A 57,671-nucleotide genomic window follows, 5' to 3' on the forward strand; every position below is an offset into this window, starting at 1 on the left:
CCGGGCCTCGTAGCCCAGGTTGTGGATCGCCATGGCGAGCAGCGCCATCGAGATCCGCTCGCCGGAGGTGAGCAGCATGTCCAGCTCACGGCCGGGCGGCAACGGGCTCACCTGGTTGGCCAGGTCCATCAGCTCGTCGGTGGTGTCGCCCATCGCGGAGACGACCACGACCACGTCGTGCCCGGCTTTGCGGGCGGCCACGATGCGCTCGGCCACGCGCTTGATGCGCTCGGCGTTCGCCACCGACGAGCCACCGTATTTCTGCACGACAAGAGCCACGGCCAACCAATCCTCTCAGGGCAATCGCCACCACCCTAGCCGCGCGGGGCGGCGGCCTCGACAGACGATCCCAGAATCCGGCCGTTCCGGCGCGACACGCCGGGCCGCTGCGACCGGCGTGTCGCCTGCGGCGGGCGGTATGGGGCGAGAATGACGCCGTGCACCTTCCCTCCGGATCCGGACGCGGCCGGGCCGCGATCATCGCCGCCCTGCTGGCCCTCGGCCTGGCCGGGTGCGGCGGTGGCGGCACGCCGGACCCCGCGCCGCCGGCCTCCTCGGCGGCCACCCCGGCCGGCCCGGACGCCCGCACCCAGTTCGCCGGCCTGGCCGCCAGCGCGCTGGACCGGCGGTACGCCGCGCTCTACACGTTCACCGGCGACGACGGCGTCCCGCGCAACGTGGTCGCCAAGGTGGCCACCGACGGCAGCTGGCGGGTGGACATCGCGAACGGCGCGCTGGGCGGCACCGCGGACGTCTCGATCGTGCACAACATGAACGGCGTCTATCAGTGCTCGGTCTCGATGACCGGCGCCCCGATCAACGCCGGCTGCGTGCACGTGGCGGCCAAGGGCGAGAAGGTGCCGCGTCGCTACGACCCGCAGGTGCAGCGGTTGTTCCGGCAGTGGCTGACGGTCTTCACCGACCGGGACTCGGCGCTGTCGGTGGCCGCGGTGAAGCCGCTGGACGGCGCGCAGGGCGGCGCCTGCTACTCGGTCGACTCGACCTCCGCCTCGCTGGACGCGCCGGTCGACATCGGCGTCTACTGCTATGCGGGGGACGGGCTGCTGACCGCGGCCCGGGTCGGCTTCGGCACGCTGAAGCTGGTCAAGCAGGTCGGCGCGCCGGCCACCGTGGAGTTCCCGGGCCCGGAGGTGGGCGGCGAGCCGATGACGATGTCCGGGTCCGCGGGCGGGTCCGACCCGTCGGCCGGGCCGTCGGCGGCGGGCTGACCGGCCTTTCCCACGATCCGGTCGTTCGGATGGCCGCCCGGAAGTTGATCACGTAACGTGGTGGGCGACATGTGGCAGGTGATCCTCCTCCTTCGCTGCCGCGACGAGGCCCCATTCCAGGCCGGCACCTCGTCGCGGAGTTGATGCACGCCGCCTGCTCGACTTCATTGCGACAGGAGCAGTCACATGTCCCACCCCTTTGAGACGCAGCGTCCGAGCGCCATGCCGTTCCAGCGCTACGAGTCGTACCAGAAGCAGTTCTCCATCTCGCTGCCCGATCGGCAATGGCCGGCCCAGGTGGTGGCGAAAGCCCCTCGCTGGTGCGCGGTCGACCTGCGCGACGGCAACCAGGCGCTGATCGATCCGATGTCCCCGGAGCGCAAGCGGCGGATGTTCATGCTGCTGGTGAAGATGGGTTACAAGGAGATCGAGGTCGGCTTCCCGGCGGCCAGCCAGACCGACTTCGACTTCGTCCGCCAGCTGATCGAGCAGGACCTGATCCCGGACGACGTCACCATCCAGGTGCTGGTGCAGTGCCGCGAGCACCTGATCGACCGGACCTTCGAGTCGATCCGCGGCGCCAAGCGCGCCATCGTGCACTTCTACAACTCGACCTCGGTGCTCCAGCGCCGGGTGGTCTTCGGCCTGGACAAGGACGGGATCACCGACATCGCGACGCAGGGCGCCCGGCTCTGCCAGAAGTACGCGGAGATCCACACCCCGGACACCGAGATCTTCTACGAGTACTCGCCGGAGTCCTACACCGGCACCGAGCTGGAGTACGCGCTGGAGATCTGCTCCGCGGTGATCGACGTGATCGACCCCACCCCGGCCCGGCCGCTGATCATCAACCTGCCGGCCACCGTCGAGATGGCCACGCCGAACGTCTACGCCGACTCGATCGAGTGGATGCACCGCAACCTGCCCCGCCGGGACAGCGTGATCCTGAGCCTGCACCCGCACAACGACCGCGGCACCGCGGTGGCCGCCGCCGAGCTGGGCCTGCTGGCCGGCGCCGACCGGATCGAGGGCTGCCTGTTCGGCAACGGCGAGCGGACCGGCAACGTCGACCTGGTCACCCTGGGGCTGAACCTGTTCTCCCAGGGCATCGACCCGCAGGTGGACTTCTCGAACATCGACGAGATCAAGCGCACCGTCGAGTACTGCAACCAGCTGCCGGTGCACGAGCGCCACCCGTACGCGGGCGACCTGGTCTACACCGCGTTCTCCGGCTCGCACCAGGACGCGATCAAGAAGGGCTTCACCGCGCTGCAGGCCGACGCGGACGCCACCGGCACCGAGATCGACGCCTTCACCTGGGGCGTCCCCTACCTGCCGATCGACCCGAAGGACGTGGGCCGCACCTACGAGGCGGTCATCCGGGTCAACTCGCAGTCCGGCAAGGGCGGCGTGGCGTACATCATGAAGGAGGAGCACAAGCTCGACCTGCCGCGGCGGCTGCAGATCGAGTTCTCCGGCGTGGTGCAGCACCACACCGACGAGGCGGGTGGCGAGGTCGGCCCGCAGGCGATGTGGGACATCTTCGCCGCGGAATACCTGGTCGAGCACCAGCTGGCCACCAAGTTCAAGGTGGAGAGCTACAGCACCGCCACGGTGGACGGCAAGGTGGAGATCGACGTCGAGGTGCACCACCGCGGCGTGCGGCGCCCGCTGACCGGGGTCGGCAACGGCCCGATCGACGCTTTCACCCAGGCGGTCGAGCCGCTGGGGATCAAGGCGCGGGTGCTGGACTACCAGGAGCACGCGCTGACCTCGGGCGGCGACGCGCAGGCCGCGGCGTACGTCGAGGTCGAGGTCGGCGACCGGGCGTTCTGGGGCGTCGGCATCGACGCCAACATCGTCAGCGCCTCGATCAAGGCCGTGACCAGCGCTATCAACCGCGCTCGATGATTCACTCCGTCGTGTGCCGCTCGACGGGCGGCACACGACGGACCCGCTTACGCTGAGCGAGTGCCCCCACGTAACTTGCTTCCCCTGCTCCTCACCGCCACCCTGCTCACCGGCTGCCAGACCGTCGACGCCGGATCACCCACCGCCACTCCCGCGACGACGAAGACGACCACCAAGGCGACTGGCAACGTGCGGCAGCAACTCGACAAGCTGACCGTCGTCACCAAGACCGGCTCGATGGCCGGCTACAAGCGCGAGCAATTCCCGCACTGGGACAGCACCGGCAAGAACTGCGACACCCGGGACTCGGTCCTGGAGCGGGACGGCAGCAAGGTCAAGGTGTCCGGCTGCAACGTCGTGGCCGGCACCTGGAAGAGCTTCTACGACGGCAAGGTGCTGGACTCGCCGACCAAGGTGGACATCGACCACACCGTGCCGCTGGCCAACGCCTGGCGCTCCGGGGCGAACAAGTGGACCATCGAGAAGCGCGAGGCGTTCGCCAACGACCTGGACCGCCCGCAACTGCTCGCGGTCTCGGCCACCTCGAACCGGTCGAAGGGCGACCAGGACCCGTCGCAGTGGAAGCCGCCGGCCAGGGACGCCTGGTGCGAGTACGCGACGGACTGGGTCACGGTGAAGAGCTACTACAAGCTGACCGTGACGCAGAAGGAGAAGGACGCCCTCGACGACATGTTGGGAACCTGCTGATGACCAAGAAGAAGCCCGCCGAGCCCGCGGCCGCGCCCGAGCCGGCCGCGCCCGAGCCGGCTCCTGAGACTGCCCCGGCCGCGCCGGCTCCGGATGCGGCCGCGGCCGCGCCGGCTCCCGATGCGGCCCCGGCCGCGTCGACCAAGACCACCGACTTCGTGCCCGGCCCGGGCGGGGTGATGACCGACGAGGTCGGTGTCGTGACCGGCGACCTGACGCTGCGCAGCGAGCTGGCCGGCGATCAGCTCACCCTGCGGGTGCAGTACAAGGACGCCGAGGAGTGGTACACCGTCACCGGCGGCAAGGCCAAGCTCGCCGACCCGTCCGATCTGGACGCTGTGCACCAGATCGTCATCGGCCTTTTGGACCGTCCCGAAGCCGAGTGACACCCGGGTGAACGACTGGTGGATATCCTTCCCCTTCAATTGATCCACGGGGGAAGGATTCACCATGGCACCTGCCCGGAGATGGCGCGTCGGCGCTGTCGCACTCTCCGCCACCCTGCTCAGCACCGCCGCGGCCCTGGCCGGCGGCACCCCGGCCGAGGCCGCCACCAGCGGCAAGGCGTCGGTGAGCCGGTCGCTGGTCACGTTCACGGCGGCGTCCGGCAAGGCGAACCGGGTGGTGATCACCCGGTCCGGCAAGACGGTCACCATCGACGACAAGTACCCGATCAAAGCCGGCAAGGGCTGCAAGGCGGTCCGCGGCGACCGCACCAAGGTCCGCTGCACCAGCAAATACACGCCGTTCCTGTCGGTCACCCTGGGCAGCAAGGGCGACCGGCTCTCCAACAAGACCAACCTGCAGCTGTTCGCGTACGGCAACAGCGGCGACGACGTGCTCTACAGCGGCGGCGGCCAGGACGTCCTCCGGGGCGGCTCCGGCAACGACCGGATCCTGGCCGGCGGCGGCAACGACGACGTGCGCGGCGACACCGGCAACGACCAGCTCTTCGGTGAGGCCGGGCGGGACCTGCTGCAGGGCGACCTGGGCGACGACGTGCTGGCCGGTGGCGCCGGCGACGACGTGCTGCGCGGCGAGCTGGAGGGCACCGACGTCTCGCCGAGCCGGTTCGGCGCGGACACCTTCTGGGGCGGGACCGGGCGGGACTCGGTCTCCTACATCACCCACCACGGCGTCACGGTCGACCTGGACGGCGGCCGCGGCGACGACGGCTCGCCGGGCGAGCACGACACGGTGGGCTCGGACGTGGAGATCGTCTGGGGTTCGCCGGAGAACGACACGCTGATCGGCAACGGCGCGGCCAACCTGCTCGACGGCGCGGACGGCGACGACACCATCCGCGGCGGCGCCGGCGACGACACCCTGGACGGCGGGGCCGGCCTGGACAGCCTCTTCGGCGAGGCCGGCGACGACAGCCTGAACGGCTTCGACCCGAGTCTGCCGGTCGACCAGCGGGTCGACCAGCTGGACGGCGGCAGCAACGTCACCGCGGCCGGCGACCTGTGCCGGGGCACCGAGATCGACGTGCGGACCGACTGCGAGCGCTAGGACCTGCACACTTCCTTCACACGCGGGACGGCGGACCGGCGCCGGACCGCCCTATGCTCGGGCCACTGATGATCATGTGGTTCCTGCGGGATGGCGGTTCGGCGAGCGGTGGGACGGACCAGGATCGGGCTGCTGCTCGGGGTGGCGGCGCTGCTGCTGACCGGGATGACCGGGTCGGCGGGGCGCCGTCCGCCGCCGTCCGGGACGACGCTGAGCAGCGTGATCCCGGCGCCGGCGGAGGTCGTACCGGCGCCGTCCGCTCCTTTCGAGCTGACCGCGAGCACCGTGATCACCGCGACCGGAGCGGCCCGGCCGGTCGCGGACCGGCTCGCCGCGGCCCTGCGCCCGGCCACCGGCTTTCCGCTGCCGGTGCGGGCGGCCGGGAGCGGCGGCATCGACCTGCGGCTCAACGCCACGGCCGACCCCTGGATCGGTGACGAGGGCTATCGGCTGGAGGTCGGCGACGCGGGCGTGGCGCTGCGCGCCAATCGCCCGGCCGGGCTCTTCGCCGGTGTGCAGACGGTGCGGCAGCTGCTCCCTCCGGCGATCGAAGCGATGTCGGTACGCCGTGAGCGCTGGACCATCCCGGCCGGCGTGATCCGCGACCGCCCCCGGTACGCCTACCGTGGCGCGATGCTCGACCTGGCCCGGCACTTCCACCCGCCGGCCGACGTGAAGCGCTTCATCGACGAGATCAGCCGCTTCAAAATCAACTACCTGCATCTGCACCTCGCCGACGACCAGGGCTGGCGGATCGAGATCGACGGCTGGCCGCGGCTCACCACGGTCGGCGGCGGCCCGGGCACCGGGGTCCGCGGGATCGGCGGCGGATTCCTGACCCAGGACGACTACCGCGACCTGGTGCGGTACGCCGCCGACCGGTTCGTCACGATCGTCCCGGAGATCGACATGCCCGGGCACGTGAACGCGGCCCAGGTCGCCTACCCCGAGCTGACCTGCGACGGGGTGGCGCCGCGGCCGCGGATCGACATCCGGGTCGGCTACAGCTCGCTGTGCACCGGGAAGGAGGTCACCTACCGGTTCGCCGAGGACGTGATCCGGCAGCTGGCCGCCCTCACCCCGGGCCCCTACCTGCACATCGGCGGGGACGAGGCGATGTCCACCGCGCACCCCGACTACGTCGCGTTCGAGCAGCGGGTGCTGCCGCTGGTAGCCAGGTACGGCAAGACGGCGTACGGATGGCACGAGATCGCCGCCGCGCCCGCCGCGACCGGCGCGGTGATCCAGTACTGGGCGGTCACCCGGGACCGCCCCGAGGTGGCGGCGGCCGCCGCGGCCGGGGCGAAGGTGGTCCTGTCCCCGGCCGACCGGGCCTACCTCGACATGCAGTACGACCTGCTCACCCCGGGCGGCCTGCACTGGGCCGGGACGATCGAGGTGCGGACCGCCTACGACTGGGATCCGGGCAGCTGGGCGCGCGGCGTGCCGGCGAGCGCGGTGCTCGGCGTGGAGGCGCCGCTCTGGTCGGAGACGCTGCGTGACTACGGCGAGGTGGAGTTCCAGGCGTTCCCCCGGCTCGCCGCGATCGCCGAGCTGGCCTGGTCACCGTGGTCCACCCACGACTGGATCTCGTTCCGCGACCGGCTGGGCGCCTACGGCGAACGCTGGACCCGGCGCGGCGTGCACTTCTACCGCTCCCCCCAGATCCGCTGGTCCTGACCTCGGATCCTTGCCGACCGGCCGCCGGGAACGACTCCGTCCGATCACGACGACGTGCCGATGAACGTCGGCGGACGTGACGTCACCTCGCGGGACGGCGGTTCCGGTGTGCCGACGATGCGCGGAAGGCCGCCCCACCGGAATCACGGCGGGGCGGCCTTCACGTCGTACCCGAAACGGGTCTTGATCGGGGAACTGGTCAGGCCGGGGTCTCGGCCGGTTTGCGGCCGGCCACCGCCTCGTCCTCGACCACCGGGAAGTGGCAGGCGGTCAGGTGCGTCTGCGGGTCGTCGAGCCGCTGCACCAGCGGCGGCTCCTCGGTCGCGCAGATGTCCTGCGCCTTCCAGCAGCGGGTGCGGAACCGGCAGCCGGACGGCGGGTTGATCGGGCTCGGCACGTCGCCGGTGAGCAGCACCCGGTTGCGCTGGGCGCGGTCACGGCGGACCGGGTCCGGCACCGGGACCGCGGACATCAGGGCGACCGTGTACGGGTGCCGCGGGTTCTTGTAGAGGTCGTCGCGGTGCGCGATCTCCATGACCTTGCCCAGGTACATCACGGCGACCCGGTCGGAGATGTGCCGGACCACCGACAGGTCGTGCGCGATGAACACGTAGGTCAGGTCGAACTCGGACTGCAGGTCCTCCAGCAGGTTGACCACCTGCGCCTGGATCGACACGTCGAGCGCGGAGACCGGCTCGTCGGCGATGATCAGTTTCGGCCGGAGGGCGAGCGCCCGGGCGATGCCGATGCGCTGCCGCTGGCCGCCGGAGAACTCGTGCGGGTACCGGTTGTAGTGCTCCGGGTTGAGGCCGACCAGCTCCAGCAGGTCCTGCACGGCTTTCTTGACCCCCTGCGGGGTCGGGATGCTCTGGATCTGCAGCGGCGCCGCGATGATCGAGCCGACCGTGTGCCGCGGGTTCAGCGACGAGTACGGGTCCTGGAAGATCATCTGGACGTCGCGGCGCAGCGGCCGCATCTGGGTCACCGACTTGTGGCTGATGTCCTCACCCTCGAAGACGATCTTGCCACCGGTCGGCTCCAGGATCCGGGTGAAGAGCCGCCCGGCCGTCGACTTGCCGCAACCGGACTCGCCGACCAGGCCCAGCGTCTCGCCGGCCTGCACGGTCAGGTCGATGCCGTCCACCGCGCGGACCGCGCCGACCTGCCGCTTGAACAACCCCTTCGTGATCGGGAAGTGCTTCTGCAGCCCGGTCACCTCGAGCAGGTTCTCGCTCATCGTTCTCTCTCTTCCCCGCTCAGAGGTTGGGTGCCACTTCTTCCTTGAACAACCTGGTGCGTTCCTCGGCAGGCAGGTGGCAGGCGACCGCGTGCGCCCCGCCCGTCAGCACCGGCGTCTCGGTGAACGACCGGTTGCCGTTGCGGCCCGCGTACGGGCAGCGCGGGTGGAAGGCGCAGCCGTCGGGCAGGTTGATCAGGCTGGGCGGCGAGCCCTTGACCGGGGTGAGCCGGTCCCGGACGTCCCGGTCCAGGCGCGGCATCGAGCCGAGCAGACCCCAGGTGTACGGGTGCTGCGGCCGCTGGAACAGGTCGATCGTCGGACCGCGCTCGATGATCTTCCCGCCGTACATCACCAGGACGTCGTCGGCCAGCTCGGCCACCACGCCCAGGTCGTGGGTGATCATGATGACCGCCGAGCCGAACTCCTCCTGCAGGTCCCGGATCAGGTCCAGGATCTGCGCCTGGACGGTCACGTCCAGGGCCGTGGTGGGCTCGTCGGCGATCAGCAGCTTCGGGTCGTTGACCAGCGCCATCGCGATCATCGCGCGCTGCCGCATACCCCCGGAGAACTGGTGGGCGTAGTCCTCGAAGCGGCGCGCCGGCTGCGGGATGCCGACCCGGGCCAGCATGTCGATGGCGCGCTCGCGGGCCACCTTCTTGTTCACCCCGGGGTGGTGCACCCGGTACGCCTCGACGATCTGCGCCCCGACCGTGAAGTACGGGTGCATCGCGCTCAGCGGGTCCTGGAAGATCATCGACATCTTGCCGCCGCGCAGCGCCCGCACGTCCTCGTTGGTGGCGGTGACCAGCTCCTGGTCGTCGAGCCAGATCTGGCCGCTGACCTTGGCGTTGCTGCGGGTGCGGTGCAGGCCGAGCAGGGCCAGCGAGGTGACGCTCTTGCCGGAACCGGACTCGCCGACGATGCCGAGCGTCTTGCCGGCCTCCAGCGAGAAGTTCGACTCGGTGACCGCCTGGACGATGCCGTCGTCCGTCTCGAAACGGACGGTGAGGTCTTTGACCTCGAGGAATGGGCGTGACATGCGCTCTCCCTCAGCCCAGCCGCACGCGCGGGTCGATGATGCCGTAGACCAGGTCCACGATCAGGTTGGCGAAGACGATGAAGAACGCGGCGATCAGTGTGACGCCCAGGATGACCGGCAGGTCGTTGCCGCGGATCGCCTGGAGCGCCTGGTAGCCCAGGCCGCGCAGGTTGAAGACGGCCTCGGTGAGCACCGCACCGCCGAGCAGCGCGCCCAGGTCCAGACCGAAGATCGTGACGATCGGGGTCAGGCCGGACCGCAGGCCGTGCTTGCCGATGACGGACCGCTCCGGCAGGCCCTTCGCCCGGGCCGTGCGGATGTAGTCCTCGCCGAGGGTCTCGAGCATGTTCGCCCGGGTGAGCCGGGCGTAGGTGGCCGCGAAGAGGAACGCCAGCGTGATCCAGGGCAGCAGCATCTGCACGAACCAGTCGCTGGGACTCTCGGTGAACGGCACATATTGGCCCTGTGGCAGCCAGCCCAGGGTGTAGACGAACACCGAGGTGGCGAGCAGACCGGTGAAGTAGACCGGTAGCGAGACGCCGGCCAGGGCGACTGTCATCGCCGCCCGGTCGACCACGCTGCCTCTTCGGAGCGCCGAGATGACGCCGGTGCTGATCCCGCCGATGAGCCAGAGGACCGCGGCGCCGAGCGCCAGCGACAGGGTCACCGGCAGGTCGCTCATCAGCAGCGGGGTCACCTCCTGCTCGGTCTTGAACGAGTAACCGAGGCACGGGGCCGGGCAGTGCGTGACCTCGCTGCCGGTGACGTAGTCACGGCCAGCCACGATGCCTTTGAGGAACTTGCCGTACTGCACCAGGATCGGGTCGTCGAGACCCATCTTGGTACGGATGCCCTCGATCGACGCGGCGTCGGCGGTCTTGCCGATGTAGAGCAACGCCGGATCGCTGCCGGTGATCTTCGGCACCATGAAGAAGACGCCGAAGGTCACGAACGTGACCACGAGCAGCGTGATGACGGCGTTGATCAGCCGCCGGATGAGGTATGCCAGCACGACGTTCGGCCGAAGGACGGGCGGGCACCGGTTGCGAGAACCAGTGCCCGCCCGCCGTGGGCGGCCTTCACCAACCCTTCGAATTACCCGTTGCTATTAGGGCGGACGGCGCTGTTACTTGCCGTCGCTGACGCCGAGGGCCTGGAAGTCGATCATGCCGAAGGCCTCGTGCACGTAGGCGTTCGTGAGCCGCGGGTTGCGGTAGTTGAGCGCCTTGTCGACCACGAACGGCAGGTAGTACGCGCCCTCCATGATCTTGTGGTTGATCTGGTTGTAGAGCTCCGCGGCCTTCGCCGGGTCGGTCTCACCAGCAGCCTGGTCGAACAGGCCGTCGATCGCCGGGTCCTTGATCTCGGACAGGTTGTAGTTGCCGTTCTTCGGGATGAAGCGGCTGTCCGCCAGCGGCTGCATGTAGCCGGCACCGGTCGGGTAGTCCGCGCCCCAACCGCCGATGATGATGCCGTAGCCCTTGGCCTTCACGTTGTCCGGAGCACCGGTGATGGAGGCCTGCTGGGCACCGTCGTACTGCTCGATCTTGGCGTTGATCTTGGCGGCCTTGAGGGCGGCCTGCAGCGCCTCGGCGGTCTTGACCTCGGCCGGCTTGTTGTTACGCACCGCGATGGTCACGTCGAAGCCGTTCGGCTTGCCACACGCGGCGAGGGCCTTGGTGGCCTCCTCGACCTGCGGCTTGCCCTGGAGGCGGTTGAACGGGTCGTACTTGGCGTCCGAGCCGGCGATGTTCGGCGGCAGCATGCTGGTGCCGATGTCGCCACCCGCGATCGGGCCGCCACGCGCGGTCTGCAGCGAGGTCGGGTCGGCGGCGTAGATGACCGCCTTGCGGCACTCGATGTTGTCCAGCGGGGCCACCGAGGTGGCCAGGCCCGCGTACCGGAGGAAGCCGGTGGTCGGGGTGTCCGCGTTCGCCTTCAGGGTCGGGTCCTGGAGGATCTTGGTACGCGCGGTCGCCTGCACACCGGTCTGGCCGGCGTCGAGGTCGACGGTGCCGGCCATCAGCCGGTTGTCCATGTCCTCGGCGTTCGTGGTGACCGTGAAGTTGATCTGGTCCGGCAGCGCCTTGCGGATCGGGTCGGTCGCCGGGTCCCAGTTCGGGTTGCGCACCCAGGTCGCGCCCTTACCGGGCTGGATGCTGCCTTCCTTGAACATGTACGGGCCGGAGGAGGCCGGCGCCGTGGTGTACTGCGCGCCCTTGTCCCGCTTCTGCGGCACCGGGCCGGAACCCGGCATGGCGAGCAGGTAGATGAAGTCGGAGGTCGGCTTCGCCAGGGTGAAGACGATCGTCGAGTCGTCCGGCGTCTGGACCGACTTCAGACCCAGCTTGTTCGGGTCGGTGTCCTTGTACGGGCCCTTGTACTCGCCCTTGGGGTCGAGGATGCCGGGCAGGTAGACCGGGCCGCCGGAGATGACGTCCGAGGCCCAGACCCGCTCGATGCCGTACTTGATGTCCTTCGACGTGATCGGGGAACCGTCGTCGAACTTGATGCCGCTGCGCAGCTTGAAGGTGTAGGTCTTCTTGTCCGCGCTGATCTCCGGCATCGCCTGCGCGAGGTCGGGCTGCAGCTCGAGGCCGGCCTTGCCCGGCGAAGCGGCGTAGTCGACCAGCTTGCGGGTGTAGAGCCGGTTCAGGTTCCACACGAACGCGTAGTAGGCGCGGGCCGGGTCCCAGAAGTCGGCGTCCTGCGCGCTCCACAGGTTCAGCGTGCCGCCCTTGGTGGTGGACGGGTTCACCACGTCGGTGATCGCGGCGTTGTAGGCGGACTTGCCGCCGGTGGAACCGCCACCGCTCTTGTTGTCATCCTTCGAACCGCCGCACGCGGCGGTCGTCAGGCCGAGCGCGAGCGCGACGCCGGCGGCCGCGATCGCCCTAGTCTTCCTGGACACCTGTACTCCTACCTCCTCGAACAGCGAAACCAAATGGATCCGCCGAAATTTGCGATGTTCCAACTGCCGCTGTGTCAGCGGGCCTTCGGATCGAGCGCGTCACGCAGGCCATCACCGAAGAGGTTGAAGGCCAGCACCGTGATGAAGATCGCGGTACCCGGGATGATCATGTACATCGGACTGATGGAATAGGTGGCCACCGCGTCCGACAACATGCCGCCCCAGGACGGGTTGGGTGGCGGAATACCGACGCCGAGGAAGCTGAGCGCCGCCTCGGTGAGGATGTTCGTCGGGATGATCAAAGTGGCGTAGACCAGGATCGGGGCGGCCAGGTTCGGCAGCATCTCCCGGAACAGGATCCGCGGCGAGCGCGCGCCGATGCTGCGCGCCGCCTCGACGAACTCGCGCTCACGCAGCGAGAGCGTCTGACCGCGGACGATCCGGCCGATGTACGGCCAGCCGAAGAACCCGATGATGCCGATCAGGATGAGCATCGCCGACACCCGGCTGTTCATCCCGAAGATCGAGTCGGGCAGCACCGAGACCAGCGCGATCGAGAACAGCAGCTGCGGGAAGGCGAGCAGGAAGTCCATCACCCGGCTGATGAACGCGTCGACCCAGCCGCCGAAGAAGCCGGCCGCGGTGCCGAACAGGACGCCGAGCACGGTGGAGACGAAGGCGGAGAGGAACGCAACGGTCAGCGAGGTCTGCGCGCCGTAGACGATCCGGCTGAACACGTCCCGGCCGCTGGTCGGCTCCACACCCAGGATGAAGTCGGAGCTGATCCCACCGAACGGCTTGATCGGGGTGCCGAAGGTGGCGTCGATCTGGTCCTGGTGGAACTCGTCGATCGGATAACCGAAAAGCTTCGTCAGCACGGGCGCGAGGATCGCCACGACGATCAGGAAGAGGACGACGAAGCCGCCGCCCATCGCCACCTTGTCCCGCTTCAGGCGGCGCCACGCGATCTGCTTCAGCGACCGGCCCGCGATCGCCTTCTCGGCGGGGCCTCGCACCTCAGCCGCGTCGGCTGTCGGCGCCTGCATCTCGTCGGAGATGGGCGCTTCTGGGCCAAGCGACATATTGTTCGCCGGTCCTCTCCCGGCCACCACGGGGCAGAGGAGTCCACAGCCACCGGCGCGCGTGCACGGAAGTCCCACGGCCCGGAGACGATGGCCCACGCTGCCCGCGGTAAACCGATCGGTTATCGCATGCCTCGAGTGCCGGCCCTCGTCGCACCGGCCGAGATCAGGCCGGAACCACGAAGGCACTCGACGGCGGTGGTGGCCGCCGTCGAGAGGAACATTCACCTAATGCGGAGCCTCGGTCAAGCTCACCGACCGCACGCGGATGCTTCCGTGTCTCCCTCGTGATGTCACCGTGACCTAGACGCCGAACAAACGGAAGGTACCGCGTAAGGGGCCCGCAAGTAGCTAATCCGGGCCAAACAGCTTGCATGCCGTTACGCCAGTGTTACCGCAGGTAAATTCAGATCGCGCGGCGACCCTCGAACGCCCTACCCAGCGTGATCTCGTCCGCGTACTCCAGGTCACCGCCGACCGGCAGACCGCTGGCCAGCCGGGTCACCGCGATCCCCATCGGTTTCACCAGCAGCGCCAGATAGGTCGCGGTCGCCTCGCCCTCGGTGTTCGGGTCGGTCGCCAGGATCAGCTCCTTGACCTCACCGGTGCCCAGCCGCATCAGCAACTCGCGGATCTTGAGGTTGTCCGGCCCGATCCCCTCCAGCGGATTGATCGCCCCGCCGAGAACGTGGTACCGGCCGCGGAACTCGCCGGTACGCTCGATCGCGACGACATCCTTCGGCTCCTCGACCACGCACAGCACCTCGTTGGTGCGGCGCGGGTCGCGGCAGACGCGGCACTGCTCCGACTCGGCCACGTTGAAACAGGTGGTGCAGAACCGGACCAGTTCCTTCACCTTGCGCAGCGCCGTGGCCAGCCGGTTCACGTCGGCCGGATCGGCGGACAGGACGTGGAAGGCGATGCGCTGCGCCGACTTCGGGCCCACGCCCGGCAGCCGGCCCAGCTCATCGATCAGGTCCTGGATGGCACCTTCGTACACCGGATCAGAACCCCGGCAGGGAGAGGCCGCCGGTGGCCGGTCCCATCTTCTGCTCGGCCAGCTCCCGCTGCGCCTCGGCGGCGTTGTGGATCGCGGCGAGCACCAGGTCCTCCAGCGTCTCGACGTCGTCGGCGTCCACCGCCTTCGGGTCGATCTTCACCGCCTTGAACTCGCCCAGCCCGGTCACCGTCACGGTCACCAGCCCACCCCCGGCCGTCCCGGTCAGCTCGGCCTCGGCCAGCTCGGCCTGCGCCTGCGCGACCTGCTGCTGCATCTTCTGCGCCTGCTTCATGAGTTGCTGCATGTTCGGCTGTCCACCGGGGCGCATGGCACCGCTCCTCAACTAGTCATCTCTCCCACGGAAACCACCATCAATAACCCGGCGGCCTCCGAATCAACCGCCGCCAGCGTAGCCGCCAGCCTCTCTGCCCCCGGGCAACCACCACGCCACACCCCGACGTCGCACCCAACCGGTCGCAGGACACCCGTTCTGTCGGCGGCTCGGGTTCGAGGCGGTGCTCGTGCACCAGGCCACCCCGCCCCGCCAGGCACCCGCCAGACCGCCGCGCCCCCGGCCACACGCCGGGCGACCACCGAACCGCCGCGGCCCACAGCATTGGAAGACCCGGACCTCAAAGACCCACTTCGAAAAGCAGGCCGCCTGCGGACGGGCTACATCTCGCCGATCTTCTCCGCGCCGAAGGCGTCGCGGAGAAGCTGGAAGGCCTGCTCCTCGCTGCTCTGCCGGGCAGTCTTCTCGTCGATGACCTCGTCCAGCGGCTCGTCGCCCGGGTCGAAGCCCTCGTAGCCGGCTCCGGTCGGGGGCGGGCCGTCATACTCCGGGTCGTAGGGCGCCTCGGGGATCGGCGTGCCGTCGGCCCAGGCCGCACCGCCGGGCTGGGCGTTGCCCGGTTGCCCGGTTGCCGGGCCGGCGGGCGAACGGTTGGCGCCCGCGTTGCGTGCGGCAGCCCGGGCGGCGGCCAGGCCACCGCCCGCATTGCCACCACGGGCCGCGGCCGCCCGGGCCGCCTCCATCGCGGCGGAACGAGCCGGCGCCGCGGGCCTGGTCGCCGCCGGCTTGGTCACGGCCGCCGAATTCGCTGTCGCCGCCGGTGGACCGGCCGGAGCCGGGGACGCCGCGCGTCCCGGAGAGGTGTCCACGGTGACCGAGGCCGACATCGCGGGGCTTGCCTGAACCGCCGGGCCCGCTGGGCTGACCCGACCGGTCTGCGCTGCCTCGCCACCCGGCACAGCGGGCACGGACGAGCCGGACTGCGCCGCCCATCCTTCCGATGCCGCGGGCGACGGCGGGCCGGGCCGTGCCGCCCATCCTTCCGATGCCGCGGGCGACGCCGGGCCGGGCCGTGCCGCCCAGCTGTCCGGTGCAGCCGAGGCCACGCTGCTCTCCGGGCCGTTGCCGACGGCGGTGACCGGCGCGGAATAGGCCCACGGATCGGCCGGAGCCGCATCGTCTGGCCCGGCGGCAGGAGCCGCCGCCGGATGGATGGTCGGGGCTTTGGAGCCCGGTTTGACCGGCTCGGGCCAGCCGTCGTCGGCCGGTGCGGGCGCCGCCGGGCGTGGCGCGGCGGTGCCTGGGCGGACCGGCTCCGGCCAGTCGGTGTCTCCACCGTCGGCACTCGTCGGCTCGGTGGGGGCCGGGCTGGCGGGCGCGACCGGGTTCGCGGCTCGGTCTGCCGGAGGCGGGGAAGAGACGGGGCGCGGTGCTGCCGGACCGTCGTCGTCGGCGTCGGCCGGGGCGCGCTGGGGGCGCGACGGGCGGGACTCGGTGCGGCCGGTGTTGCGCTCCGGGGCCGCCGACGCCGCCGCGACCGGGGCCGCGGCGGGCCGGGTGGCGGCGGCCGGGGCCGTGCGGCGGGCCGCCGCGTGGTCACGACCGGTGGACTGGTCACGGCCGGCGGCCGGCGAGCCCTGTGAAGGACCGGCACCGGGCGAATCATGCGACGCACCCGCGCCGGGCGTGCCGTGTGCGGGGGTGCTGCGCGGCGGGGTGTCGGCGGTCAGCGTGCCGACCTCGCAGTGGATCTGCCAGCGGCCACCGAGGGTGCGGCCGAACTCGGTGGCGATCGCGTTCGTCCAGCGGAGGAAGCGGTCGGCGATGGCCTCGGACGGGGCGACGAAGACCACCGTGTCGCCGCGCAGCTCGCGGACGCCGATGCCGGCGTCCTGCATCGCCTGGACGCGCTGCTGCTGGCGGCCGAGGGACTGCCAGGCGGTGCGGACCTTCGCCAGCCGCTCGTCGACCTGCGGGCGCGGCGGCTCCACGTCCTCCGGGGGCTCCTCGTCCCACGGCGGCTCGTCGTCGTAGTAGTCGGCGGGCTCGGGGTGGGCTCCGTCGGCGACCTGGTTCCAGTCCGCGTCAGGCCCGGCGGCGGACGGATCCGGCGCGGCGGCCGGAGCGGCCGGAGAGGCGCCAGCAGCGGAAGCTGAGTGCGCAGAGCCGGAGGCGGCTGGGACCGACCCGACTGGCGCAGACCCGGTCAGATCGGGGTCAGTCGAGCCAGAAGGACCGGCGGCAGGCGCGCCCTCCGCCGCATCCACGGAAGGCGACACCACCGGCGCGGCAGGCGTCTCACCAGCGGCCGAGGCCCCAGCCGCAGGGACCGGAGAAACAACGGCTTCAGCGGCCGAGGCGGGCACGGCCGGAGCAGGCACTACCGGAGCGGACGCGGCTGGAGCAGACGAGACGGGAGCAGGGGAAACGGGGCGGGCTGGACCACCAGCGGCACGCCGGGCGGCGGCCGCCGCAGCCCGGGCCGCGGCGAGACCGCCACCGCCGGCACCGGCCGGCGCGGCAGCCTCCGGGGTGACTCCGGCCGGAGCGGGGGCCACGGCGGGCTGCTCACCGCGTACGTCAGAAGGGTCGGCAGCGGGCAGCGGACCGCGCCGCTCCAACCGCTCCAGGCGCTGCAGCAGCGCGCCGGTCGAGTCGTCCGCGCCGGGCAGCAGCATGCGGGCGGTGATCAGCTCCAGCAGCAGCCGCGGGGCGGTGGTGCCGCGCATCTCGACCAGCCCGTTGTGCACGATGTCGGCGCTGCGCGACAGGGTGGCGGCGCCGAGCCGGGTGGCCTGGGCGTGCATCGCCTCCAGCTGGTCGGCCGGGCCGTCGATCAGGCCCTTGGCGACCGCGTCCGGCACCTGCTGCAGGACGATCAGGTCGCGCAGGCGCTCCAGCAGGTCGGAGGCGAAGCGGCGCGGGTCGTGGCCGGCCTCGGCGACCCGGTCGATGGTCGAGTAGGCGGCGGCGCCGTCGCCGGCGGCCAGCGCGTCGCACATCTCGTCGATCAGGGCGACGTCGGTGACGCCGAGCAGGGCGACCGCCCGGGCGTAGCTGACGCCCTCCGGACCGGCGCCGGCGATCAGCTGGTCGAGCACCGACAGGGTGTCCCGGGCGCTGCCGCCGCCGGCCCGGACGACCAGCGGGAAGACCGCCGGGTCGACGGTGATCCCCTCGGCGTCGGTGAGCTGCTGAAGGTACGGCCGCAGGGTGGCGGGCGGGATCAGCCGGAACGGGTAGTGATGGGTCCGCGAGCGGATCGTGCCGAGCACCTTGTCCGGCTCGGTGGTGGCGAAGATGAACTTCACATAGTCCGGCGGCTCCTCGACGAGCTTGAGCAGCGCGTTGAAGCCGGCCGACGAGACCATGTGCGCCTCGTCGATCACGTAGATCTTGTAGCGGCTGCTGGCCGGGGCGAAGAACGCTTTCTCCCGGAGCTCGCGGGCGTCGTCGACGCCGCCGTGGCTGGCCGCGTCGATCTCGATCACGTCGATCGAGCCGGCGCCGTCGTTGGCCAGCGACTTGCAGGAGGCGCAGACACCGCACGGGTCCGGGGTGGGACCCTGCTCACAGTTGAGCGAGCGGGCCAGGATGCGCGCGCTCGACGTCTTGCCGCAGCCGCGGGGTCCGGAGAAGAGATAGGCGTGGTTGAGCCGGCCGCTGCGCAATGCCTGCGACAACGGCTCGGTCACGTGCTCCTGACCGATGACCTCGGCGAACGTGCGCGGACGGTATTTCCGGTAGAGGGCGAGAGCCACTCCTGCCACCTCCTGAACGACCGCGCCATTCTCCGTCGAGGGTGTGACAAGAACAAACGACATGCCCCGACCGTGCACGCCCGGGAGGAACGAAAGGACCCCTCGTGCACCCGCCAGAGCCCGCTTATCCTTGCTGCCTTCCGGCCCTGGGGAGGTTCACAGGATGACGCCGCACGAGGGGCTGATCGACAGCCTACCCGGTGCCGCCAAGCCGGGCGCGCGCCCCCCACGCAAGGGGACCGGCGCAGCTCTTGTACTCTGGCGCACGGAGGATTCGCCTAGAGGCCTAGGGCGCACGCTTGGAAAGCGTGTTGGGTTAACACCCTCACGAGTTCGAATCTCGTATCCTCCGCCGCTGAGGCCGGACCCGCTGGGTCCGGCCTCGCTGCGTTTCCGGGCAGATCGGCGGGCGGACCGGGCCGCCGAGGCAATCAGGGATGCCGCTGCGTGAGGCGATCATCGCGTCTCGTATGCTCCGGCACGAAAACAGTGCAGGCGAGGGCCGGCCCCGATCGGGCCGGCCCTCGCCGTCTCTCAGCGCTTGATCCGGCTGCTGGCGCTGGTTCGCTTGCCGTCGTAGTAGCCGGCCTTCTTGGCCACCACGGTCACGGTCAGCTTCTTGCCGGCCCAGGACTTCTTGATCTTCACGGACGACCCGGTGGCGACCAGCTTGCCGTTGACCCGCCACTCGTACCGGTAAGTGTCCGGCTTCGGCCACCAGTACCCGGCCGAGACCTTGACCTTGCGGCCGACCTTGACCGTTCCGGAGATCTTCGGCGCCTTCGCCGCCTTCGGCGGCAGGCCGTAGTTCACCCAGCCGCCGGCGGAGACCGCCGGCGAGTTCAGCCGGTTGGCACGGCGGGCGGTGACGATCACGGCGAGCTTCTTGCCGCGGAGCGAGGCCGGGATGACGTACGACGATCCGACCGCCCCACCGATCGCCGCCCCGTTCGCGGTCCACTGATAGGAGTACGCGCTCGCCGCCGGGCTCCACGACCCGACCACGGCCCGCACCGTCGACCCGACCCGGAGGGTCCCGCTGATCGCCGGCGCCTTGACCAGGGTCAGCCCGGCCGCGGTCACGGTCAGCGCCCCGGCCAGCGTGGTCCTCCGCCCGTCCGGGGCGGTCGCCGTGACGTTCCACGCCCCGGGCAGCGCCCCGGTGAGGTCCGCGGTGGCGGTCAGCACACCGCCGGCGACGCTCTGCACCACCGCCGGGATCGGGGTGGCACCGGTCCGGCTGAGCTGCACCGTGTCGCCGGTGGCCACCTCGCCGCTCAGGGTGAGGGTGACCGGGCCGCTGTTCGGCGCGCTCGCCGGGGCGGCCGAGGTGAGCACGTACGGCTTCGCGTCACACGGCTCGTAGTCGCAGAGCGCGCCCATCCGGAACGGCACGGACCCGCTCGTCCCCTCCCGCGCCAGCACGAACAGCGCGGTCGACGACTTCGGCGCGGGTTGGGCCAGGCTCACGCTGCAGCCATGCCCCCCGGTCACCCAGGAGCAGCGCAGAATCATGCCGCCGGCGCCGGTCGGCGAGAAGTAGTACGGCTCGGCCGCGCCGGTGATCACTGCCCGAAAGGTGCTGCGCCCGTTGATGACCGGCACTGCGACGCAGACCGCGGTGTGCGTGTCGTCCAGGGTGCCGGCGAGACTGAAACCGGGCGCGGCCGCGACTGCGGGGCACTGCGCCGCCGGGTTGTCCACGGTGCCCAGGTTCCAGGTGTCTACCGCATACGGCACCGCGTCGTTTCCGCCGGGCTGCACGAATACCAGGTACGAGGTGGAGCCGCTGACCCGGCACGGGACGAGCACGTCCGAGCAGCGGTCGGCTCCGGACGCGTCGGTGACCCAGTATTTGACGCTTCGGTCAGCGGTGTTGCGCACCCCGAGCCAGTAGTTGTCGGCCGCCGCCGCGCTCACCCGGTAGCACCGGATGTCGTCCCGCGCGGCAAGCGTGCCGGTGGCGGCGATCCCGCCGAGCACCGTGTTGGCCGGCGTCTGGCAGGCCGCGCCGGTGGCGTCCCGCCGGCCGATCCGGTACTGGACGTTCTCGGCGGCCGCGGTCATCACAACCGTGTACGCCTTGCCGGTCTGAAATTTGCACCGGGCCAGCGACGCCGAGGCATAGAGCCCGGTGCTGCAGACCGTGGCGCCGGTGCTGTCCATGACGCCCAGCTGGGCCCAACCGGCGCCGGGGGTGACCGACGCCAGAGTCAGGAGCTCCGAGCCGGCGTGCTGGGTGGCCGGGATGGTCCAGCAGGCGGTGAACCGATCCGCGCCGAACGTCACGGTCGTACTGGCCGGCAGCGTGGGGCAGCCGGTGATCTGGTCCTGCCGCTGCACCACGATCGCGTAGTCGCCGGGCGCCGAGTCCTCCGGCGCGTTGAGCAGCACCCGGTAGGGCGCCGGCCCACAATCGTCCGACGCGCAGGCCCGATTGCCGGCCGCGTCGATCAGCTGGTAGTCCGGGCGGGCCGCGCCGCTCGCCCGGGGCGGGCTCAGCACGCTGACATTGGCGCCGGCCGAGCCGTCGAGCACCAGGCAGTCGGTCTCGCCCACGATGCTGAACGAGCCGCGGATCGCGCCGGTCAGGAGTCCCTGCGCGGTCGCCGGCACGCAGCCCGGGGCGTCCGGAGCAAGGAGCACCGTGGCGAACTGGGTCTCGTCCACCGAACGGCCGGTGCCGCCGAGGATCAGCGAGTAGGTGCCGGCGGCGGGGAACTCACAGAAGTAGTTGGCCGCGCAGAGCCGCTTGCCGTCGGCCGTGTAGACCTGCGCGTACTCCTCGTTGTTCTCGTCGTCCACGGTCCGGAGCAGGTACTTTCCGGCAGCCGGCACGGCCAGCGCGCGGCAGCGGTTGCCGGCCAGGGCACCGGACGGGGCGGTCCCGTACGAACCTGGGCTGACCGCCGTGCAGCCGGTCGCCGCCGAGAGCGACCCGATCTGAACCTTGAGCCCATCTCGACTCTCCGCCTCGACGATCATCCGGTACGGCCCGTCGCCGGGCAGCACGCACCCGTCCTGACGCTCCTCGTACTCGGTGCAGATCTCCGTGCCGGTGCCGTCCGAAATCCAGTTCCGCCCGCCGAGGCCGGTGAACGCCGCCACCCGTTCGCCCGGCTTCGCGTCGAACGGCTGGCAGTAGACCTCCAGCGGGCTGGCCGGCGTGAAGGTGTGCACCGACTTGTCCCAGGCGAGGCCGGCGACCGGCGCGCAGCCCGCGGTGCCGGCCGCGTCGATCATCACGGCATGGGACTTCACCGGCTCGCTCGACCAGCCGCTGTTGCGCAGCCAGAGCGTGTAGTCCCCCTCGGCCGGCAGTTCGCAGACCAGCTTGCCGAAGTGCATGTCGGCCTCGCTGCAGGCCGGTCCGGCGGCGCCGGTGATCTCCCAGCCGACTTGCCCGCCGTCACCGGTCCGAATGATCTTCGCGCCGCCCGTGGCGTGCACGGTGTAGCAGGTGAACTCACCAGCGCTCAGGCTGGCGTCGGCGATCTGGGCGGGCGTGAGCGCCCCGAACCCGGCCACCTCCAGCGTCTCGCAGCCGATCGGCCGGTCCTTGCGGACCAGCCGCAGGGTGTAGTCCACCGCGTTGCCGTACTCGTCGCGCAGGAAGAACGTGTAGGTGCCGTCCGCGGCCAGCGTGCAGTCGCCGCCGCCGAACTGGATCGGGCAAACCTGCTCCCCGGCCGGGTCCCACATCGTCCCGCGGACGTCCGCGCCGGCGTTCTCGACCGACGTGCTGTCGGTGGTCTCCACGGTCAGCCGCATCCCGGCCGTCCCGGCGAAGCGGTAGCAGTCACCGGCGTCGCCGCGGGCCAGCGACCGGGACAGCGGCGTGCCGCGCACGGCGAAGGTGGCCGGGTCGAGGGTGGTGCAGGTGGACGGCTTGTCCCGGGACTCGAAGCCGAGCGCGTAGGAGGCACTGCCCTCGCCGTGGTAGAGCGAGACGTCGACCTGGTGCACGCCGGGCTCGGCGATCGTGCACTCGGTCGGGTACGGCCCGAGGAAGCAGTCCCCGATTTTCGCCGTGACGCTGTCCCCGGTCGCGTTGAACTGGGTGAACACCCGCTCGTCCGGGACCGTGGTGGTGAGGGTCCAGACGTGGTGCCCGGTCCCGGTCAGCTCGGGGCAGGTCACCGGCGTACCCATGACCAGCGGGCCGCCACAACCGGCGGCCGCGACCTTGGCCCGCGCCGCGGCCGGCGGCGAAGCGGAGGCCGACGGCGAAGCCGAGGTCGAAGCCGAGGCTGACGTTGACGCCGAGGCTGAAGCAGAAGGCGAAATGGACGGCGACGACGAGGCCGTCTCGGACGGCGTGGCTGATGCGGCGACTGACGCCGATGACGATGACGACGGGGAGCCCGACGGCGACGGGGACTCTTCCGCCCGTGCCGCGGCCGGCAACCCGACTGCTAGGACCAGGCCGCTGAGCACAGCGGCACTCCAACGCCTCACGAAGATTCCCCCGGCTGGCTCACTGAGATCGTCAGGGATCTTGCCAGGGCGAATATTTACGAACGTGACAATCCCACATATCGGGAAGACGCAGCTCGGAGGCGGCGACGATCCCGTTCCGGCGTCACAGCTGGCCGGCCGCTATCGCGTCGTCCACCTCCGGGAAGATGGCGAAGTACCGGTTCAGGCCGACCGTCTCCAGCAGCGTGGTGAGGAACGGGTTGGCCGCGGCGAAACTGAGCCAGCCGCCGCGCGCCGCGATCACCTCTTTGCTGATCACGAAGGTGCTCAGGCCGATCGAGTCGCAGAACTTCAGACCGGTCAGATCCACCACGATCCGCGGGACCGGCCGATCCAGCAGTCCGGCGAGGGCGGCGCGCAGCTGCTCGGCCGTGTCCGCGTCGAGTTCGCCCTGGAGATGCAGCACGGCGACGTCAGGCCGGTGCTCGGTGATGGTGGCCCGCATGGCGATCGCTTTCTACCCTGTGGATGGAAATTCAGGGTAGATTGCGCAGAATCGCGCACATCGGACTGAACGTGCGTCGCCAACCGGCTTGACACCCACGAAAAAAGGCCGGACCCCGAGGGATCCGGCCTTCTCACAAGGCTGGGCCGAGACAGTCAAGCACCGACGGCGCAGCCCGGGCTCCTGGCGCGCTTACAGCTCGCGCCACCGCCAGCGTGGACCGCGCCACGCGTCGGCCAGGATCATCGCTGACGCCCGGCCGGGACACTGCTGCACCTTCGACTTCCCCTCGGGTCCGCCCAGCTGGGCCTCGACCTCCCACAGAGTGCCGTCGGTGCGGACGTAGACGTCGCGGCGCTGGAGCCGGACGTCGCCATTCCACCAGTGATGCTCAACTCTCACGTGTCAAATTTAAGACAGCCATCGACGAACCTGCCGTGGGGCGAACCTGTGAAACTTTCTCACCGCCCGGTCGGAACCACATTGTCTGATCCGGTGTATTTGGGTTGCGTGACTTGCGCTACACCCCATGTCGCTGGGCCGTCCAAGATTCACTACACAGCGTAATTCAAGGCTTTGACGTGCGACGACATCTCGCTGTTACAAAACCAGCGCTGATCATGGAGAACGTCCGAACGGACTAGGCCGGCACGGTACCCACGGTCGACCCGTTCACGAGGCACACAGAGTGACGCATGGGACCGGAGAAAACAAGAGAGCCCGACCCGGAAACCGGATCGGGCTCTGCTGGCGGTGGCGGCGGGATTTGAACCCGCGGAGGGCGTAAACCCTCACACGCTTTCGAGGCGTGCTCCTTAGGCCACTCGGACACACCACCGGGAAGTACGTTACCGGACGCCCCGAGCGACCTGTCGCCGGGTGCCCCATAACCGCCCGGGACCGCGCTGACCTGGCAAGATCGGCGGCAGGAATCCAACGAGACGGAGTGAGCACATGAGCGTGCACATCGGCGCGAAGCCGGGCGAGATCGCCGAGCGGGTGCTGCTGCCCGGCGACCCGATGCGGGCGAAGTGGATCGCCGAGACCTTCCTGGAGGACGCGGTCTGCTACACCCAGGTCCGCGGGATGCTCGGCTTCACCGGCACCTGGCAGGGACAGCGGGTGTCAGTGCAGGGCTCCGGCATGGGCATGCCGTCGGCCTCGATCTACACCCACGAGCTGATCAACGAGTACGGGGTGAAATCGGTCATCCGGATCGGTTCATGCGGCGCCCTGGCGATGGACCTGAACCTCGGTGACGTGGTCGCCGCGATCGGCTCGGCGACCGATTCGAACATGAACCGGTCCCGCTTCGACGGCCTGATCGACTACGCCCCGGTGGCCGATTTCGGCCTGCTGCGCACCGCCGTCGACACGGCCGCGGCGCAGGGCGTCCCGATCCGGGTCGGCCCGATCCTGGCCGCTGACGCCTTCTACACCGACCGGCCCGACCTGTACGACGCGCTGGCCCTCTACGGCGTGCTGGCGGTCGAGATGGAGTCCGCCGCGATCTACACCATCGCGGCCCGCTACGGCGCCAAGGCGCTCACCATCCTGACCGTGAGCGACCACATCAAGCGCGGCGAGGCGATGGAGGCGGCGCAGCGCGAGCAGGGCTTCAGCAACATGGTCCGGATCGGCCTGGACACGATCATCTCCGACTCCTGAGGCCGGCGCGCCCGAAGATCGGGTTCGAGCGGAGTCGGCATCCGAAACACCCGACGATCGGGTTCGAGTCGAGGCGGCGTTCGAAGCGCCCGAAGATCAAGATCAAGAGCTTGCTGACTCGGATCCGCGCTGATCACTGATCGTCGCTCCCGCCAGGGACCCTTCCGGGCCGGGCTGGCCGCTGCGCGTCCAGAACGCCCGGCCCTCCAGGGCGACGTCCGCGGGTGGTCACGACCCGCCACAACCGCGAACCCCGGATCCGCCCCGAGCCACGGGCCGGGTCCGGGGTTCGGGTTTTGGGCTTTGGGTCTTGGGCTTTGGGCTTTGGGTTTTGGGCGGACCACCGTCAGGGGGCAGTTCGGCCCGGATGCGGCCTCGCGGTCGTGAGGTGGCAGCGGCCTCGCGTCGGCGGCGGGACCGGGCTGTGCGGTTGGGGCGGGGCGCGGACCGTACCGAGGAATGGTCTTGATCCTCAGGTCGGCGCGGAGGGAACAGCAGCGCGGAGGGAACAGCGGCGCGGAAGGGCCACAGCGGCGCGGAGGGAACAGCGGCGCGGAAGGGCCACAGCGCGTAGAGATCAGCGGCGCGGGATCAGCGGTGTGGGATCAGCGGCGTGGGGGTCAGCCGCGTGAGGTTGGCCGCGTGAGGGTCAGCGGCGCGGGGGTCAGCCGCGTGGGGGTCAGCGGAAGAAGTTGCGCATCAGCTGGGCGCACTCGGTTTCCAGGACGCCGCCGTAGACCTCGGGGCGGTGGTTGAGGCGCGGGTCGCGGACGACGTCCCAGAGGGAGCCGACCGCGCCGGTCTTCGGTTCCCAGGCGCCGAAGACGACCGTGGCGATCCGGGCCAGGACCAGCGCGCCGGCGCACATCGTGCACGGCTCCAGGGTGACCACCAGGGTGCAGCCGTCCAGGCGCCACTCGCCCCGGGCCGCGGCGGCCCGGCGCAGCGCCAGCACCTCGGCGTGCGCGGTCGGGTCGCCGGTCAGCTCCCGCTCGTTGCCGGCGGCGGCCAGCTCGGTGCCGTCCGGACCGAGAATGATCGCGCCGACCGGCACGTCCTCCGGTGACGCGGACGCGGCGGACAACGCCCGCCGCATCCACAGCTCATGCCGCTCCCGGCGGATCACGCCGCCGCGCAATCCGCCGCCGCGCAATCCGCCGCCGCGCAATCCGCCGCCGCGCAATCCGCCGCCGCGCGGACCGCCGCCACACGGACCGCAGCCGCGCAGACCGCCACACGCACCGCAGCCGCGCGGACCGCCACACGCACCGACGCCGCGCGGACCGCCAACCGGGGCAGCTGGAGAGCGATCACGCCTCGCGCAGCTCCTCCATCTCGTCGCCGCAGCCGATCCGCTGGCAGATCTCCGCGGTGATGTCGGACGGCAGCATGCCCTCCATGCCGCACAGGGCCAGCAGCCGCTGCGCGGTGATCCCCAGGTCGTTCAGCAGCTCGGCGTCACCGATCGGATCGGCGTCCGGGTCCGCGGCCGGCCGATCGTCCTCGTCGTCATCGTCCGGGGCGGCCAGGTCGTCCACCCCGAGCGCCGGCGTCTCCACCTCGCCGAGCAGCACCGACCCGATCCGCGATTCCTCGGCGAACGCCGAGTCGGACCCGAAGACCCGCAGGTCCTCGCCCTCGTCCAGGCGCAGGATCGCGAGGTACTCGTCGTCGCTCTCGACGAACAACAGCGCCAGCCCGGCGTCCGGCTCGGCATCCCGGAGCGCATCCACCACCTCGTCGATGTCGGCCAGGCCCGAGAGGTCCAGCTCCGACGCAGTCCACCCGTTCTTCCCGCGGGCGACAGCGGCAGCGAAAATCGACACGATTCCCCCAACGCGGTTCTTATCCTCAGCGCCTGACGGTAGCTGGTGCGGTGGCGGGCGTGACGCGCCACGCCCTTGGTCTCGATGAGAGCCGTTCTTTTTCAGAGCCTCGACGAGATCAGCTCGCGGTGCGGCGGCGCGTGGCGATCAGCTCGCGGAGGCGCATGCCACGCGCCCGTTGCGGCGGCGCCGACTCACGCACCGATTTCGCGTGGGCCAGAGCCGCCAGAAGTTCCAGACGGCGACGGCAGCGATCCGCGTCCAGCCGCTGCGGTGAGGGGGCCATGCTGCCGAGCGTGCCCAGCCGTCCGGCGTTCGTCAAGGGTCGATCCGCACTTCGGCAGACCCGGTGCGCAGGGCGATCGACAGCTTCCGGAGCGTGGCCGAATCCGCAGGTCAAAAGCGGACAATCACCACAGCGGGAAGTCCAGCGTGTCGACCCATCGGGCGCCGGTGAAGCCCAGTGCGATGGAGAGCCCGAGTCCACTCACCACCGCCACCCCGAGCGCCACGCCCCGATCGCCGATCAGCGTCAGCACCAGCGCCACCAGCCAGGCGCTGACCGCGGCCAGGATCGTCCACCAGACGTAGGAGGCCAGGTCTCGGCCGAGGCTGCCGAACAGGGTCAGCCAGACGGTGCCTGCGGCCAGGCCGGCGAGCACCGGGCGGGCCCCGACCGGGTGCGGCTCGCGGTAGATCGGCCGCGGCGGCAGCCCGGCGAGGTAGCCCGGCGGCGGCTGCGGTGGCGCGGGATACATGTCTGCAGCCTATCCGGCCCGGAGATCGGTAGGGGTCCACGCGGATCGGCCGCGTCTGCCAGGATGTCGCGGTGCGTCTTATCGGTACCCTCTCAGCTCTGACGATCGCGGCCGTGAGTCTGGCCGGCTGCGCGGTCGGCGGCTCCGGCACCTCAGCCGCCGCCGACGCCGCCCCGGCGCGTGTCGCTGCCGCGCCCGCCGCGGCCCCCAGCACGGTGCAGGTCGCCGCGGCCAAGGCCACCAAGAAGTACGCCTTCCCGGTCGCCGCCAAGAACGTGTCCTGGCACGAGACCCACTCCGGCTACAAGGCCACCGACATCTTCGCCGCCTGCGGCTCGAAGGTGGTGGCCACCACCAACGGCGTGGTGCTCGAGGTGAGCCGGGTGGACAAGTACAAGAAGGGTGTGAAAGACGGGCCGTACAACGGCGGCAAGTTCGTCTCCATCCTCGGTGACGACGGGGTGCGCTACTACGGTTCGCACCTGAAGTCGGTGACCAAGGGGATCAAGGCGGGTGTCCGGGTCAAGGTCGGCCAGCAGGTCGGCAAGGTCGGCAAGACCGGCAACTCGAGCGGCGTCTGCCACCTGCACTACGGCATCTCCCCGGCCTGCAAGAAGGTCGGCGACTGGAAGGTGCGGCGCGGCGTGGTGTGGCCGTACTCGTACCTGAAGTCGTGGCGCAAGGGCGGGCAGAAGAGCCCGGTCGCCGCCGTGAAGAAGTGGAACAAGGCGCACGGCTGCAAGGCCTGACCCGGTATAACAAGGCGTGCGGATCGCGGTCGTCGGACTCGGACTCATCGGTGGCTCGCTGCTGCGGGCGTTCGCGGCGGCCGGGCATGAGGTGACCGGTTTCGACGTGGACCCCGCCACCCGGGATCTGGCCCGGGCGGCGGGGTTCCGCGTCGGCGACTCCGCCGCGGCGGCGGTGGCCGGGACCGCGGTCGCGGTGCTGGCGGTGCCGCTGCCGCACCTGCCGGCCGTGCTCGCCGAACTGGTCGACTATCCGGGTCTGCTCACCGACGTGACCTCGGTGAAGGGGCCGGTGCGGGACCTCACCGAGGGCCGCCGGTTCGTCGGCGGCCATCCGATGGCCGGCACCGAGTCGTCCGGGTTCGCCGCGGCCGACCCGGAGCTGTTCACCGGCTGCGTCTGGGTGCTCTGCGTCGAGCCGCACGGCACCGACCTCGACGACTGGATGGTGCTGGCCCGGTTGTACACCGCGCTCGGCGCCCGGGTGCTGCCGATCACCGCGGCCGAGCACGACAACGCGGTGGCGTCGATCAGCCACGTCCCGCACCTGCTGGCCGCCGCGCTGGCCATGAAGGTGGGTAGCCCACTGAACGCGGCGCTGGCGGCCGGATCATTCCGGGACGGGACGAGGGTCGCAGCCACCCGGGCGGAGCTGATCGCCGCCATGTGCGGGGGCAACGCCAACGAGGTGGGCAACGAGCTCCGCCACGTGATCAACGATCTTGAGGCGCTGGTGCGGGACCTGGAGCTGCCGGATCCGGCGACGGCGCTGCTTCCCTATCTGGGCAGGGCCGGCGAGTTGCGGCGGACCTGGCCTCCGCAACCGGGCGTGCCGGGCCGGATCCCGTGGCCTCCGGAAGCGCCACCCGGCCGCCCCTGGCTGGCCGCGCCGGCGCACACGCTGCTGGAGCTGGGCCGGGCCGGGGGCTGGGTGACTTCGGTGGACGATGTCGGGCTCGCGACAATGCGGCCGTAAACTGACCGCTATTCGCCCTAGCGTGGTTTCCGACGAAGAAACCACGACTTAGGAGTCGGCATGCCCGGTCAGGTCGGACCCATCAGCAACGAGCAAGAGGGCCTGCTGGCCTACCTCGCCCAGATGCGTTACCAGCTCCGGCTGACCGCCTACGGCCTCACTCCGGAGCAGCTGCGGGCCACGCCGAGCGCCAGCACGCTCAGCGTCGGTGGCCTGATCAAGCACTGCGCGTCCACCGAGGAGGGCTGGATCGCCACCGCCCGGGGCAGCGACCAGAAACCGGACTTCGCGAAGTACCAGGAGAACTTCGCGCTGGCCGACGGCGAGACGATCGAGGAGCTGTTCGCCCGCTACGACCGGATCGCCGAGGAGACCGAGAAGACCGTCACCGAGCTGGACGACCTGGGCCACCGGATCCCGGTCGACAAGTCGGTGCCATGGAACCGGCCGGACCTCGACCACTTCACCCTGCGCTGGATCCTGCTGCACCTGATCCAGGAGACCGCCCGGCACACCGGGCACGCCGACATCATCCGGGAGAGCATCGACGGCGCCACCGCGTTCCCGCTGATGGCGGCCGCCGAGGGCTGGCCGGACACGCCGTGGCTCACGGCGTGGACCAAGCCCTAGGGTCGCTCCCCGCGATCGAGCCTGATCACCCGGCGGTCGGTGACGATCGCGGTGACCAGATCGGCCGGGGTCACGTCGAACGCCGGATTGACCGCGTCGCTCCACGCGGTCACCTCGGCGGCCCCGCGGTCCTCGATCTCGACGTGCCCGCCGGTCGGCGTCGCCCCGTCCACCGTCGACTCCGGGGCCACCACCAGGAACGGGATGCCGGCCCGGCGAGCACCGAGCGCGTGCGCGTAACTGCCGATCTTGTTGATCACGTCGCCGTTCGCGCAGATCCGGTCGGCGCCCAGGATCACCGCGTCCACCTCGCCGCGGGCCATCAGGAACGGCCCGGCGGAGTCGACCGCGACCCGGTGCGGGACACCCCACTGGGTCAGCTCCCAGGAGGTCAGCCGGGCGCCCTGGAGCAGCGGCCGGGTCTCGCTGGCGATCACCCCGGTCAGCCGGCCGCGCCGGTGCAGCTCGCCGACCACGCCCAGCGCGGTGCCGACGGTCACCGCGCACAGCCCGCCGGTGTTGCAGTGGGTCAGCAGCCGGGCCCGCGGCCCGCACAACTCGGTGACCAGGTCGGCGCCGCGGGCGGCCATCGACTCCGAGGCGGCGATCTCCTCGTCCCGGATCGCGCAGGCCTCGGCCAGCACCGCGTCCGGGCCCAGGGGCAGCAGGTTCGCCGCGCGTTGCGCGCCGCGGGCCAGGTTCACGGCCGTGGGCCGCGCGGTCTCGATTCGCTGTACGGCCTGGCGCAGCGCTCCGGGGTCGTCCCCGTGCACCCGGGCCGCGAGCGCCACCCCGAACGCGCCGGCCACACCCAGCGCCGGCGCGCCCCGCACGGCCAGCGACTGGATCGCCGCGATCAGCTCGCCGACCGTGTGCAGCCGCAGCACCCGCAGGTCGCCGGGGAGCGCCGTCTGATCGACGATCTCCACGGCTCCGTCCACCCAGTCGATAGTCCGCATGGCGGCAGACTATCTATCTGTCCCGCTTGTCCCGCAGCTCGGTGAGCATCTCGCGGAACAGGTCGTCGCTCTTGCCCATCTTGTCGGCGGTCCACCGCTCCTGGATGCCGACCGTGCGCCCGTCGTGCAGCGTCAGCGTGGCGTTGACCGGCACCTCCCGGTCGATCCGCACGGTGGAGATCTCCTCGAACGGGAGGTAGCGGTACCGCGCCGCCAGCTCGGCCGGCGAGACGGCGCCGAGCAGGGCGGCCACCCGCTTGTCGCCGTCGTCGGTCGACTTCGGCGCCGGGACCAGGACGAAACCCTTGCTGAGCAGGATCAGGTCGGCGTGCTCGGCGCCGTCCACCTTGACGTTCGGCATCGCGCCGAGCACCTCGGCACCCTGCCCGGTGGCCCGGGTCTGCACCACGGTGACGGTCTCCACCTGCACGCCCCGCTCGGCCAGCCGGCGGCGCGCCTCGTCCAGCGTCTCCGGGGCGACGGCCAGCTTGGCGATCTCGGAGAAGTCGACCGGCTCGCCGTCCCGGTCGACCAGCCGGGCCGGCGCCGACCAGGAGTGCTGCCAGCGGGCCTGGCCGGAGCGCACCGCGGCCAGCTCGATCAGGTCGTCCATCGGGCCGGCGAACCGGGCGGCCGCCTCCCGGCGGGTCGACTCCGGGAAGAACTCGGCGGCCAGCTCGCCCAGCCGGCCCGCCTGGACCAGGCCGAAGAGCTCGGCCAGCCCGGCCGACGGGGCGCCGGTCAGCCGGGCCACGCTGCGGAACACCCGGTCGGCGCGGTTCTGCGCGACCAGGGTCATCGACGCGGCGGTGAAGTCGGCCCAGGGCAGGACGGTCCGGCTGCCGAAGTCGACCACCTCGCGCTGCAGCGCCAGGCCGGCCGCCTCGACCGCGGGCAGCAGCACGGTGGCCGGCCGGCCGTCGACCGCGTGCGCGGTGCGCGGCGCGGCCCGCATCGCGGCGATCCGGTCGCCGATCGCCGGGTGGCTGTCCCAGCGCGAGGTCTCGTCGTCCGGCTCCTGCTCGCGCAGCTCGGCGAGTTCGTCGGCGCGGGCCCGGTAGAGCTGGCTGAAGCCGCCGAAGACGTCGTCCGGGGCGTAGCCGAGCTCCCAGCCGTAGCCGATGTACCGGTTCATGTAGAAGCCCCAGGCGGCGCCGACGACCGGCAGCTCGCGCATCGAGGAGACCGCCGCGTCCACTCCGGCCACCCGCACCGACGCGAGGTCCGCCTCCAACTCCTGCCGGCGCGCGACCGCGCTGCTGACCAGCTGGTACAGCCAGCCGTACGCCTTGAAGACCCAGCCGAACACGTTCCACCGGCCGACCCGGTCGAGGGTCTCGTGCATCGCCACCCGGCCCCGGTAGGCGACCGCGGACAGCCGGGTGTGCGAACCGGAGTAGTGCCCCAGCTCGTGGGCGAGCACCGAACGCATCTGGTCCACGCTGAAGGTCTGCAGCAGCGGCATGCCGATGTAGAGCCGGCGCGTCCCGCCGACCAGGCCGAGCAGCTTGGTGTCCTCGCTGACCGCGGCGTTCACCTCGGGCACCAGCCGGATCTCGTCCGGCGCCCGGGTGCCCACCTCGGCGGCCAGCGCCCGGACCTGCTGCCACAGCTCGGGCGCCTGCTCCGGGCTGACCAGCAGACCGTCCGGGTCGCCGGGCTTGGCCCGGATCGCCCGCCACAAACCGGCCAGCACCGCGCCGACCGCGGCGATCAGCAGCCAGCTCAGCTTGGCCGCGCCGGCGCCGTGCAGGTGCGTCCAGATCTCGTAGAGAAGCCAGCCGACCAGGGCCAGCTGCGCCAGCCCGAGCAGATAGAAACCGGCCAGCATGACGACCGAGATCGCGGCACGCAGCGCTGTGGGCATCGCGTTCACTCCCCTGTTACGCCGTCGGCCCGACCGCACGGCGCAGGGAACATACCGATGTGAATCTTCACTGGGCAACCCCGTCCGGAACTCCGGTCTGACGGCTGACAACCATCCCCGCTGCCGCGACGCCGACCGCATCCTCGCGGATCTTTTCCCGGTACGACCGGTAGCCCGGTGGCAGCGAAGAGATCCACCGTCGCTGTCCCGCGGTGAGCCGGCACAGCGGAGGCTGATTCCGCCTAGTCTGGGCGGTATGGCATCGCGTGATCCGGTCGCCGATCTGCGGCGCATCGCGTTCCTGCTGGAGCGGGCGAACGAGGCGACCTACCGGGTGAAGGCGTTCCGGTCGGCGGCCGCGACGGTGGCGCGGACACCCGGCGAGGAGCTGGCCGAGCGGGCCGCGGCCGGCACCCTGGCCAAGCTGGCCGGGGTCGGCGAGGTGACCGCCCGCTGCGTGACCGAGTCGCTGGCCGGCGAGGAGCCGGTCTACCTGCGGCGGCTGCTCAGCACCGAGGGCACCGACCTGCCGGCCGCGGCGGCCGAGCTGCGGGCCGCGCTGCGCGGTGACTGCCACGTGCACTCGGACTGGTCCGACGGCGGCTCGCCGATCGCCGAGATGGCGCTGGCCGCGGCCGAGGTCGGGCACGAGTACTTCGTGCTCACCGACCATTCGCCGCGGCTGACCGTGGCCCGCGGGCTGACCGCCGACCGGCTGCGCCGTCAGCTCGACCACGTGGCGGAGCTGAACGCGCAGCTGCCCGACGGCTTCCGGATCCTCACCGGGATCGAGGTGGACATCTTGGAGGACGGCTCGCTGGACCAGGAGGACGAACTGCTGGACCGGCTGGACGTGGTGGTCGGCTCGGTGCACAGCAAGCTGCGCGACGACTCGGCGCGGATGACCCGGCGGATGCTGGCCGCGATCGCCAACCCGCACCTGGACATCCTCGGGCACATGACCGGGCGCAAGGTGGCCGCGGCCGGGGCCGGCGACGCCGCGCACCGGACCGCCCGGACCCGCCCGCCGAGCACCTTCGACCTGGAGAAGGTGCTGGCCGCGTGCGTCGAGCACGACAAGGCCGTGGAGATCAATTCCCGGCCGGACCGGCTCGACCCGCCGAAGCGGATGCTCACCGTGGCGGTCGAGGCCGGCTGCCGGTTCAGCATCGACACCGACGCGCACGCCCCCGGCCAGCTGGACTGGCAGGGCTTCGGCTGTGAGCGGGCGGCGCTCTGCGGGGTGACCGCCGACCGGGTGGTCAACACCTGGACCGCCGATCGCCTGGTGGAGTGGACGGCGTCGCACCGCTGAAATGGGACGGCTGCGGCGGCGGGACATCGCCTAGGGTCGGGCCGTGGGACGAATTGACGAACTCGCCAACCGCTATGTCGACGACTGGGCCGAGCTGAACCCGACCGGCGCCTCCGCCGTCGGCATCTCGGGTTACGACGACAAGACCGACGACCTCTCACCGGAGGGTTTCGCGGCCCGGGCCGAGCTGACCCGCCGCACCCTCAACGACCTCGACGTGCTGGAGCCGGAGCACGAGTCGGAGGAGGTGGCCAAGGACGCCATGATGGAGCGGCTGGGCCTCGAGCTGGCCCGGCACGACGCCGGTTACACGGCCACCGACCTCAACGTGATCGCCAGCGGGCTGCACGAGCTGCGGATGGCGTTCGACATGATGCCGACCGAGGGCGAGCCGGCGGTGGCCAACATCGCGGCCCGGCTCAACGATCTTCCGCGCGCCCTGCAGCAGTACCGGCGGACCCTGCTGGAGGGCGCCGACCGGGGCGTGATCAGCCCGCGGGCGCAGCTGGCCGCGGTCGCCGAGCAGTGCGCCGCGTGGACCGACCCGGAGCGGGACAACTTCTTCGAGGGCCTGGCCGACCGGCTGCGGGCGTCCGGCGGGCTCGCCGCCGACCTGCGCCGGGGCGCCACCGCGGCGACCGTCGCGACCGCCGAGTTCGGCCGGTTCCTGCGCGACGAGCTGGCCCCGCGCGGGCGGGCGAAGGAGGCCGCCGGCCTGGAGCGGTACACCCTGGCCTCGCAGTACTTCCTCGGCGCGAAGGTGGACCTGCTGGAGACGTACCAGTGGGGTTTCGCCGAGCTGCACCGCCTGGAGCGGGAGATGCTCGCGGTCTCCGCGGCGATCGCCGGACCGGGCGCCTCGATCGAGCTGGCGGTGGACACCCTGGACGCCGACCCGGCCCGCAACCTTCCCGGCAAGGAGCAGTTCCGCGACTGGATGCAGGCGCTCTCCGACCGGGCGATCAGCGAGCTGAACGGCACCCACTTCGACATCGAGGCGCCGGCCCAGAAACTGGAGTGCTGCCTCACCCCGACCAGCGACGGCGGGATCTACTACACCGGCCCGAGCGAGGACTTCTCCCGGCCGGGCCGGATGTGGTGGGCGGTGCCGGAGGGCCAGGAGACCTTCTCCACCTGGCGGGAGGTGACCACGGTCTACCACGAGGGCGTGCCCGGGCATCACCTGCAGGTCAGCCAGACCCTGCTCCGGGCCGCCACGCTGAACCGCTGGCAGCGGCTGCTGTCCTGGTGCTCCGGGCACGGCGAGGGCTGGGCGCTGTACGCCGAGCGCCTGATGGACGAGCTGGGCTACCTCACCGATCCGGGCGACCGGCTCGGCATGCTGGACGGCCAGGCGCTCCGTGCGGCCCGGGTGATCGTCGACATCGGCATGCATCTCGAGCTGGAGATCCCGAAGGACAACCCGTTCGGCTTCCATCCGGGCGAGCACTGGACACCCGAGCTGGGCTGGGAGTTCCTCCGCGGGCACAGCCGGATGCAGGAGGACGTGCTGCGGTTCGAGTGGCGGCGGTACCTGGGCTGGCCGGGGCAGGCGCCGTCGTACAAGGTCGGCGAGCGGATCTGGCTGCAGGCCCGGGACGAGGCGAGGCAGCGCAAGGGCAGTGACTTCGACCTCAAGACATTCCACCGAGATGCGCTGAATCTGGGCTCTCTCGGTCTTGATCCACTTCGGAAAGCACTGAGCAGGATTTAAGTCATTCGGGCCTCTCCGTGTCGAAAACGGGACGGAGGGGCCGCCTTTTTATGTCGCGATCCGGCTACGCAGGGTGAGTTTCTGCCTTTCTGTGATTGGTAGACCACTTTCCGTGGAGCTGATCGCACCCAAGACGTAACGAATCCGAAGTAGAACTCATATTCACGTCTCCGCCGCCATCCGGATACCATCTCCGCGGCACGTTTCACTCAGCCGACGCCCCCACGCTGCGGGTACAGCGGGTTCGGCAGTGCTGCGTATCCCCCGATCAGCCGAGCGAACTCTGACCCTTGGAAAGGGGTTTCTTGAGGATTTCTCGGATAGATTGACCCAGATCGGTGCGCCCGCATGGCTACGTTCGGTAGCCCCCCAATGGCCCATCGCGTGTGTGCATGGCGGAGGACGAAAGCAATGTCAGTCTCGGTGAACAGCCGGCGAACCCGTTTACGCTCCGCCCTCGCGGTGGTGCTGACGGCTCTGGTCCTGCTGCCGGCCGCAGGCCTGTTCCTGCGGGTCCTGCAAGAGAACTCCAAGCAGCGCGACAACACCCGGCTCGAGCAACAGGGCGTGGAATACCTGGGCGCCCTGTCGAAGCTGGTCAGCGCGCTCGCCGAGTCGCAGTCCTCGGCCCTGCAGGGCGTCGCCGCCGAGCCCGCCTCGGTGACCGCGGCGGTGTCCCGGGTGCAGGGTGTCGACGAGCGCCTCGGTGACGACCTGGGGACCACGACCCGCTGGGCCGACCTCAAGGACAAGATCGCCAAGCTGCCCAAGGTCACCGGCACCGCCGACGAGGTCTTCGAGGCGCACGTCGAGGTCGCCGACCTGACGCTCGAGATGTACGACGTGGTCGCCGAGAACTCGACGCTGGCGCAGGACGACGACAACGACATCTGGTTCCTCCAGGAGGCGGTCACCGCCCGCATGCCGGAGTCGGTCACCGCGGTCAGCCGGATGAGCGACCTCGCGGCCATGGCCGCCGGCGCCCGCAAGGCACAGCGGCAGCTGCTGACGATCAAGTTCGGCTACCAGGCGCTGCAGGTGCAGGAGGGCGTGGAGGAGGTCACCGACAGCCTCCAGGAGGCGGTCGACAGCACCAACAGCGACACCCTCAGCGGCAACCTGGTGAGCAACCTGGACTCGTTCCGGCGCGGCATCGAGGCCGCCAACCGTGGCGCCAACATCGGTGGCGGCGCGCCGAACGCGTCGACCCTGGTGACCGCGCAGTCCTCGCTGCAGAACGCGCTGAGCGCGCTGTCCGACGTGGTGCTCAAGGAGATCTCCGGCCTGCTCGACGACCGGATGGACACCCTGAACTACAAGCGCTTCGAGGCGTACGGCCTGTTCGCCGTGGCGGTCCTGCTGATCGTGGTGGCCACCTTCTGGACCCGGATCCGGGCTCGCGACGTGCGGGCCGGCCTGGCCCCGCAGCCGGGCGAGGGCAGCCGCGACGTCTCGGTGCAGTCGGCCGGCTCGTACGACACCTACGGCGACTCGAACTACAGCGGCGGGCGGGAGCGTACCGGTGCTCTTCGCTAAGTTCCGCATCCTGGGCAAACTCGCCCTGCTGGTGCTCGTACCACTGCTCGGCGTGCTCGCGCTGACCGTGCCGATCATCTACAACCGTGTCGACGCCGCGTCGACCGCGCAGGACACCTCGGACACCGTCCAGCTCGCCACCCGGGTCAGCACCGCGGTCCTGGAGCTCCAGGAGGAGCGCCTGCTGTCGGTGGGTTACACCCTGGGCCTGGTCGAGGAACCGGATCTGGTGGTGCAGAGCGCCGAGGCCGCCGACAAGGTGGCCGAGCTGCTCACCGACGACGAGATCAGCCTGCCGCCGGCGCTGCGGCGGTCGGTCGTGCTGGCCAGCAAGCTGAACAGCACGCGGGCGAACGTGCTCAACGGCCTGGTCCTGCCGACCGACGTGGTCCAGGACTTCACCAACGTGATCACGCCGATGATCGACGGTCTGGCGCTGTCCACCCACGCCGACCTGACCACCAGCGTCGGCCAGCAGGTCTTCGCCCTGGAGCGCGCCATGCGCTCCGACGACCTGATCAGCCAGGCGTCCTGTTACCTGGCCACCGCGGTCGCGGTGAGCCGGGCCCCGGACGCCAAGACGCGGGCCACCGCGCCGCTGTTGCTGACCCTGTTCGGCAACGCGTTCAACGAGATCCAGTCGATCATCACCTCGTCGAAGCCGTACTTCACCGACGGGCAGTACAAGCTCTACCTGAGCACCCAGGACGCGTTCCAGTCCCGGGTGGGCCCGGAGTTCACCGCCTCGCTCGCCACCAACCCGGGCCAGGCGCTGGGCACCCTCAACATCCGGACGCTGTTCCCGTCGCTGAACTCGGTCATGGTGCTCGGTGGTTTCGTCGAGAAGCGCGTGGCCAAGGACGTGGACATCGCCGTCAACGGCAACCGGGACAGCGCCATCCGGCAGGCGGTGTTCGTCGGTGGTGGCGCGCTGCTCCTGCTGATCCTGGTGGTCACGCTCTCGATCTTCATGGCCCGCGCGGTCGCCCGGCCGCTGCGCCGCCTGACCGTCTCCGCGGACCGGATCGCCCGAGCCGCCGAGGCCGAGCTCGAGCGGGTCGCCGACGACGAGGCCGAGGCCCAGGTACGCCCGATCCGCCTGGACCCGGTCGACGTCGAGGCCCAGGACGAGATCGGTGACCTGGCCCGCGCGTTCGACCGCGTGCAGACCACCGCCGCCCGGCTGGTGGAACGCCAGGTGCTCGGCCGCCGTAACGTCGCCCAGATGTTCGGGCACGTCGGCCGGCGTACCCAGAACCTGGTCGGCCGCCAGCTGTCCCTGATCGACTCCCTGGAGCGCCGGGAGACCGACAGCGACCGCCTCCGCGAGCTGTACCGCCTGGACCACATGTCCAGCCGTCTGCGCCGGAACGCGTCCGCGCTGGTCGTGCTCTCCGGCAGCGCCGGCTCGAACGAGCACATGGCCCCGCTGCCGCTCTCCGACGTCGTCCGTCTCGCCCTCGGTGAGATCGAGGACTACACCCGTGTCGACGTGGAGGTCCCCGAGGAGATCGTCGTGGTGCCGGCCGTCCTGGCCGACCTCACCCTGCTCCTCGCCGAGCTGCTGGAGAACTCCACCACGTTCTCCCCGCCGCACACCACCGTCACGGTCAGCGCCGAGGAGCTGCGCGGCGGCGCCCGCCTGGCGATCATCGACCACGGCCTCGGTCTCGCGCCGGAGCGGCTGGCCGAGGAGAACGCCCGGTTGACCCGCCGTGAGCGGCTGGACCTGGCCCCCACCGAGGTGCTCGGTCTGTTCGTGGTCGGCCGGCTGGCCCGCCGGCACGGCATCGAGGTCACCCTGACCGACACCCCGGACGGCGGTCTGACCGCCTGGATCGACCTGAGCCCGCAGCACCTGATCGCCCGGGTGGAGAGCCTGGCGGTGGCGGGTGCGCAGGCGCCGCCGGCGGTTCCGGCGGCGGCCGCGATGCCGCAGATCCCGGCCCAGCGGGAGCCGATGATGGCGCCGGTCAGCGGTGCGCTGCGCGGCAACACCGCCGAGGTGGCGATCGCCAGCACCGCGGTCCGTACCGTCCCGGGCAGCCAGCAGCCGTTCGACCCGAACGTGCTGAACCGGGCCACCCAGACCCTGGAGTCGGTGCCGTCCTGGAACGCCTTCGGCGCGCAGCCGGCCGTCGAGGACCCGTACGCCGGTCAGCCGGTCTACGACGCCGAGCCGGTCTACTCGCCCGGCCCGGCCTACCAGGAGCCGGCCTACCAGCAGCCGGTCTACCAGCAGCCGGACCCGTCGCACGGCTACAACAGCGGCATCCCGGTCGCCGGGCGGGTTCCGTCCGCGCTCCCCGAGCTGCCCGCCGCCGGCCAGCAGTCCTGGGGCGCCGAGCCGGCCCTGCCGGCCGCACCGGGCTGGAACACGCCGCAGCCGTCGGAGACCGCCTGGAACGTCCCGGAGCCGGCCGCGGCCGCCTGGGCCACCCCGGCCCCGGCTCCGGCCGCGAACAGCTGGGACACCCCGGCCCCGGCCGAGCCGAGCTGGAACACCCCGGCCCCGGCGGAGTCCAGCTGGAACACCCCGCAGCCGGCCGAGCCGGTCTGGAACACCCCGGCCCCGGCCGAGAGCACCTGGAACACCCCCCAGCCGGCCGAGCCGGTCTGGAACACCCCGGCTCCGGCCGTGGAGGCACCGATGACTTCGGCCAGCAACTCGGGCTACTCGGCCCCGGTCCCGGAGCCGACCGCTCCGGAGCCGGCGGCGGCCCCGCGGAACGGCGGCAACAAGCCGCTGCGCCGCCGGGTGCCGGGCAGCCAGCTCCCGATGGAGACCGGTCCGAAGCAGCACGCCGCGGCGCCGTCGCAGGACGACGCCCTGGCCGCCCGGGCCGCCTTCGACGCGTTCGAGGCAGGGGTCAGCCGGGCTCACGAGACCAGCACGTCCCTGCCGGCTCCGGACTTCGCGGACGGCCAGTGGACGATGCCGGCCTCGATGCCCGACCTGCCCGCCCCGCAGTGGAACGTGCCGGCCCCGGCTCCGGAGGCCGCGCCGCAGTGGAACACGCCGGCCCCCGAGGCCGCGCCGCAGTGGAACACCCCGGCTCCCGAGCCGCAGTGGAACACCCCGGCCCCCGCTCCGGCGGCGGTCCCCCCGCCCCCTCCGCCGTCCAACGGCGGCGGTGGTGGCTTGACTCGCCGCGTGCCAGGGGCAACCCTGCCGCGTGACGAGCCGCACCAGCCGATCCTTCCGCCGGCGCCGACGCTGATGGATCCGGAGCAGGCCCGAGCCCTGATGGATCAGTTCGAGTACGGCGTCGCACTCGCACTGAATGAAACTCAGCCACAACCCGAGGGACAACCGCGATGACTTCCCCATACCCCACCGCGCAAAGTCAGCTCAGCGCCGAAGCCAAAACCTTCAACTGGCTGCTTGACTCCTTCACGTCCGGTACCGCGGGCGTTATCGAAGCCATCGCCGTCTCCTCGGACGGTCTGCTGATGGCCATGTCCGCGATCAAGGACCGCCCGAACGCCGAGCGTCTCGCGGCCGTCGTCTCCGGGCTGACCAGCCTGGCCGGCGGCGCCGCGAGCTGGTACCGGCTGGGCGCCCTGAACCGGGTCATCATCGACATGGCCGACGGCTACCTGCTGGTCACCGCGATCAGCGCCGGCTCGGTGCTCGGCGTGATCGCCGACCGGACCGCGAACCTGGGCACCCTGGCGTACGAGATGACGCTCTTCGCCACCCGGGCCGGCGGCGCCCTGAGCCCGCGCCTGATCGCCGAGCTGAAGAACGCCGTCCAGCAATGACGTACCCGGACCCCGACGAACCGGTGCCTCCGGCGCGACCCGGAGTCCGGCCCTTCCTGCAATCCGGTCCGAAGCACTCGGCCGGTGGCTACACCCCTACCGGGGAACAGCCGCCGGTCGAGCAAGGACAGAACAACACTCTGCGCCCGTTCGTCATCACGGCGGGACGCACCGATGGAGGCGATCCCGACATCGGTATGGAGACTCAGGTGACGGTGGTGCATGGCGCGCCGCCGTCCCGGCTCTCACCGGAAACCAGGGCGATCGTGTCTCTCCTCGAGGAGAGCCCGATTTCGGTAGCCGAGATCTCCGCACGCCTTCGCCTGCACCTGGGCGTCTGCCAGATCCTCGTCGGCGACCTGCGCGCCGCCGGCCAGGTGGACGTGCAAGGGCGCGAGAACGACACCCCTGACCCCGAGACCATCATGCGAGTGATCCGTGGACTTCGATCCATCAGCTAACCGCGTCGTCGGTACCGCGCGCATACCGGGCGCTCCCGCGCCGAAGAAGGCGCCGGTACCGGTCAAGATCATCGTGGCCGGTGGCTTCGGGGTGGGCAAGACGACGACCGTCGGCGCCATCTCGGAGATCTCTCCGCTGACCACCGAGGCCGAGATGACCTCGGAGTCGATCGGCATCGACAACGTCGGTCAGGCCACCACGAAGACCACCACCACCATCGCGATGGACTTCGGCGTACTGACCATCGACCAGACGCTGAAGCTCTACATCTTCGGCACGCCGGGCCAGACCCGGTTCGCCTTCATGTGGGACGACCTGGTCAAGGGCGCTCTCGGCGCGCTGGTCGTGGTGGACACCAACCGCATCGACGACTGCTACCCGGCGGTCGACTACTTCGAGCGGGCCGGCCTGCCGTTCGTGGTCGGCGTGAACACCTTCAACGGCCAGATGGGCTACAGCCTCGACGAGGTGCGCTGGGCGCTCGCGGTCCGCGAGGACGTCCCGGTCATCTCCTACGACGCCCGGTTCCGCGCCTCGGTCCGGGACGCCTTGCTGGTCGTTCTCGACCAGGCTCTGGACAAGGCGATCCGGATGAAGGCCTGATCCGTATCCCGTCGTAGGGTGTGCGCGAGTCGCCCGGTTCACAAGCATTCCCAAACGTGCCCACGGGAGGGCACAGTGGGGTACCGGGCGACCGTGCGAACGAAGAGGACGGTGACCGTGCGAGGCGGACTGGACGACGCGCTCGACAAGCTTGCTCGTCGCGACGAGCTCCGGCGGCGCGCCACCGGGGCGGACGCCCCGTCGACGCCGCCGGCCGTGACCGAGCTGGTCGAGGCGATCGCCGCGGTGGTCGCCCGGCATCCCAGCCTGGCCGTCACGGTCGGGGTCGAGGGCGTCGGCGACCCGGTGCTGCTCCAGTTCGCCTTCGCCGGCGGCACCGTGCAGGTCCGGGCCGACCGCTCGGTGGCCGACCGGCCGCCGCCCGGCGCCGGGCGCACGCACGCCGATTTCGAGATCAACGTCGAGGACCCGGAGCCGCCGCCCCGCGGCAGCCACGACGACCAGGACCGGTTCGGCCCCACCGACTACGACTACGCCGAGCCGCCCACCGCGGAGCGGCCGTTCGTGACGCCGCAGTCCCCGGCCGCGCCACCCCCGCCGCCGCCGGCCGCCTATGCACCGCCGCCGGTGCCCTCGGCGCCGCCGTTCACCCCGCCGGCGCCCGCCGCGCCGCCGTTCGTCTCGCCGGTGCCGTCCGCGCCGCCGTTCGCTCCACCCGTGCCGCCCGCGTCGCACGCCGAGCCGACCGCGTTCCAGGAGCCGGTCTTCCAGGAGCCGCTGCCCTACCAGGAGCCGGTCCCGTTCCAGGCCAACCCGGCGGAGGAGACCGAGATGGCGGCGCGCCGGCTGGCGGCGATGCTGCGGGACAACCCCACCCTGCTGGACGACACCCGGGATTAGCTGTCCGGGCACGGAAGGCGGTCGCTTGAGGCGGCCGCCTTTTTCGTACGCCATGAGCACCCTCTGTAGTCATCCGGTCGCCCCCGAGTTAACTACTCTCCGCATCCGTCCGGTGACCCCAGGAATTCTCTTCCGACTCACCCGATTCGGGCACCGCACGCCCGGTTTCGCCTGCTCCGCGCCGCCTGAGTTGTCTGACATGGGCCTTTCGGGCGGTCTGCGCCCCCGCCCGGCCGACGCCCCTTGGATGACGCTGAGTAGCGCCGTAATGTCCTATTACGTCCAAGAGCGTGGTCCACTTCGCTGGCGGAATCTCACGAAAAGTGACAGAGACGGGGGATGTGATGTCGGCATCTGACGGCTGGCTCATCGCGGTGACTGGCTACGCGATCCTGCTGGCCTGGCCGCTCTCCACCGTCGTCCTGGTCTGGTTCGCGGTCCGCTACGTCGGCACGCACCGGGCCCGGGTGGTCAACAAGACCCTGGCCAGCGGCGTCGGCAAGCCCGACCACTTCTGGATCATCGTGCCCGCGCTGAACGAGGAGGCGGTGGTCGCCAACACCGTGAACGCCGCCCTCGGCCTGCGCGGCGCGGCCGGCACGCTGGCCCGGGTGCTGGTCGTCGACGACGGCTCGGACGACCGGACGCCCGAGGTGCTGGCCGGCATCGACCACCCGCGCCTGCACGTGATGCGCCGCGAGCTGCCCGAGGCCCGGCAGGGCAAGGGCGAGGCGCTGAACGCCGCCTACCGCTTCATCGCCCGGATCTCCGCCGAGGAGGGCATCCCGGCCCACCGGGTGGTGCTCGGCATCATCGACGGCGACGGCCAGGGCAGCGAGAACATCCTGGTCGAGGTCGGCCGGCTGATGGGCGACACCAAGGTCGGCGCGGTCCAGGTGCAGGTCCGGATCCGCAACCGGAACAAGCTGCTCGGCGCGGTCCAGGACCTGGAATTCGGCGCGATCGTGGACGCCTGCCAGAACATGCGGGACGCGCTGGACACCGTCGGCCTCGGCGGCAACGGCCAGTTCAGCCGGCTCTCCACGCTGATCGCGCTGGGCGACGCCCCGTGGTCCAGCTGCCTGGTCGAGGACATGGAGCTGGGCCTGCGGATGCACCTGCAGGGCGTCTCGATCCGCTACTCGTCGCGCGCCTCGGTCACCCAGCAGGCGGTGGTCGACCTCAAGCGCCTCACCCGGCAGCGCACCCGCTGGGCGCAGGGCAACCTGCAGTGCGCCCGCTACCTCGGCTCGCTGTTCTCCTCCGGCAACATCACCCGCACCTCGCTGGTCGAGATCCTGCACTACCTGATCTCGCCGTGGGTCAACGCGATCGTCGCGGTCCTGCTCTCGCTCAGCATGATCGTCGGGGCGCTGGGCCTCATGATCGGTCACCCGCTGCCGATTCTGCCCACCTGGGTCGCCCTCGGTCTGAGCCTCGGCATCTGGCTGGTCGTGACCACGTTCCCGGGTCTGGTCTGGGTGCTCGTGCACCGGACCAAGCGCGGGGACGAGTCGATGTCCCGCATGCTGCTCGCCGCCCTGGCATACCCGGCCTTCCTGCTCCTCGGCCTGGTCGCCACCTACCGGGCGCTGGGCCGGCAGCTGACCGGCAAGCAGGCCTGGGCCAAGACCGAGCGCCTCGTCGAGGAGCCGCTGGTCCTGCAGACCGCCTGAGCCCGCAGGCGACCGCACCACCGCACCACCCCCCATCCCCCTGTGAAGGAAGGCTCCCCCTTGTCCCTTCGCGAAGTACACCTGATCGGCGGCACCCGGCCCGAGGCCGTCAAGCTCGCCCCGGTCGCCCTCGCCTTCCGCGAGGCCGGCCTGCTCACCCCGATCCTGCTGGCCAGCGGCCAGCATCCGGCAATGGTCACCCAGGCCCTCGGCGCGTTCGGCCTGGCGCCGGACATCACGCTCACCGTCGACCGCGCCTCCGGCACCCAGGCCGAGCTGCTCACCGCGATGATCCAGCAGCTCGACGAGCTGTGGTCGGTACGCACCCCGGCCGCCGTGATCGTCCAGGGCGACACCACCACCAGCCTGGCCGGCGCGCTGGCCGCGTTCTGGCGGCGGATCCCGGTGGTGCACCTGGAGGCCGGGCTGCGCTCCGGTGACCTGGAGTCGCCGTTCCCGGAGGAGGGCAACCGCCGGCTGGTCGCCCAGGTCGCCGCGCTGCACCTGGCCCCGACGCCGCTGGCCGCGATGAACCTGCTGGACGAGAAGATCCCGGCGGGCGACGTGCTGGTCACCGGCAACACGGTGGTGGACGCGACGCTGGCGGTGGCGGCACGCAAGCTGCCGTACGAAAATCCGGCTGTCGCCGAAGCGCGGGCCGCGGCCACCGGGCGTCTCGTCCTGGTCACCGCGCACCGCCGGGAGTCCTGGGGCGAGCCGCTGGACCGGATCCTGGGCGCGGTCAAGGAGCTGATCGCCCGCTACCCGGACATCGACGTGGTGCTGCCCAGCCACCCCAACCCGGCGGTCCGCGCCCAGGTGGACGGCGCGCTGGCCGGGGTGGAGCGGGTCACCGTGACCGACCCGCTGCCCTACCCGGACCTGGCCCGGCTGCTCTCCGAGGCCTACCTGGTGCTCACCGACTCGGGCGGGATCCAGGAGGAGGCGCCGTCGTTCGGCGTCCCGGCCCTGGTGCTGCGGGACGTCACCGAGCGCGTCGAGTCGCTGCACGCCGGCTGCGCGAAGCTGGTCGGTTCCGACCCGGAGCTGATCGTCGCCGAGGCGGCCGCGCTGCTGGACGACCGGTCCCGCCGGGACGCGATGACCGCGGGCGGCAACCCGTACGGGGACGGCCGCGCCGCCGAGCGCACCGCCCAGGCGACCGCCGCCCTGCTCGGCCTCGCCGCCGCCCCGGAAGCCATGCCCGTCCTGCAGTCCGCCGAGATCGGAGCCGTCGCCTGATGCGCACCTCGAAGGTCACCCGACGCACCCTGATCGCCGGCGGCGGTGCGGCCGCCGTGGCCGCCGCGGTCGGCCTGAGCACCGTGGAGGCGGATGCCGCCGCCTCGCTGCCGGTCAGCACCCCGCTGATCGGCCGGACCGGCAAGGCCGCCCCCGGCGCCGGTTCGGCGAAGGTCCTGGTCCTCTACGACACCACCGGCGAGTACGGCTGGCTGGGCGAGGTCTACGCCACCCAGACCGCGAACCTCGCCTCGCACTTCGGCACCTGGACGGCCGCGCCGGTGATCAAGTACCGGACCGGCGACCTGAACGCCTACTCCGCGGTGATCTACCTGGGCTCGACCTACGACGAGCCGGTGCCGGACGCCTTCCTGACCGACGTGCTGGCCACCACCAAGCCGGTGACCTGGGTCTACGACAACATCTGGCAACTCGCCGCGAAGCCCGGCTTCACCGACCGGTACGGCTTCGCCAGCGGCACCTTCGACCTCGCCCCGGTGACCGAGGTGCGGTACAAGGGCCGGAAGCTGACCCGGAGCACGGACAACCAGGCCGGGATCATGAACCTGCCGATCAGCGACCCCGCCAAGGTCAGCACGCTGGCCACCGCGGTCCGCGCGGACGGCACCACGTACCCGTGGGCGGTGAAGTCCGGCAACCTCACCTACGTCGGCGAGATCCCGTTCTCCTACGTCACCCACGACGACCGCTACCTGATCTTCGCCGACCTGCTCTTCGACGCGGTGGGCAGCACCGCGCCGGAGCGGCACCGGGCGCTGATCCGGATCGAGGACGTCGGGCCGGACGCCGACCCGGAGCAGCTCCGGGCGGTCGCCGACTTCCTGGCCGCGGAGAAGGTGCCGTTCAGCGTCGCGGTCTACCCGCGCTTCCGGGACCCGAAGGGCGTGCAGAACAACGGCCCGGCGCAGGACTACACGCTGGCCTCCCGGCCGAAGGTGGTCGCCGCGCTGAAGTACATGCAGGCCAAGGGCGGCACGCTGCTCATGCACGGGTACACCCACCAGTACGGCTCGGTGGCGAACCCGTACGACGGGGTGAGCGCGAACGACTTCGAGTTCTACACCGCGCACGTCGACTCGCACGACAGCGTGATCTACGACGGGCCGGTCGCCGAGGACTCGGCCGCCTGGGCCACCGCCCGGATGATCGCCTCCGGCGCGATCTTCGTGGCCACCGGCCTGGGCGCCCCGAAGATCTTCGAGTTCCCGCACTACGCCGCCAGCCCGGCGGACTACCAGGCGGTGCACGCGCTGTTCGGCAAGCGCTACGACCGTGGCCTGTACTTCCCGGGCGTGCTGGCCGGCGGCAAGTACGACTACAGCCGCCAGTTCGGGCAGTTCTTCCCGTACACGGTGCGCGACGTCTACGGCTCGGTGGTGGTCCCGGAGAACGTCGGCAACGTGGAGACCGAGGCGTTCAACAACCACCCGGTCCGGCTGCCGGCCGACATCGTCGCGTCGGCCGAGCGCAACCTGGTGGTCCGGGACGGCGTGGCGAGCTGCTTCTACCACGCCTACCTCGGCACCGATCACCTGAAGGACCTGATCGGCGGGATCAAGAACCTCGGCTACACGTTCGTGAGCGCCGAGACGATGCTCAACGGCTGATCACCGGCTCGTCGCGAGGCCGCCGCCCGGGCTCGGGCGGCGGCCTTTCGTCGTAGCATCACGACAGGAGACGACATGGACGTAGTGGACTTCTGGGTCAGGTCCTGGACCTCGGACGACCTGCCCGCGGCGCGCAAGCTGCTCACCCCGGACGTGGAGACCGAGTGGAACCTGGACGCCCCGGTCGACGACGAGGAGTTGCTGCAGGTGCTGCACCGGATCGCGGCCTTCGCCGACCGGGTGGAGCTGGCCGCGCGCACCGACGCGCTGGACGGCGCCGCGCTGGTCTACGACCTGGTGGCGCCGTTCGGCACCGCCCGGCTGGTCGAGTTCCTGGCCGTCGAGGACGACGTGATCACCGAGGTCCGGCACGTCTACGACACCACCGCGATCGACAGGTACTTTCCCGGCCTCTACGCCAACTGAGCCGGCAGGGCCCGGTCCAGCAGCGCGAACAGCGCCGCCCAGTGCCGCCGCTCGCCCTCCGGGTGATACATCGCCGTGTCGGACATGGTGAATCCGTGCGGCGCGCCCTCGTACAGCTCGGACGTGTGCCGGACGCCGGCTGACGCCAGCGCCGCCTCCAGCTCCTTGATCTGGTCCGGCGTCATCGAGCCGTCGTTGTCGGCGTGTCCGAAGTAGACCTCGCCGGTGATCGAGCTGACGGCCAGGTGCGGGCTGTCCGGACCGTCGGTGACCAGCCGGCCGGCGTGGAAGCTGCCCAGCACCGCGAGCCGGTCCGGCAGCGCGGAGATCGCGATCAGCGCGTTCCGGCCTCCCATGCAGTACCCGACGATCCCGGCCGGCCCGGCCGCGACACCGTCCTGCGCGCTGAGGAAGTCCAGGTAGGCCGTAGTGTCGGCGACCAACCGGTCCGGCGTGAGCCCCTGGATCATCGGCATGAGCCGGCCGAACGCGGCACTGCGCTTCTCCGCGTCGCTCAGCTCCTCCGGGTCCACCAGCGGGCTGCGCTGATCCCGGTAGAAGAGATTGGGCACCAGCACCGCGTAGCCGTGCTCGGCGATCCGGTCGGCCATCTCCCGGAGCCGCGGGCGGAGACCGAACCCGTCCATGAAGAACAGGATTCCCGGGTACGGCCCAGGACCGTCCGGCTTGACGAAGTACGCGTCGGATCGGCCGTCCGCGGCCGGCACGTCGATCGAGCTCTGCTGCATCGCGATGTCCTCCGCACCATTGGTCATGATCCGGGCGACCGTAGCATCGGCTGACGGCTTTGCCGACCGAACGCCGTATTGTGTGGCGCATGGCCACCCGGCTGCGTGCGGATGCCCGCCGAAATCGAGCGGCCCTGCTCACCGCCGCTCGCGAGGTCTTCGCGGAGCAGGGTCTGGACGCCTCGCTGGACGAGATCGCCAAGCGCGCCGGGGTCGGCAACGCCACCCTCTACCGCCGCTTCCCCAGTCGCCGGCACCTGATCGCCGAGGTCTTCGCCAGCCACATGACCGCCGCGGTCCGGCTCGCCGACCAGGCGCTGGAGCATCCGGACCCGTGGGCCGCGTTCGTCGGCTACCTGACCCGGGTCTGCGAGCTGCAGGCCACCGACCGCGGCCTGGCCGAGCTGCTCGTGACCAGCGCGTTCGACGACGACGAGCGGCTGTCCGCGCTGCGGGTGGCCGCCCAGCAGCGCGCGGTGGACGTGCTGACCCGGGCGCAGCGGGCCGGCCGGCTGCGCGGCGACTTCACCCGGCACGACCTCTGGCTGGTGATGATGGCGAACGCCGGGGTGAACCGGCACGCCACCGACCCGAACGCCTGGCGCCGCCAGCTGGCCCTGCTCCTGGGCGGTCTGGCGACCCGGTGACAGGCCGGTCACGGTGCGGCTTTTAAGGATGTTTAAGGCTTGCGCCGGAGACCGTTAAGACGGCTTCGACGAACAATCGCTGGCGTCACAAGCCCTCGTGATTGATCGGAGCCTCCCATGCAACGCAGCCGTCTGCGGCTCGCCATCTACTCCTCCGCCGCGGTGCTCGCGGTCGGCGGGGGCATCGGCGCGGCGGTCGCTGCCACCACCGGCGGCACGGGCAGCCTGAGTGCCAGCTTCGCCAAGGACAGCGACTGGGGCTCCGGCTACCAGGCGCACTACACGATCAAGAACGGCACCGGCGCCGAGGTGAACGGCTGGCAGCTGGTCTTCGACCTGCCGAGCACCGCGAAGCTGAGCACCTCCTGGGACGCCACGGTGACCACCAGCGGCAGCACCGAGACGGCCCGGAACGCGGCGTGGAACGGCACCATCCCGGCCGGTGGCTCGATCTCCTTCGGTTTCGTGGTCAACGGCAAGGGCGACCCGACGAGCTGCACCATCAATGGCGCGTCCTGCACCGCCGGCGGCGCGACCGTGGCCCCGACCGCCACCGCCACGGCGACGCCCACCACGACCGCGACCGTCGCGCCGACCAAGACCGCGACGGCCACGCCGACCAAGACCGCCACCGCGACGCCGACCAAGACCACCACGGTCGCGCCGACCACCACCGCGACCGGCGGGACCGGCTCGTCGGGCGGCGGGGTGCTGGTCGCCCCGTACGTCGACATGGGCATCCTCTCCAACGGCGGCACGCTCTCCGCGCTGGCCGCCGGCGGCAACGTCAAGTCGTTCAGCCTGGCGTTCGTCACCGCGACCGGCTGCAAGGCCAGCTGGTTCGGCGCGTTCGACCCGCGGCAGAAGCAGTTCGCCGACCAGATCGGCGCGATCCGGGCGGCCGGTGGCGACGTGAAGGTGTCGTTCGGCGGCGCGACCGGCGTCGAGCTGGCCCAGGCCTGCACCTCGACCAGTGCCCTGCAGGCCGAGTACCAGGCCGTGGTGGACGCCTACCAGCTGAAGTACATCGACCTGGACATCGAGGGCGCGGCATCGGCGGACACCGCCTCGATCAACCGCCGTTCGGCCGCGCTGGCCGCGCTGCAGAAGGCCAACCCGGGCCTGAAGATCTCGCTGACCCTGCCGGTGCTGCCGGAGGGCCTGACCGCGGACGGCCTGAACGTGGTCAAGTCGGCCAAGGACGCCGGCGTGGACCTGGACCTGGTCAACATCATGGCGATGGACTACGGCCGGTCCGCGCAGGACTACGGTGACCTGGCGATCCAGGCGGTCACCTCGACCAAGAACCAGCTCAAGTCGCTGTACGGCACCAGCGACGCGGCGGCCTTCAAGATGGTCGGCGTCACCCCGATGATCGGCAAGAACGACGACAGCGGCACGTTCACGCAGAGCGACGCCAAGGACGTGGTCGCCTTCGCCAACGCGAACCACCTGGGCTTCGTCTCCTTCTGGGAGATGCAGCGGGACAAGAACGCCTGCCAGGGCGCGCTCTTCCAGTGCACCAACGTCAGCCAGACCGCCTTCGAGTTCTCCAAGATCTTCGCCGGTTTCCAGGGCTGACCTTCAAAGATCAAGACCAGTTTCCGGTACGCGTAGAGCACGGTCCCGCCACGGGGCCGTGCTCTCGTCGTACCCGAATCGGGTGGTGATCTCGCCGTTGATCTTCCGGTGGTGAGCCCGGCGGAGCTCAGGCGAAGCCGCGGCCCGCCTCGACGAGCGCCTCGCTCGCCAGGTCCCAGTAGCCGACCTCCGGCCTACGCTCCAGCCAGACGGTCAGCGAGATCCGCAGCACCGCCAGGAACGTCCCGGCGATCAACTGGGACCGCAGCCCGAGCGGGTCGGCCGGGCCGAGCCGCAAGGCCACCTCGGCGGCCATCTCCCGCTCCAGCGCGGCGAACGTCTGCACCTGCGCGGCGGCCAGCGACGGGTGCCGGCGGACCATCCGGTTCCGGCTCATCCACTCCGGGTCGAGGTCGCCCAGCCCGCGGTAGAACCGCTCGGCGGCCGCGCACAGCGCCGCCCACGGCGACTCGCTCGCCGGCCGTTCCCGGACCAGCCCGGCCAGCTGCCGCATCCGCTGCAGGTCGCCGTAGAAGAGGGCCTCCTCCTTGTTGGCGAAGTAGTTGGAGAAGGTCCGCCGGGAGACGCCGGCCTCGTCCGCGATCGCCTCGACCGTCACCCGCTCCGGCCCGTGCTCGAACGCCAGCCGCAGGGCCGCCTCGTGCAGCGCCTGCCGGGTGGCCGCCTTCTTCCGCTCGCGCAGGCCCAGCTCCGGCTCGGACGTGGTGTCGGTCATGCCGGGAAGCGTACCGGCGACGTACATCACTTCCCAGTGAGAAAGTTTGCACACTGGGCAACGCTTGCCGATAGTTGTATCGAGCAACCAATACCGAAAGGGGCAGCGCGGATGAGCACTCCGACCACGAGTCGCGGCGAACCCGGAGCCATGTCACACCGCGAGATCCTGGAGGCCCTCTCCGGCCTGCTGCTCGTGCTCTTCGTCGCGATGTCCAGCTCCACCATCGTCTCCACCGCGCTGCCGACCATCATCGGCGACCTGAACGGCTCGCAGACCCAGTACACCTGGGTGGTCACCGCGACCCTGCTGACCGCCACCGCGTCCACCCCGATCTGGGGCAAGCTGGCCGACCTGTACAGCAAGAAGCTGCTCGTGCAGGCATCGATCGTGGTGTTCGTGCTCGGCTCGATCCTGGCCGGGCTCACCCAGAACACCGAGCAGCTGATCGCCGCCCGGGCCTTCCAGGGCCTCGGCATGGGCGGCGTGCAGGCGCTGGTCCAGGTGGCCATCGCGGCGATGATCCCGCCCCGCGAGCGCGGCCGCTACAACGGCTACCTGGGCGGCGTGATGGGCCTGGCCACGGTGGCCGGCCCGCTGCTCGGCGGCGTGATCGTCGACTCCTGGCTGGGCTGGCGCTGGTGCTTCTTCGTCGGCGTCCCGATCGCGGTGATCGCCCTGGTGGTGCTGCAGAAGACCCTGCACCTGCCGGTCCTGCGCCGGGACGACGTGAAGATCGACTACCTGGGCGCCACCCTGATCGCGGCCGGCGTCAGCGTGATCCTGGTCTGGGTGTCGTTCGTGGACAGCTCGTTCGGCTGGCTCTCCTGGCAGACCTTCGCCATGGTCGGCGGCGGCGTGGCCCTGCTCGGCCTGGCCACCTGGGTCGAGTCCCGGGTCGCCGAGCCGGTCGTCCCGCTGCCGATCGTCAAGCAGCGCACCACCGCCCTGGCCATCCTGGGCAGCCTCGCGGTCGGCATGGCGATGTTCGGCGGCTCGGTCTTCCTCGGGCAGTACTTCCAGATCGGCCGCGGCTACAGCCCCACCGAGGCCGGCCTGCTCACCATCCCGATGATGTTCGGCCTGGCGTTCGCCTCGACGGTGGCCGGCCGGCTGATCACCCGCAGCGGCAACATCAAGCCGTACGTGGTGGCCGGCACGATCATCCTGGTGATCGGCTTCGGCGGCCTCTCGGTCCTCGACCACGACACCCCGCTCTGGTACGTCGGCATCGCGATGTTCCTGGTCGGCGCGGGCGTCGGCATGTCGATGCAGAACCTGGTCCTGGCCGTGCAGAACACCGTGGCGCTCAAGGACATCGGCGCGGCCAGCTCGACCGTGGCGTTCTTCCGCTCGCTCGGCGGCACGATCGGCGTCTCGGTGCTCGGCGCCGTGCTGGCCCGCCGGGTCGCCGACTCGATGACCGGCCAGCTGGCCGCGCTCGGCGTGCACTCCACCGGCGACTCCAGCGTCAGCGCCCTCAACCTGGGCAGCCTGCCGCCGGCCATCCAGCACGTGGTGCGGGTCGCCTACGGCGACGCGACCGGCCACATCTTCCTGATCTCGATGGGCATCGCGGTGGTCGGCGTGCTCGCCGCGCTGCTGATGAAGCCGACCAAGCTGCGCAGCACGGTCGACCTGGCCGCGGCGAAGGAGCCGGAGCCGGAGCTGGCCGGCGCCACCAAGTAGCCGATATTCGCGGGAAAGGGGCGTCTCCGCGCGAGGCGCCCCTTGTGGCGACCGGGATCACGTCCACGAATCGGTAATGAAACGTTGACACAGCGCTAACCTCGGTTGACGGAGAGCTGATCACCGGTCTGCCGCGGTTTTCCTCATCCCCGGCACGTGGCGACCGATCTGTCCGGCCGCTGCGGAGAGGAGCACCGGGTGAAGAAGCGCCGCACGGACGCCGAGACGCTGTCCGCCGCCCTACTGACGATCGAGGACCAGCGGGCCTGGGACGCCCGTGCCGAGCTGGCACGGGCTGTGGAGCTGGAAGACGCGGCGCTCGCCCTCGGCGACGACTTGCTCGTCATGCGGGCCCGGCTGTGCCAGATCAACATGCGGATGCGCAGCGGTGACGTGGCCGCCGCGGCGGAGCAGATCTGGCGGGTGCACCAGTGGGCGGTCGACAACGACGCCCGGCAGTTGCTGGCTCGGACCCACCTGATCTGGCACAGCATCCATCAGCACCTCGGTGATGCCGAGCAGGCCCTGGAGCACGCGCTGCTCGCGGTGGAGCTGCTCGATGACGACTCCACCGAGCACATGCATGTCTGGCACCGCACCAAGCTGGGTGATGCCCTCTGGGCCGCCGGCTCGGTGGACGCCGCCCGGCAGCGTCATGCGCAGGCCGAGGAGCTTGCCGTCCGGACCGGCTCACCGGCGCTGCTCTGCCTGCTCAACAACTATGCGTACGCCGAGTTCTCCTACGGCGACCAGCAGCGCGCCGAGGAGATCGCCTGGCGGATGGAGCACCTCGCCCGCGAACAGGGGGAGCAGCTCCAGCCTTCGTTCCTGGACACGCTCGGCGCGATCCAGAACGGCAACGGGCACTACGCCGCCGCCGAGGCGACCATGTTGCACTGCATCGAGCAGCACGCCGAGGGCCAGCACGAGGACGCGGACGCGCTCGCCGAGTACCTTCTGACGCTCAGCCAGGCGCAACGCGGGCTGGCGGCGTACGACCGGGCCCAGGGCAGCCTCGACGAGTCCCGTCGGCTGTGCCTGGAGCGAGACCTTGGCGAGACGCTCGTCCGGGTGCAGCAGGAACAGGCCGAGCTGCACGCCGCCCGGGGCGAGTTCGCCGCGGCGTTCGCCGCGCACAAAGCCTTCTTCGAGGCCCACTGCAAACTGCAGTCGCTGCAGCGGGAAGCACGTACCCGGACCCGGCAGGCGATGTTCGAGACCGCCGAGGCGCGGCAGGAAGCCGAGCGCTTCCGCGAGCAGGCCCGCCGGGACCCGCTCACCGGCCTGCACAACCGCCGCCACGTCGACGAGGTGCTGCCCGGCCTGATCCGCACCGACCCGCAGCTCACCGTGGCGCTGGTCGATCTGGACCACTTCAAGCAGATCAACGATCAGCTGTCGCACGACGTCGGCGACCAGGTGCTGGTCCGGGTCGCCCAGCTGCTGGCCCGCGAGGTGGCCACCGCCTGCCCGGGCGGCTTCGCGGCCCGGATGGGTGGCGAGGAGTTCCTGGTGGTGCTCCCGGGCACCGCGGTGCCACGGGCGCACGCGCTGCTCGACGCCCTCCGGAGGACCATCCGCAACCAGCACTGGGCGCCGATCACCCGGCACCTGCCGGTGACGGTGAGCATCGGCGTGGCCGGCCTGGCCGACGCCCCGCAGGGCGCCCAGGCACCCCTTCTGTCCACTGCGGACGGTCATCTGTACGCTGCCAAGCACGGCGGACGTGACCGCGTGGTCTCCTCGGTGCAGCTGCGCGACTGGGTCGGGCACGCCTCGGCCGCCTGACCCCCGGTCGTGTCACTCCGTGACGAAATACGGATCATGGGGGTGATGCCGGTCAATCGTTGACGCTAGGCTGGACGGACTGTCGATGATCGACGGTGGGGTCCAGCGTGAGGAGGCGGTCGTGGAGCACAGCAGTGGTAACTCCGCTCCCAGCGAGGTCGCTCCGCCTGGGGTCAACATCAACGTGCCGCACTCCGCCCGCATCTACGACTACTGGCTGGGCGGCAAGGACAACTTCGCGGTCGACCGGGCGGTCGGCGACGCGATGATCCAGGCCATCCCCGGCATGCGCTACATGGCCGGGGAGAATCGCAAGTTCGTTCACCGCGCCGCCCGCGACCTGGTCGCCAAGGAGGGCATCCGGCAGTTCCTGGACGTCGGCACCGGCATCCCGACCCGGCCCAACCTGCACGAGGTGGCCCAGCGGATCGCCCCGGAGACCCGGGTGGTCTATGTCGACAACGACCCGATCGTGCTGGTCCACGCCCGCGCCCTGATGCTCAGCTCCCCGCAGGGCCGCAGTGAGTACATCAGCGCCGACATCCGCGACCCGCGCTCGATCCTGCAGGACAAGGTCCTCAAGGAGACCCTGGACCTGACCCAGCCGGTCGGCCTCACCCTGATCGCGATCCTGATGCTGCTGGCCGACGAGGACGACCCGTGGTCCACGGTCGCCGCGCTGCGCGACGCGATGCCGTCCGGCAGCTGCCTGGCGATCACCCACCCGACCGCCGACTTCAACCCGGACGAGGTCGGCCAGGCCGTCGCCGCCGCCACCGGCGCCGGGATGACCCTGGTCGCCCGCACCCAGGAGGCGGTCGCCCGCTTCTTCGGCGACTGGGAGCTGCTCGAGCCGGGCCTGGTCCCGGTCTCCGCGTGGCGCCCGGACGCCCCGGCCGCCGACCCCAAGGCGGCCTATTACTGGGCCGGAGTCGCCCGCAAACCCTGACCACACCCCGGCCAGCCCGCAACGTGCCGTCTCAGGTTCTTCCACGCAAAAACACCTGAGGTGCACCACAAGATCGGCCCCGCCCACTGCCCGGGCGGGGCCGATCCTTCTCCTGACGCCGCTCGCCGCCCACTCCCCGGGCGGGGGCCGATCCTTCTCCTGACGCCGCTCGCCGCACACTCCCCGGGCGCGATCCTTCTCCTGACGCCGCTCGCCGCCCACTCCCCGGGCGCGATCCTTCTCCTGACGCCGCTCGCCGCCCACTCCCTGGGCGAGGCCATCCTTTTCTGACGCCGCTCGCCGCCCACTCTCCGGGCGAGGCCATCCTTTTCTGACGCCGCTCGCCGCCCACTCCCCGGCCCCACCCTCAGCCGGCTCAACAGCGAGTTGTCCACATCAGCGCGCCGTCCACAGCCCAGCCCCGGAAAATCCTGCCGCCGCGCCACACTGTCTTCGGGGCGGCTCCCCCTGGGAGGGCGGGGACTGGGACGTGGCCGAGCCCGCAGCGAATGAACCGGATGCTGCCGGCCGCCCCACGGACCAGCTGGCCACGCCGCTGCGGCACATCTCGACCCGGGACGTCCCCCGAGCTGCTGCTCGGCTTCGGGCCGACTGCGGCGCTTCCGGCGTACCGGAAATCTCGGCGCGCAAGCCGAAGCGAACCTCGGGCCGGCCGGCGGACCGGAGAGTGCTGACCGCGCGTGCCCGAACGGCTCAGGTGAAGCGGATCTGTCCTACTGTGCCGGCCCCGCCTCCCGCCCCGGCGGGGCCGGCAAGTCCACGACCCGGCCGTCGCCGGTCGTTCACCGGCGACGGCCGCGCACTACTCACACACCGCTCGGAGGACCCCTCCGAACGTCCTGGACGCCCGATCAACCCCGGTGGGGTGGACCGGATGGGTGGCCCAGCACGGGGAACCGGGCCACCCATCCGGCGTCAGACGGGCGTATCTCGCAACACCCGAAGTCGTGGCCGTTTGCAGGCCGGGGGGATCGGCACCCGGCCGGCGCGGATCAGGATCTCGCGCACCGCGCCCTCGCGGCCGTCCGGATCGACGACGATCCCGCGGACGCCGAGCCAGATCTCGCCCTCGTGGGGAATCGGCTTGTGCCAGTCGACCCGGACGACGCGCAGCCGGATCGTGCCGATGCCGTAGCAGTAGTCCGACTCGGCGAACTCGTGGACCGGCCAGCGTGGCCGGCTCGGCCGCAGCCGATCGTCACGGACCCGTGGCGCCGAGGCCATCCACCGCGAACGGGCGTGCGGCCGGCCCACGGACCGGTGCCCGTGACAACGAACGAGTTCACTCGCGCGCGTCGGACTCACCCTCCTCTGCCGGTGGCTCGGCGGTGCTGATGCCGCCGGGCTTACTCAGTGCGTAACGAACGCCGCCGAACCGGTGGGTAACCGCGCTGGCCCGGGTGGAGGCGGCGACCACGTCGTCGGTGATCCTCACGTCCCGGTGGACCGGCGGCGGATTACCCCGGCGCGAGCTCTCACTCGCACCGGGATCGCCCGGATCGGGGTGTTCTGGGCCGATGTTGGGTATCGACACGCTCGTCACCTCTCGCTCGGACGCCCC

General features: G+C 71.0%; 49 protein-coding genes, 2 tRNA genes and 1 other RNA gene (1 of these 52 cut by a window edge). 28 read left to right on the forward strand and 24 right to left on the reverse strand.

The window, feature by feature from the left end; translation table 11 throughout:
• Positions 1-279, reverse strand: the 5' end (the start) of a protein-coding gene (locus BJY16_RS06585; RefSeq protein ID WP_185038215.1) for an aspartate kinase. Its footprint begins 987 nt before the window's first position; the window shows 279 of its 1,266 coding nt (coding positions 1-279); the start codon lies at positions 277-279; its stop codon lies off the left edge, out of view.
• A 158-nt stretch (positions 280-437) separates the two neighbouring features.
• Between BJY16_RS06585 and BJY16_RS06590 the strand changes: the two genes are divergently transcribed.
• The 6 genes from BJY16_RS06590 to BJY16_RS06615 all read left to right on the forward strand — a co-directional run bounded on the left by BJY16_RS06590 (position 438) and on the right by BJY16_RS06615 (position 7,040).
• Complete coding sequence (locus tag BJY16_RS06590) at positions 438-1,229, forward strand: hypothetical protein (protein WP_185038216.1); 792 nt, start codon at positions 438-440, stop codon at positions 1,227-1,229.
• A gap of 186 nt (positions 1,230-1,415) precedes the next feature.
• Positions 1,416-3,140, forward strand: coding sequence for a 2-isopropylmalate synthase (gene leuA / locus BJY16_RS06595; RefSeq protein WP_185038217.1), 1,725 nt, complete (start codon positions 1,416-1,418; stop codon positions 3,138-3,140).
• Positions 3,141-3,200: 60 nt separating this feature from the next.
• On the forward strand, positions 3,201-3,848 hold the full coding sequence (locus BJY16_RS06600; protein ID WP_239177446.1) for an HNH endonuclease family protein: 648 nt from the start codon (positions 3,201-3,203) through the stop codon (positions 3,846-3,848).
• On the forward strand, positions 3,848-4,234 hold the full coding sequence (locus BJY16_RS06605; RefSeq protein ID WP_185038218.1) for a hypothetical protein: 387 nt from the start codon (positions 3,848-3,850) through the stop codon (positions 4,232-4,234). Before BJY16_RS06600 ends, BJY16_RS06605 begins: the two co-directional genes overlap by 1 nt.
• A 64-nt stretch (positions 4,235-4,298) precedes the next feature.
• Positions 4,299-5,360 (forward strand): calcium-binding protein, encoded by a 1,062-nt coding sequence (locus BJY16_RS06610; RefSeq protein WP_185038219.1) that lies wholly within the window; start codon positions 4,299-4,301, stop codon positions 5,358-5,360.
• Between the two features lie 108 nt (positions 5,361-5,468).
• Positions 5,469-7,040: a beta-N-acetylhexosaminidase gene (locus BJY16_RS06615; RefSeq protein WP_311775302.1), complete on the forward strand. Its 1,572-nt coding sequence runs from the start codon at positions 5,469-5,471 to the stop codon at positions 7,038-7,040.
• Between the two features lie 199 nt (positions 7,041-7,239).
• Here BJY16_RS06615 and BJY16_RS06620 read toward each other — a convergent pair whose 3' ends face one another.
• The 9 genes from BJY16_RS06620 to ffs form a co-directional block, all read right to left on the reverse strand.
• Positions 7,240-8,277 (reverse strand): ABC transporter ATP-binding protein, encoded by a 1,038-nt coding sequence (locus BJY16_RS06620; protein ID WP_185038221.1) that lies wholly within the window; start codon positions 8,275-8,277, stop codon positions 7,240-7,242.
• Between the two features lie 19 nt (positions 8,278-8,296).
• Positions 8,297-9,319 carry an ABC transporter ATP-binding protein gene (locus BJY16_RS06625; protein WP_185038222.1) on the reverse strand — a complete coding sequence of 341 codons (1,023 nt, stop codon included), beginning with the start codon at positions 9,317-9,319 and terminating at the stop codon, positions 8,297-8,299.
• Between the two features lie 10 nt (positions 9,320-9,329).
• Positions 9,330-10,331, reverse strand: coding sequence for an ABC transporter permease (locus tag BJY16_RS06630; protein ID WP_185038223.1), 1,002 nt, complete (start codon positions 10,329-10,331; stop codon positions 9,330-9,332).
• 114 nt (positions 10,332-10,445) lie between these two features.
• Entirely contained in the window at positions 10,446-12,230 is a 1,785-nt protein-coding gene (locus BJY16_RS06635; RefSeq protein ID WP_185038224.1) for an ABC transporter substrate-binding protein, read from the reverse strand.
• Positions 12,231-12,304: 74 nt separating this feature from the next.
• On the reverse strand, positions 12,305-13,312 hold the full coding sequence (locus tag BJY16_RS06640; protein ID WP_185046304.1) for an ABC transporter permease: 1,008 nt from the start codon (positions 13,310-13,312) through the stop codon (positions 12,305-12,307).
• A gap of 406 nt (positions 13,313-13,718) precedes the next feature.
• Positions 13,719-14,312, reverse strand: coding sequence for a recombination mediator RecR (gene recR / locus BJY16_RS06645; protein ID WP_185038225.1), 594 nt, complete (start codon positions 14,310-14,312; stop codon positions 13,719-13,721).
• Between the two features lie 4 nt (positions 14,313-14,316).
• Positions 14,317-14,616 (reverse strand): YbaB/EbfC family nucleoid-associated protein, encoded by a 300-nt coding sequence (locus tag BJY16_RS06650; protein WP_221502375.1) that lies wholly within the window; start codon positions 14,614-14,616, stop codon positions 14,317-14,319.
• Positions 14,617-14,984: 368 nt separating this feature from the next.
• A complete protein-coding gene (locus tag BJY16_RS06655) occupies positions 14,985-18,365 on the reverse strand; it encodes a DNA polymerase III subunit gamma and tau (protein ID WP_185038227.1) in 3,381 nt (1,126 codons plus the stop codon).
• A gap of 90 nt (positions 18,366-18,455) precedes the next feature.
• Positions 18,456-18,551: signal recognition particle sRNA small type (ffs, locus tag BJY16_RS06660), an RNA gene on the reverse strand.
• Positions 18,552-18,632: 81 nt separating this feature from the next.
• Here ffs and BJY16_RS06665 point away from each other — a divergent pair.
• Positions 18,633-18,717: transfer RNA gene (locus tag BJY16_RS06665), tRNA-Ser, on the forward strand.
• A 182-nt stretch (positions 18,718-18,899) separates the two neighbouring features.
• Here BJY16_RS06665 and BJY16_RS06670 read toward each other — a convergent pair.
• The 4 genes from BJY16_RS06670 to BJY16_RS06685 form a co-directional block, all read right to left on the reverse strand.
• A complete protein-coding gene (locus BJY16_RS06670) occupies positions 18,900-22,505 on the reverse strand; it encodes a hypothetical protein (protein ID WP_185038228.1) in 3,606 nt (1,201 codons plus the stop codon).
• Positions 22,506-22,947: 442 nt separating this feature from the next.
• On the reverse strand, positions 22,948-23,289 hold the full coding sequence (locus BJY16_RS06675) for an STAS domain-containing protein (protein ID WP_185038229.1): 342 nt from the start codon (positions 23,287-23,289) through the stop codon (positions 22,948-22,950).
• Between the two features lie 192 nt (positions 23,290-23,481).
• Positions 23,482-23,691, reverse strand: a complete 210-nt coding sequence (locus BJY16_RS06680; protein ID WP_185038230.1) for a hypothetical protein — start codon at positions 23,689-23,691, stop codon at positions 23,482-23,484.
• Positions 23,692-24,037: 346 nt separating this feature from the next.
• Positions 24,038-24,127 (reverse strand) — tRNA-Ser (locus BJY16_RS06685).
• A 116-nt stretch (positions 24,128-24,243) separates the two neighbouring features.
• On the opposite strand from BJY16_RS06685, the gene deoD reads away from it, so the two are divergent.
• Positions 24,244-24,957: a purine-nucleoside phosphorylase gene (gene deoD, locus BJY16_RS06690; protein ID WP_185038231.1), complete on the forward strand. Its 714-nt coding sequence runs from the start codon at positions 24,244-24,246 to the stop codon at positions 24,955-24,957.
• Between the two features lie 679 nt (positions 24,958-25,636).
• Here deoD and BJY16_RS06695 read toward each other — a convergent pair.
• The 4 genes from BJY16_RS06695 to BJY16_RS06710 all read right to left on the reverse strand — a co-directional run bounded on the left by BJY16_RS06695 (position 25,637) and on the right by BJY16_RS06710 (position 27,541).
• On the reverse strand, positions 25,637-26,083 hold the full coding sequence (locus BJY16_RS06695) for a nucleoside deaminase (protein WP_185038232.1): 447 nt from the start codon (positions 26,081-26,083) through the stop codon (positions 25,637-25,639).
• A 184-nt stretch (positions 26,084-26,267) separates the two neighbouring features.
• Positions 26,268-26,783, reverse strand: a complete 516-nt coding sequence (locus tag BJY16_RS06700) for a tRNA adenosine deaminase-associated protein (protein ID WP_185038233.1) — start codon at positions 26,781-26,783, stop codon at positions 26,268-26,270.
• Positions 26,784-26,901: 118 nt separating this feature from the next.
• Positions 26,902-27,105: a hypothetical protein gene (locus BJY16_RS06705; protein WP_185046991.1), complete on the reverse strand. Its 204-nt coding sequence runs from the start codon at positions 27,103-27,105 to the stop codon at positions 26,902-26,904.
• A gap of 88 nt (positions 27,106-27,193) precedes the next feature.
• Positions 27,194-27,541, reverse strand: a complete 348-nt coding sequence (locus BJY16_RS06710; RefSeq protein ID WP_185038234.1) for a hypothetical protein — start codon at positions 27,539-27,541, stop codon at positions 27,194-27,196.
• Between the two features lie 113 nt (positions 27,542-27,654).
• Between BJY16_RS06710 and BJY16_RS06715 the strand changes: the two genes are divergently transcribed.
• The 3 genes from BJY16_RS06715 to BJY16_RS06725 are packed head-to-tail and all read left to right on the forward strand — an operon-like array spanning position 27,655 to position 29,896.
• Entirely contained in the window at positions 27,655-28,290 is a 636-nt protein-coding gene (locus tag BJY16_RS06715; protein ID WP_239177437.1) for a M23 family metallopeptidase, read from the forward strand.
• Positions 28,291-28,306: 16 nt separating this feature from the next.
• Positions 28,307-29,266: a prephenate dehydrogenase/arogenate dehydrogenase family protein gene (locus BJY16_RS06720; protein ID WP_185038236.1), complete on the forward strand. Its 960-nt coding sequence runs from the start codon at positions 28,307-28,309 to the stop codon at positions 29,264-29,266.
• A 60-nt stretch (positions 29,267-29,326) separates the two neighbouring features.
• Positions 29,327-29,896: a DinB family protein gene (locus BJY16_RS06725; protein ID WP_185038237.1), complete on the forward strand. Its 570-nt coding sequence runs from the start codon at positions 29,327-29,329 to the stop codon at positions 29,894-29,896.
• Here the strand turns inward: BJY16_RS06725 and mtnA are convergent.
• Positions 29,893-30,855, reverse strand: a complete 963-nt coding sequence (gene mtnA, locus BJY16_RS06730; protein WP_185038238.1) for an S-methyl-5-thioribose-1-phosphate isomerase — start codon at positions 30,853-30,855, stop codon at positions 29,893-29,895. The genes BJY16_RS06725 and mtnA overlap by 4 nt on opposite strands.
• Positions 30,856-30,868: 13 nt before the next feature.
• Entirely contained in the window at positions 30,869-32,722 is a 1,854-nt protein-coding gene (locus BJY16_RS06735; protein WP_185038239.1) for a M48 family metallopeptidase, read from the reverse strand.
• A gap of 256 nt (positions 32,723-32,978) precedes the next feature.
• Between BJY16_RS06735 and BJY16_RS06740 the strand changes: the two genes are divergently transcribed.
• The 12 genes from BJY16_RS06740 (at position 32,979) to BJY16_RS06795 (ending at position 47,950) form a co-directional block, all read left to right on the forward strand.
• Entirely contained in the window at positions 32,979-34,037 is a 1,059-nt protein-coding gene (locus BJY16_RS06740; protein WP_185038240.1) for a PHP domain-containing protein, read from the forward strand.
• 43 nt (positions 34,038-34,080) lie between these two features.
• Entirely contained in the window at positions 34,081-35,751 is a 1,671-nt protein-coding gene (locus BJY16_RS06745; RefSeq protein WP_185038241.1) for a DUF885 domain-containing protein, read from the forward strand.
• 462 nt (positions 35,752-36,213) lie between these two features.
• Entirely contained in the window at positions 36,214-37,287 is a 1,074-nt protein-coding gene (locus tag BJY16_RS06750; protein WP_311775303.1) for a hypothetical protein, read from the forward strand.
• The gene (locus tag BJY16_RS06755; protein WP_185038243.1) at positions 37,274-40,609 is read left to right on the forward strand and encodes a sensor histidine kinase; all 3,336 of its coding nucleotides are present in this window, start codon (positions 37,274-37,276) and stop codon (positions 40,607-40,609) included. The genes BJY16_RS06750 and BJY16_RS06755 overlap by 14 nt, the downstream gene beginning before the upstream one ends.
• On the forward strand, positions 40,606-41,052 hold the full coding sequence (locus tag BJY16_RS06760) for a roadblock/LC7 domain-containing protein (protein WP_089295051.1): 447 nt from the start codon (positions 40,606-40,608) through the stop codon (positions 41,050-41,052). The genes BJY16_RS06755 and BJY16_RS06760 overlap by 4 nt, the downstream gene beginning before the upstream one ends.
• Entirely contained in the window at positions 41,049-41,513 is a 465-nt protein-coding gene (locus tag BJY16_RS06765; protein WP_185038244.1) for a DUF742 domain-containing protein, read from the forward strand. The genes BJY16_RS06760 and BJY16_RS06765 overlap by 4 nt, the downstream gene beginning before the upstream one ends.
• Positions 41,491-42,117, forward strand: a complete 627-nt coding sequence (locus BJY16_RS06770) for a GTP-binding protein (RefSeq protein ID WP_185038245.1) — start codon at positions 41,491-41,493, stop codon at positions 42,115-42,117. The genes BJY16_RS06765 and BJY16_RS06770 overlap by 23 nt, the downstream gene beginning before the upstream one ends.
• Before the next feature lie 111 nt (positions 42,118-42,228).
• Positions 42,229-42,978: a hypothetical protein gene (locus BJY16_RS06775; protein ID WP_185038246.1), complete on the forward strand. Its 750-nt coding sequence runs from the start codon at positions 42,229-42,231 to the stop codon at positions 42,976-42,978.
• 344 nt (positions 42,979-43,322) lie between these two features.
• Positions 43,323-44,654: a glycosyltransferase family 2 protein gene (locus tag BJY16_RS06780; protein ID WP_185038247.1), complete on the forward strand. Its 1,332-nt coding sequence runs from the start codon at positions 43,323-43,325 to the stop codon at positions 44,652-44,654.
• Between the two features lie 60 nt (positions 44,655-44,714).
• Positions 44,715-45,896: a non-hydrolyzing UDP-N-acetylglucosamine 2-epimerase gene (gene wecB, locus BJY16_RS06785; RefSeq protein ID WP_185038248.1), complete on the forward strand. Its 1,182-nt coding sequence runs from the start codon at positions 44,715-44,717 to the stop codon at positions 45,894-45,896.
• Complete coding sequence (locus tag BJY16_RS06790) at positions 45,896-47,524, forward strand: DUF2334 domain-containing protein (protein ID WP_185038249.1); 1,629 nt, start codon at positions 45,896-45,898, stop codon at positions 47,522-47,524. Before wecB ends, BJY16_RS06790 begins: the two co-directional genes overlap by 1 nt.
• A 75-nt stretch (positions 47,525-47,599) precedes the next feature.
• Entirely contained in the window at positions 47,600-47,950 is a 351-nt protein-coding gene (locus tag BJY16_RS06795; protein ID WP_185038250.1) for a hypothetical protein, read from the forward strand.
• Here BJY16_RS06795 and BJY16_RS06800 read toward each other — a convergent pair.
• Positions 47,938-48,699 (reverse strand): dienelactone hydrolase family protein, encoded by a 762-nt coding sequence (locus BJY16_RS06800; protein ID WP_185046305.1) that lies wholly within the window; start codon positions 48,697-48,699, stop codon positions 47,938-47,940. The genes BJY16_RS06795 and BJY16_RS06800 overlap by 13 nt on opposite strands.
• 89 nt (positions 48,700-48,788) lie before the next feature.
• Here BJY16_RS06800 and BJY16_RS06805 point away from each other — a divergent pair, with 89 nt between their 5' ends.
• On the forward strand, positions 48,789-49,346 hold the full coding sequence (locus BJY16_RS06805; RefSeq protein ID WP_185038251.1) for a TetR/AcrR family transcriptional regulator: 558 nt from the start codon (positions 48,789-48,791) through the stop codon (positions 49,344-49,346).
• A gap of 117 nt (positions 49,347-49,463) precedes the next feature.
• Positions 49,464-50,927: a cellulose binding domain-containing protein gene (locus BJY16_RS06810; RefSeq protein ID WP_185038252.1), complete on the forward strand. Its 1,464-nt coding sequence runs from the start codon at positions 49,464-49,466 to the stop codon at positions 50,925-50,927.
• A 127-nt stretch (positions 50,928-51,054) separates the two neighbouring features.
• Here BJY16_RS06810 and BJY16_RS06815 read toward each other — a convergent pair whose 3' ends face one another.
• A complete protein-coding gene (locus BJY16_RS06815; RefSeq protein WP_185038253.1) occupies positions 51,055-51,663 on the reverse strand; it encodes a TetR/AcrR family transcriptional regulator in 609 nt (202 codons plus the stop codon).
• 111 nt (positions 51,664-51,774) lie between these two features.
• Here BJY16_RS06815 and BJY16_RS06820 point away from each other — a divergent pair, with 111 nt between their 5' ends.
• The 3 genes from BJY16_RS06820 to BJY16_RS06830 all read left to right on the forward strand — a co-directional run bounded on the left by BJY16_RS06820 (position 51,775) and on the right by BJY16_RS06830 (position 56,089).
• The gene (locus tag BJY16_RS06820) at positions 51,775-53,352 is read left to right on the forward strand and encodes an MDR family MFS transporter (protein ID WP_185038254.1); all 1,578 of its coding nucleotides are present in this window, start codon (positions 51,775-51,777) and stop codon (positions 53,350-53,352) included.
• 198 nt (positions 53,353-53,550) lie between these two features.
• Entirely contained in the window at positions 53,551-55,140 is a 1,590-nt protein-coding gene (locus BJY16_RS06825) for a GGDEF domain-containing protein (protein ID WP_239177433.1), read from the forward strand.
• An 85-nt stretch (positions 55,141-55,225) separates the two neighbouring features.
• Positions 55,226-56,089 carry an SAM-dependent methyltransferase gene (locus tag BJY16_RS06830; RefSeq protein WP_221501911.1) on the forward strand — a complete coding sequence of 288 codons (864 nt, stop codon included), beginning with the start codon at positions 55,226-55,228 and terminating at the stop codon, positions 56,087-56,089.
• Between the two features lie 936 nt (positions 56,090-57,025).
• Here the strand turns inward: BJY16_RS06830 and BJY16_RS06835 are convergent.
• Positions 57,026-57,334 (reverse strand): hypothetical protein, encoded by a 309-nt coding sequence (locus BJY16_RS06835; RefSeq protein WP_185038255.1) that lies wholly within the window; start codon positions 57,332-57,334, stop codon positions 57,026-57,028.
• 58 nt (positions 57,335-57,392) lie between these two features.
• Positions 57,393-57,644: a hypothetical protein gene (locus tag BJY16_RS06840; RefSeq protein ID WP_185038256.1), complete on the reverse strand. Its 252-nt coding sequence runs from the start codon at positions 57,642-57,644 to the stop codon at positions 57,393-57,395.
• Between the last annotated feature and the right edge of the window lie 27 nt (positions 57,645-57,671).

The organism is Actinoplanes octamycinicus (genome assembly GCF_014205225.1).
Taxonomy (GTDB): Bacteria; Actinomycetota; Actinomycetes; order Mycobacteriales; family Micromonosporaceae; genus Actinoplanes; species Actinoplanes octamycinicus.

Excerpts from the sequence above, each read along its gene's own strand:
- leuA (WP_185038217.1), top strand. The coding sequence starts at position 1,416 with ATGTCCCACCCCTTTGAGACGCAGCGTCCGAGCGCCATGCCGTTCCAG.
- BJY16_RS06605 (WP_185038218.1), top strand. The coding sequence starts at position 3,848 with ATGACCAAGAAGAAGCCCGCCGAGCCCGCGGCCGCGCCCGAGCCGGCC.
- BJY16_RS06610 (WP_185038219.1), top strand. The coding sequence starts at position 4,299 with ATGGCACCTGCCCGGAGATGGCGCGTCGGCGCTGTCGCACTCTCCGCC.
- BJY16_RS06620 (WP_185038221.1), bottom strand. The coding sequence starts at position 8,277 with ATGAGCGAGAACCTGCTCGAGGTGACCGGGCTGCAGAAGCACTTCCCG.
- BJY16_RS06625 (WP_185038222.1), bottom strand. The coding sequence starts at position 9,319 with ATGTCACGCCCATTCCTCGAGGTCAAAGACCTCACCGTCCGTTTCGAG.
- BJY16_RS06640 (WP_185046304.1), bottom strand. The coding sequence starts at position 13,312 with ATGTCGCTTGGCCCAGAAGCGCCCATCTCCGACGAGATGCAGGCGCCG.
- BJY16_RS06650 (WP_221502375.1), bottom strand. The coding sequence starts at position 14,616 with ATGCAGCAACTCATGAAGCAGGCGCAGAAGATGCAGCAGCAGGTCGCG.
- BJY16_RS06675 (WP_185038229.1), bottom strand. The coding sequence starts at position 23,289 with ATGCGGGCCACCATCACCGAGCACCGGCCTGACGTCGCCGTGCTGCAT.
- deoD (WP_185038231.1), top strand. The coding sequence starts at position 24,244 with ATGAGCGTGCACATCGGCGCGAAGCCGGGCGAGATCGCCGAGCGGGTG.
- BJY16_RS06710 (WP_185038234.1), bottom strand. The coding sequence starts at position 27,541 with ATGTATCCCGCGCCACCGCAGCCGCCGCCGGGCTACCTCGCCGGGCTG.
- BJY16_RS06725 (WP_185038237.1), top strand. The coding sequence starts at position 29,327 with ATGCCCGGTCAGGTCGGACCCATCAGCAACGAGCAAGAGGGCCTGCTG.
- mtnA (WP_185038238.1), bottom strand. The coding sequence starts at position 30,855 with ATGCGGACTATCGACTGGGTGGACGGAGCCGTGGAGATCGTCGATCAG.
- BJY16_RS06735 (WP_185038239.1), bottom strand. The coding sequence starts at position 32,722 with ATGCCCACAGCGCTGCGTGCCGCGATCTCGGTCGTCATGCTGGCCGGT.
- BJY16_RS06740 (WP_185038240.1), top strand. The coding sequence starts at position 32,979 with ATGGCATCGCGTGATCCGGTCGCCGATCTGCGGCGCATCGCGTTCCTG.
- BJY16_RS06760 (WP_089295051.1), top strand. The coding sequence starts at position 40,606 with ATGACTTCCCCATACCCCACCGCGCAAAGTCAGCTCAGCGCCGAAGCC.
- BJY16_RS06765 (WP_185038244.1), top strand. The coding sequence starts at position 41,049 with ATGACGTACCCGGACCCCGACGAACCGGTGCCTCCGGCGCGACCCGGA.
- BJY16_RS06780 (WP_185038247.1), top strand. The coding sequence starts at position 43,323 with ATGTCGGCATCTGACGGCTGGCTCATCGCGGTGACTGGCTACGCGATC.
- BJY16_RS06790 (WP_185038249.1), top strand. The coding sequence starts at position 45,896 with ATGCGCACCTCGAAGGTCACCCGACGCACCCTGATCGCCGGCGGCGGT.
- BJY16_RS06795 (WP_185038250.1), top strand. The coding sequence starts at position 47,600 with ATGGACGTAGTGGACTTCTGGGTCAGGTCCTGGACCTCGGACGACCTG.
- BJY16_RS06800 (WP_185046305.1), bottom strand. The coding sequence starts at position 48,699 with ATGCAGCAGAGCTCGATCGACGTGCCGGCCGCGGACGGCCGATCCGAC.
- BJY16_RS06805 (WP_185038251.1), top strand. The coding sequence starts at position 48,789 with ATGGCCACCCGGCTGCGTGCGGATGCCCGCCGAAATCGAGCGGCCCTG.
- BJY16_RS06810 (WP_185038252.1), top strand. The coding sequence starts at position 49,464 with ATGCAACGCAGCCGTCTGCGGCTCGCCATCTACTCCTCCGCCGCGGTG.
- BJY16_RS06815 (WP_185038253.1), bottom strand. The coding sequence starts at position 51,663 with ATGACCGACACCACGTCCGAGCCGGAGCTGGGCCTGCGCGAGCGGAAG.
- BJY16_RS06820 (WP_185038254.1), top strand. The coding sequence starts at position 51,775 with ATGAGCACTCCGACCACGAGTCGCGGCGAACCCGGAGCCATGTCACAC.
- BJY16_RS06830 (WP_221501911.1), top strand. The coding sequence starts at position 55,226 with ATGATCGACGGTGGGGTCCAGCGTGAGGAGGCGGTCGTGGAGCACAGC.
- BJY16_RS06835 (WP_185038255.1), bottom strand. The coding sequence starts at position 57,334 with ATGGCCTCGGCGCCACGGGTCCGTGACGATCGGCTGCGGCCGAGCCGG.